The sequence below is a fragment of the Bradyrhizobium lablabi genome (genome assembly GCF_018129385.1).
Classification (GTDB): domain Bacteria; phylum Pseudomonadota; class Alphaproteobacteria; order Rhizobiales; family Xanthobacteraceae; genus Bradyrhizobium; species Bradyrhizobium lablabi_C.
On sequence record NZ_JAFCLN010000026.1, the window covers coordinates 1 to 55470 of the forward strand.

A 55470-nucleotide genomic window follows, 5' to 3' on the forward strand; every position below is an offset into this window, starting at 1 on the left:
TTGCGCAGGGGATGTCGGAGTGTTCTCCGCTCACCTGTATGCTCGTGTGCAGCTTTTTGTGCTTGCGCATCAGGCACGCGAGACCGCGGGTGCAGCGCGCACCCGACATTCCCTGCGTCCTCTCTTCGGAGGGGAGCAACGAGATTGAAAGACTCGGGCGAAAATCAAGCCGCGAGAACGCGGGCCTGTGGCTAAGGGCTGGACGGTGGCGCCGGAGTGGGTTTCAGAAGGAACAATGCGCCGAGCGCTGCAAGGCTTAGCGCGGAAGAGACAATCAGTACGCGGCTGCCCATGATCTCGATCAGAAAACCGAATGCCAGCGGCGCCAAGGCCTGCGCCATCCGCGACGGTGCGCCGATCAGGCCCAGCCGATAAGCATAGTTTTGCGGGCCGAAGATCGCGAGCGGCAGCGTGCCGCGTGCGATCGTCAAGATGCCGTTGCCGGACCCATGGAAGATCGCGAACACGCCGGCCGCTCCACCGCCGAAGATGCCGACGATTGCAGCCCCGATCGGGTGCGTGATGCAGGCAAGCCGTGCCGAGAGCAGGGGGTGATAGCGGCTGAGCAAGCCGGCTTCCACGACCCGCGCAGCTACTTGTGCGGGACCGATCAACGCCCCGGCGGCGATAGCCTGAACGGGCGTCGCGCCGGCCGCTTCGAGAATGCGCGGAAAATGCGCCGCCATCGCGCTGGTGACGGTCCATGCGGTTGCAAAGGTGAACGCCAGCAGCATCATCGGGCGGTCGATCGGCATGTGCGGCTTCACCGCATTGGCGACCGCAGCCTTGGCGCCGGCGACGGTTGGCAACATGAAGAAATTGAGCGGCAACCCGATCACGATATGGGCGGCCGCCCAGGCAAAGCAGGTGTTGCGCCAGCCGATATGTTCCAGTCCAAGCGCCGTCAGCGGCCAGCCGACCGTCGAGGCAAAGCCCGCCAGCAGCGTGATGCCCGTGATCGAGCGCCGTGCTCCCTCGCCATAGATGCGGCCCAGCGCGCCGAACGCGGCGTCGTACAGGCCCATTCCCATGCCGACGCCAAGCAGCAGCCAGGCCACGACCAGCACCGGGATCGAATAACTGAGCCCGAGCAGGGCAAGGCCGCCCGCCAGCGCCAGATTCGAAATGCAAAGCACCGAGCGGCCGCCGACGAGATCGATCTGCCGGCCGACGCGCGGGCCGATGAAGGCCGAGATCACGAGGGAGGCCGAGAATGCCGCGAAGATCCAGTTCGAGGAAACGCCGAGATCGCGGCCGATCGGGTCGGCAAGAATGGCGGGAAGGTAATAGCTGGAAGCCCAGGCCAGCGTCTGAGCCGTGCCGAGAGCCAGGATGAGGGGAAGCTGTGGCGGCGTCATGTCTGCAACGATGCTTTTCTTGACCAGTACAGTGCGAGCGGTCCGAGCAGGATGCCGAAGGCCAGCACGGCAAAAGCTCCTGTCCACGCCGTTGCGTTACCCGGTCCACCCCCGGCATCGAGCGCCACGCCAAGCGCCCATGCGCCAAGCGCGGACAGGCTGAAGCCGACTGTCGAATGCATCGCCATGGTCGCGCCGCGGTTCTCGGGATCGGCGGCCATGGTCATGCCGGAAGTCAACGCACCGGAGTCCGCCGGCACCGTGATGGCATACACGAGCAGGAGAGGAAGCAACATCCACGGCGATTTGTCGGACATGAGACCGATCAGGAGCGCCACCGACGCGGACGCGAACATCACGAGCGTGATGGCGCGATGACGTCCAAGCTTGAGCGCAAGTTCGTTGCCGAGAATGCTCGCCGGCATCGCGAGGATCGAGAAGACGAAGCTGACGATCAGCGGGGTCAGCACCGACGGCTGTCCGTGCTTTGCGATCACGAACGTCCAGAACGCCACGACCCAGGTCCTGATGCCGTAGAGCTCGAAACAATGCGCGCCGTAGCCCAGCACGAATCCCATGGCGTTGGTATTGCGCACGACCGGCGTGAAGTTCAGCAGACGTCGTCCGTTGGCCGGTTTCGGTTCAATCGGCTTGAGCAACGCGCTTGCCGTCAACATCACGATCGGACCGAGCGCGGTGATCGTGAAGGCGGCGCGCCAGCCGAGATTTTCGGCGACGAGTTGGGAAACCAGAAACGACAGGCCGACGCCGAGCGAGAAGCTCGACGTGTAGAACGTCACCGCACGGGAGGAGTCGCCCGGATCAAGGCGGTCGGTCAACGCTTTCAGTCCGGGCATATAGGCTCCGGCAAAGCCGATGCCCGCGAGCGCGTTGAACAAGGCGCCGGACCACAGTCCCGTGGCGAACAGGCCGAACAGCAAGGTTCCGAGCGCACTCACCGCCGAGCCGGCTATCAGAATTTTTCGTGCGTCGATTCGATCGGTCAGCGTCGCCAACACCGGCACCGCCAGCATGTAGCCGGCCGCGCCGGAACCGGCCAACAGTCCTGCCTGTGCGCCGGTCAACTGCCACTCGGGAATCAGGAACGAGGCGAGAAGCGCGGGTACGACGACGTGCGGCAGCAGGCTCCCCAACTGCCCCAGGCACATCGCCACGATAACGGGCTTTCCCTCCAGCCTAATCTTCTCACCTGTTCCGGTCGAAATGCGTCAGGCGCATCCGCAGCCGGCCTTTCCTTCTTGCTTGGCTTTTGCATCGTCGGCGCAACAGGCGTCAACAGCAGAGGGCGCCGGTCCGCCGCAGCACTGGCTTGCGCTGGGCGCAGCCGACCGGTTGCACACACCGGTCTCCGGCAGCACGAGTTCGACGCGCTCGGCCGCGGCGTGGTCGCCGGCAATATCCGCTGCAATCGATCGGACCTGTTCATAGCCCGTCAGCATCAGGAAGGTCGGCGCGCGGCCGTAGGATTTCATGCCGGCGAAATAGAAGCCGGGCTCGGGCTGCGCCAGCTCGCGCGCGCCATGCGGACGCACCGTGCCACAGCTATGCTCATTGGGATCGATCAGCGGCGCCAGCGCCACCGGAGATTCCACCGCCGGATCGAGCAGGATGCGCAGCTCGCGCACAAAGTCGAAATCGGGCCTGAAGCCAGTTGCGACGATCAATTCATCGACGCTGGTCTGGCGGCAGCAGCCTGCACCGAGCTTCAGGCGACCGTCGTCCAGCGCGATGTGCGACACGCGAAACTCGCGTTCGAGTTTGATCTTGCCGTCCGCGACAAGACGCGCGAAGGCGCTGCCCAGTTCGCCCCGCGCGACCAGCTTGTCGTTGGCGCCGCCGCCGAATGCCTTGGCCGGATCGTTGCCGCGCAGCAGCCACACCGGCTGCGTGTTCGGAACCTGTTCGGCGAGTTGCGCCAGATCGATCAAGGTGCCGAGGGCCGAGTGTCCCGCGCCCAGTACGGCAACGGTCTTGCCGGCGTAGCGCGCGCGCTCCTTGCCCAGCACGTCGGGCATGCCGTAGGCGATGCGGTCCTTCGCCGCCCGTTCACCGATGGCGGGCAGGCCGTTCGCGCCGGCAGGATTGGGCGAATGCCATGTGCCGGAAGCGTCGATGACGGCATCTGCGCGCACGACCTCGGGGCCTTTCCCGTTCCGGTACCTGATCTCGAACGGCGCGCTTTCGCGTCCCTTGCTTTTGAGCTTGTCGAAGCCGGCGCGACTGATGTCGGTGACGCGGCTCGACGTGCGGATATGATCGGCGAGGGCGGTTCGCGCGGCCAGCGGTTCGAGATAGCGCTCCACCAGTTCGGCGCCGGTCGGATATTGCTGCGGGTCCGGCGAATTCCACCCCGTAGGCTTGAGCAGCCGCTCGGCGGCACGGTCGATATTGTATTCCCAGGGCGAAAAGAGCTGCACATGGCCCCATTGCCGAACGGCGTGCGCAACGCTGTCGCCGGCTTCCAGCACGATCGGCTTCATGCCGCGTTCGAGGATGTGCGCCGCGGCGGCAAGCCCGACGGGGCCCGAACCAATGATCGCAACGGTCTTCGGATCACTCATCCTTGCTCCTCCCATAAAACCGGAAATATCGAAGTTAGGGACACGGAAAAGTCAGGCCGCGGTCTTTGCGTCCGGCGGTGCGGCGGATTCGGTGCAGCATTCGGCGACGAGAAAATCGACGAGCTCGCGCATGACGCTGTAGTTGGCGTGACAGACCAGCGTGGTTGCCTCCCGTACCTGCGTCACCAGCCCAACCACCACCAGCGCCTTGATGTGGTGGGAGAGGGTGGATGGCGCGATCTTCAGTTTGTCCTGCAAGCGTCCGACCGGCATTCCGGCTCCGCCCGCACGGATCAGCGTGCGGTAGATTTTCAGCCTGGTCGGGTTGCCCAAGGCCTCGAGATGGGCGGCAGCGTCATCGAGTTTCATGGGGGAAGGATGTCACGAGCCGGACTGGCGGTCAACTATATTTCTAGAATTATCGAAATAATAGGAGGCCGCGGCCGCGGCCGGCTGTGGGGAATTGACAAGCGAGTTCCATATATCCATAACTCTAGATATATGGAAACAGAACCCGCTATCCTCGCACTCGCCGCGCTCGCGCAATCCACCCGGCTGGATGTCTTCAGGCTGCTCGTAAAGCACGAGCCTGAAGGGCTGGCCGCGGGTGAGATCGCCAAGGCGCTCGCCGTCCCGCAAAACACCATGTCGGCGCATCTCGCCGTGCTTTCGCGCGCGGGACTCGTTAGCGCACGCCGCATCAGCCGCTCGATCGTCTACCGCGCGGACCTCGCCCGGTTTCAAGCCGTCATGTCGTTCCTCGTGAACGACTGCTGCCAAGGGCGTCCTGAAATCTGTGCGCCGCTGATCGAAAGCATCACGCCGTGTTGTCCACCGAAGCGGAAGGGGAAAGCCCATGCCGGATCACACGTTTAATGTCCTGTTTCTCTGTACTGGAAATTCAGCGCGCTCGATCCTCGCCGAGTCGATTCTCCGGAAGGAGAGCCGCGGCCGCTTCACCTCATTTTCCGCCGGCAGCCAGCCCAAGGGTGAGGTGAATCCACTTGCGATCAAGGTTCTCAGGGATATGGACTATCCCGTCGATGGCCTGCGTTCGAAGAGCTGGGAGGAATTCGCGCGGCCGGAGGCCCCGGACTTGGATTTCGTCTTCACGGTCTGCGACAACGCCGCGGGCGAAGGCTGTCCGATCTGGCCGGGCCAGCCCATGACCGCGCATTGGGGGATCGAAGATCCCGCGGCCATTGAGGGCACCGATTTGCAGAAAGAAGCGGCCTTCGTTGCGGCGTTTCGTTACCTGAAGAACAGGGTTGCGATCTTCACCAGCCTGCCATTCTCCAGCATAGACCGTATGTCACTCGGTACGCGGCTTCGCGACATCGGCCTCATCGATGGCGCAACCATCGGGCGGGGAAAGGCAAGCTGATGTCCGAGTTCGATCTTCCGCGGCGCCTTGCGGCGGAAGCGCTGGGCACCGCGATGCTGGTGGCAACCGTCGTCGGCTCCGGCATCATGGCGGAAACCCTGAGCAAGGACGTTGCGATCCAGTTGCTCGGCAACACGCTGCCGACCGGCGCGATTCTCGTGGTGCTCATCACCATCCTCGGGCCCATCTCGGGCGCGCATTTCAACCCGGCCGTTTCGCTGGTGATGGCGCTGAAGGGCGACATCTCCGGCCATGAGGCGGCGCGCTATGTGGCCGTACAAATCCTCGGCGGAATCGCCGGCACGGTGATCACTCACGCGATGTTCGGCCTGCCGCTGTTCGATTTCTCGATGAAGGTGAGAACCGGCAGCGCGCAATGGCTGGCCGAGGCTGTTGCGGCGTTCGGGCTGATTGCCACCATCCTGGCTGGAATCCGTTTCAACCGGCCAGCCGTGCCGTGGCTCGTCGGGCTCTACATCACCGCGGCCTACTGGTTCACGGCGTCCACGTCGTTTGCAAATCCGGCCGTCGCGATCGCGCGATCCCTCACCAATACCTTCTCGGGGATTCGCCCGATCGATCTTCCCGGCTTCATCGCGAGCGAACTGTGCGGCGCGGTGATCGCGCTGCTGGTGATGAACTGGCTGCTGCGCCGGACGGATGAAGTTGTCACGGTGACAAAAGAGGTTTCGCCATGAGCGTCACGATCTACCACAACCCGGCCTGTGGCACCTCGCGCAACACCTTGGCGATGATCCGCCAGAGCGGCGAGGAGCCCGAGGTGATCGAATACCTCAAGACGCCGCCTAGCCGGGCAAGGCTGATCGAGCTGATCGCGGCCATGGGCATCCCGCCCCGCGCGCTGCTGCGCGAGAAGGGCACGCCCTATTCCGAGCTGGGGCTGGCTGATCCAAAATGGAGCGATGACGAGCTGATCGACTTCATGCTGGCGCATCCCATCCTGATCAACCGGCCGATCGTCGTGACGGCAAAGGGCGTCCGCCTTTGCCGGCCGTCCGAACTGGTGCTCGATCTCCTGGACAATCCCGTCGGCTCCTTTGTGAAGGAGGACGGCGAAGCCGTTACACGCGCGACATAAAGCCGGCGGCGGCGGTCTTCCGCCGATCATGTTCGCACGGCATAATCATGCCATGGAACTCACGCCCCGCCTGCGCCTGATGAACTGGCTGGTCCGCCAGGGTCTGGAAGGCCTGCCCGAAAACGAACTGGTTCGCGGCTTCTGCGAGCGCTGCTGCGCCGAGGGCGTGCCGATCTCGCGCGGGCTGGTCGTCATCGATACGCTGCACCCGAGTTTCGAGGGCCGCGGCTTTCGCTGGAACGACAAGCAGAGCAACGAGAGCGACGCATTCGAATACGGCTCGTCCGCGGTCGGCGAGGCCGCGCAGAACTGGCGCCGCTCGACGTTCTTCCACATGCTCGAGAACGGCCTCGAGGAACTGCTGATCGATCTGTCTGATCTGGACGGGTACGATTTTCCGATGGCCAACGAGATGGCCGCCAAGGGCCACAAGCATCTGCTCACCTTCGTGCACCGGTTCGGCGAGGCGGGCACGATGGGCGAGATGGACTGCGTCTATTCGAGCTGGCAGACCCGGCATGATCGGGGGTTTGGCGAGGGGAGCCTCGAGGCGCTGCGCGATCTCGTTCCCGTGTTGGGGCTGGCGGTGAAGTCGGGCACCCAGGTCGCGATCGCCCGCACCATCGGCCGGGTCTATCTCGGCCACGATGCGGGCGAGCGGGTGCTGGCCGGAAAAATCTCGCGCGGCATGACCGAGCGCATCACCACCGTGCTGTGGTTCTCGGATCTGCGCGGCTCCACAGCTATCAGCGAATCGATCGAGCCCGGCGAGATCATTCCGTTCCTCAATGACTACGCGCAGGCCTCGATCGACGCCATTCACGATGCCGGCGGCCAGGTGCTGAAACTGATCGGCGACGGCGTGCTGGCGACGTTCACCCACGAGAACATGGCGGTGGCCAAGCGCGCCGCCCTGCGTGCCGAACACCGTTTCCGCCACAACATGGACGTGCTCAACGCCCGCCGTTCCGCCGATGGCAGGCCGGTGACGACGGCGCATGTCGGCTTGCATATCGGCGAAGTCTTTTACGGCAATATCGGCAGCGACGACCGGCTCGACTTCACCGTGGTGGGTCCCGCAGTCAACGAGGTCAGCCGCATCGCCTCGATGTGCCGCACGGTCGACCGCGAACTGCTGACCTCATCAGAATTCCGCAACGGCCTCGACGCCGCGGGGCGGAATTTCATGGTCTCTACCGGCCGCTATGCGCTGCGCGGCGTCAGTCGCGCGCAGGATCTCTACACGCTCGATCCTGATATTCTCACGGATGAAGTTGTAGCGGGCCGCTATGCTCGCTACGTGGCGGGCTGAACGCTCCGGACGCGCAGCGCATAGAGTCCCGCCGCGACCAGCGAAAACACCGTCAGCACGACGCCGAGCGCGAACATCGCCTCCTGCGACACGGCGGCGGCCAGCCACACGCCGATCGCCGCGTTCATCATCTGCCAGAAGCCGAGCAGGGCGGAGGCGGCTCCCGCCTTCTCGCCGAATGGCGAGAGCGCCTGCGCCGTGCCGAGTGGATTGACGATGCCCATGCCGAGCAGGAAGACGCTCATCGCGCCGAGGAAGGGCAAGAAGGAGGGGCTGAACCGCGACACCGCCAGCATCGCGACGCTGCCGAGCGCGGCGGCGAGCAGACCGCCGCGGATCGAGCGGTCGAGCCCGAAGCGCGGTGCGATCCGCGTGGCCAGCATGCCCGCGGCGAACACGATCAGCACGGTGCCGGCGAAGAACAGGCCAAGCTGGATCGGGGAGAAGTGCAGCGCCTCGATCAGCACGCGCGGCGCCGCCGAAAACATCGCGAACAGCCCGCCCATGATGAGGCTGACAGTGGCGGCCGGCACCACAAAGCGGCGGTCGGCCAGCAAGCTGGCATAGGTTCTGGCGATCGCCACCGGATTGAGCGGGATGCGGGTCGAATGGTGGGTTTCGCCGAGCACCGCCACATAGGCTACCGCACCGAGCGCGGCAAAGACGGCAACCAGCACGAATTCGGAGCGCCAGCCAAACGCATGATCGAGTGCGCCGCCGAGCAGCGGCGAAAAACCGGGCGCTGCCGCCATCGCGATCATGATCAGCGCCATGGCGCGCGCCAGCGCCGCACCGGAATACATGTCACGGGCGATGGCGCGGGAAAGCACTGATGTCGCGCAGGCGCCGGCGGCCTGGATGACGCGCCCGGCGAGCAGCCCCGGAAGGTCGGTCGCGAGCGCGCACCAGACACTGCCTGCAAAGAACACCGCAAATCCTGCCAGCACCGGCCAGCGCCTGCCAAACCGGTCGGAAACCGGCCCGACGACCAACTGGCCGAGCGCAAATACCGCCAGGAACACCGTGATCGCCGACGTCACCGCAGCCGTCGTCACGTTCAGCGACACCGCCATCTGCGGCAGCGAAGGCAAGAGGATGTTGGTGGCCAGCGTTCCCGTCGCCGCGAGCCCCGCAAGCACGGCGATTTGCAGCACCGTGGAAGAAGTCTCCTTGGCGGGCGCGGTGTCGATGGTCGCGGTCTGATCGGTCATGGCGGCTCCTGTCTATTGAATGATGATTATCATATAAAAGGAGCCAGCGGCAAGCGAGTGCGCCGCGGCGGGGGTATGCGTTCGGGTGAGGGTGCCCGGGACCGTCGGATGGTCCCGGGCGTTTCTCGGCCTATGATGGCAGGCCGCAAGCCCGGCGGATCGCGATCTGGACCGGCGAAGGCGGCAGCGCCGGATCGAATTCTCCGTTCGGCAGCAGCGGCGGCTGCGCCATGAAGCGCGGCCGTGTTCCCCGGTGCGGTTGCGCGGCGTGAACCAGGAACGGGTGGCACAGATAGACGGTGCCCGCCGCACCCGTCGCCAGCTCGACCTCACATTTCGCCGTCGAGGCATAACCATCGGCGGAGAGCTGCCGCAGCGTCGCTCCGGCCTCGCCATAGGGCAGCAGTTGCCGCGCGATGGTTAAGTGCGATCCCTTCCGTATCCGTGTCGGGGCATCGTCGCCGCCGACATCGGAGAACAGAAACAGCATCAACAGCGCGCGCCCACGGCTCTTCACATTGGCGCGCCACTCCATGAAGTCGGGCGTGTCGGTGCCGAAACTCACGTCGATATGCCAGCCGTCATCGCCGGGCGATTGCGGCGAGGGAAAGCGGATCGGAAAGGTGCCGAGGCCTTTCGGTGCAAGCCAGCGGCGCTCGCCGACGAGCCGATCGTAGGCTTGGTGCAGGGCAAGCGTGTTGGCGGCTTCGATGAAGGGCGGCGAGGTCTTGGATGCGACCCGGATAACCGGCTGGATCCAGCCTTCGGGCTTGTCCGGCGACAGGCCGATATCGGCCCACAATTCGTCCCGGCATTGCCTCGCCAGTTCGGCGCTGAAAGCATTTTCGATTTTGACGAAACCATTGTCGATGAAGTCCTGGACCTCGTGCGAGGTCAGGCCGCTGGATTCGGTCTTGGGCATACACATTCTCCGCTCGGCCAGCGCATCGGCGCGGCCGTGTTGATCTCATTGAGGAACGACGTCGGTCGTTCAGATCAGCGGGAAGAATGTGGAGATGAACATCATGCGCGGACCGTACAACGGGGTAAGAGCGCGATCAAGTTGAGACATCTCTTCCGTCATTGCGAGCCAACGGGTCGCGCGAACGCGCGCCCGATGACAGGCTCCGCGAAGCAATCCAGCGTTGCCACAGCAAGAAAGCTGGATTGCTTCGTCGCAAGTGCTCCTCGCAATGACGGTGGTGGTGGCGCGTTCCGTTCCTTTGGCTCGCAACGACGTGAAGGCGGACGATTGTCAACACCCCGCCGGCTCGCCCACCATCTCCGGCTGCCGCGCCAGCGCGACCGCGGGCGACAGCCAGATCACCAGCGCCTGGGCCGCAAAGATCGCCGCCGCCAGCACCAGGCAGGCTTCCGCGCTGTAGAGGCCACCGACGATGGCGCCGAGCGCGGAGCCGAGCGGGCGGGCGCCGTAGCTCATGATGTTGATGGCGGAGACGCGGCCGAGCAGCGAGGGCGGCGTCACCGACTGCCGCAGTGTCGTGGTCGAGATCACCCACAGGATCGGACCGGCGCCCAGCAGGAAGAAGCTCAGCGCGGCGAGCAGCGGCGAGGGGACGAGAATCGTCGCCGCCATTACGCCGGCCGACACAAAGCCCGTGATCGGCCCAAGCCCGATCACCGTGCCGAACGGCAGGCGCTGCATCACTCGCGTTGCCGCCAGCGCGCCGACCACCATGCCGACGCCATACATCGCCAGCGTGGTGCCGACGCCGGTGGCGGAAAGGCCGAGATGGCGTACCGCATAGGGCACGAACACCGCGAGCAGCAGGAACGAGGCGGTATTGAAGATGAACTGCGTGATGAACACCGGCCGCAGATATTCGTGGCGCATCACGAACACAGCGCCTTCCTTGATTTCCTGCATCGGGTGGCGCCGCGGCGCCGGCGCACGCGCCGGCTCGTAGATGCCGGACAGCAGCACGACCGCGATCGCAGACAGCGCTGCGGCAAAGCCGAAAGCAGGCGCCGCACCGATCCAGCCGACCAGCACGCCGCCGAGCGCGGGGCCGCCCGCAAACGCAACCGTGCGTGCGAGTTCAATGCGCGCATTCGCCGCCGGCAATTGCGCTGATGTCACCAGCGACGGCACCAGCGCGGGCGCCGCCACGCTGTAGGCCACCGTGCCGCACACCGCGGCAAAGCCGAGCAGCGCGAGCAGGGGCATGGTGAGCAGGTTGAACCAGAGCAGCAGCAAAATGCCGGCCAGCGCAGCGGCGCGCAGTGCTTCCGAGCCCGCCATCAGCCAGCGCCGCGAAAAGCGGTCGGCCAGCAGGCCGGACGGGATCGCGAACAGGATGAACGGCAGCGTCAACGCCGTCTGCAAGAGGCCGGTCTGGCCTTCGCCGACGCCGAGCAGCAGCACGGCGACGATGGGAGCCGCCGCCAGCGCGATCTGCTCGGCCGATTGCGCCGATAGGTTCGACCAGGCCAGCCGGTTAAACGTCTTGGGCAGGCGAGGAATGTCTACGGTGGACATGGCACGAATCCCTGAAATGGCGATTTTGCTGCATTCTCAGGAATCAGGACGTTCGAACCCACCCGTTTTCCGACTAGGCCAAGCAAAAAGGCCTGCCGCGGAACCACGGCAGGCCTCTTCGATGGACGGCGGTTCAGCGCGCCGTGCGTTTACGATTTGGGACCGAGCGTCGCCTTGGCCGATCCGGAGATCATCGTAGGGGCCGTCGTTGCATCATCTGCGTGATGGGGAGCTGTTGGTTCACTCGAACCGTTCAACTGCTGCGCCGCCAGAGCCTGCGTCAGGCTAGTGAGCGCGTCGGGGCCAGCCGCGAAACCGGCTTCGGACAAGATGCGGTCGATGATCGGCTTGAAGGCCGAGACCGACAGCAATTGCCCCGCGAGACCGTCGCCAAGCCCGACACCCATTCCACCGTGGCCGTTGGCGTGCCCGTTGCCGCCGCGGCCCAGCAGGCTGCCGGTGTCGAAGATCCGGATGTCCGAAATCTTCTCGATCGGCTTGACGGCTTCGGCCAGCGCATTCGGGATCACGTTGATGCGCGCCATCGTCAGGTCGTAGTCGACGATCGCCTGGCTCAACCGGTTGCGCGCTTCCGCTTTCAGCGCGGCGACTTCGGCTTCGGCCTCGCCGAGCTTCTTGACGCCGGCGGCGCGGGTCATGGCCGCGTCCGCGTCGGCCTTGGCGAGCACGTTGGTGGCTTCCGCCTTGTTGGCGGCGGCCTGGCGTTCGGCTTCCGCCATCACGGTGATCGGCATGGCGTTGGTCTCGGCCGCTTTCCGCGCCGCGATCACGTTGATGATCTTGTCGCGCTCGGCGATTTCGGTGGCGCGTGCGGTCGTGACCTTTTCCTCCGCCGCGATGGCCAGCGCACGTGCGGTATCGGCGAGGGTTTGCGCTTCCGATTGCTCCTTGCTCTTGGAGGCGACGACGATCGCCGCTTCCTGCGCCACGATCTGTAGCTCACGCTCCATCTCGGTGGTGCGGCGCTTCACGGCGAGATCGGCTTCGATCTTGCGGGTGTCGCGCGCCTGATTGGCCTCGGTCTGCTTGTTGGCAACCGCCAGTTCCTGCTGGATGCGGTATTCGGCTTCGTTCTGTAGCGCGGTCTGTTCGACCTGCGCCGTCTCCGCGCGCATCGCGGCGGTCTTGTTGGCGATGTCGCGCTGCTGCGCCAGTTCCGCCTCGCGCTTGGTGCTCTCGATCTGTAGCGTGGTCTGCCGCGCGACCAGATCCTGCTGGGCGATGCTGACTTCGGTGGTGCGAACGATCTGGTTGCGCTCCTGCTCGCGCTGCTTGGTGATGTGCGTCAGCGTGGTCAGGCCGTGAGCGTCGAAGAAATTATTGGGATTGAAATGCTTGATGTCGCTCTGGTCGAGCCGCGTCAGCGACACCGATTCCAGCTCCAGGCCATTGTTCTGGATGTCGGCTCCAACAGCGTCCTGCACCGATTTGACGAAGGTCGCGCGCTGCTCCTGCAATTCTTCCATGTTCATGGTGGCCGCGACCGAGCGGAGGCCGTCGACGAACTTGGCCTCGATCAGTTCGCGCAACTCATTGGCGGCATTGGTGCGGCTGCCGAGCGTCTGCGCGGCCAGCGCGATCGACGAGCCGTCGGGTTTGACGCGCAGGTAAAACTCCGCGCCGATATCCACCCGCATGCGGTCCTTGGTGATCAGCGAATCCGGCCCGCCGCGGGCGACTTCCAGCCGCAGTGTCTTGAGGTTCACCGCGGCGGTCGAGTGGAAGATCGGCAGCACCATCGAGCCGCCGTCGAGCACCACCTTCTGGCCGCCGAGACCGGTGCGCACATAGGCCTCATCGCGCGTCGATCGCTTGTACAGCTTTGCGAACATGAGGCCGATGACGAGGATGACGACAACGGCGACTGCGATGGGGATTGCAAGTTCGAACATGTTATGACGTCCTGCCTGATGTTGCCCGTGGTGATGCGATGCGGTTCGCTGAAGCTGCGACCGCGATAAAACCTTTGGCGTCGCGCTCGACCAGCACCACGCTCGCGCCGACCGGCAGCGCATCCGAATCCGCCTTCGCGCGCGCGGCTACCGTGTGCCAGTTGCCGAAGACATCCTTGAGACGGACGCGGCCGGGCAAGCCCTGGTCGAGTGGACCGACCGAGACCTCGCCGACATGGCCGACGAAGTCGGCTTCTTCCACCGCATAGGTCTCGTCGCGCGGCAGGATTTTTGCGATGGCGCGGCTACAGGTTCGCACCATTGGAACCGTCCATGCCGCGGACAGCAGCCCTGCGACCCAGGCCGGCACCGATACGCCGACGCCATGTGCGATACCCTGGATGAAGAAGCCGAGGATCGAAAACAGGCCGAGCGTCAGAATGAGGAGGATAAGGAGCGGCAGGCGTCCGGCATTGAACCAGAGAAACATGCCGCCAAGAAAGCCGTCGTGCTGCGCGTCGGCATGGACGTCCTTGGCGCCAAAATCGACTTCCTTACCGCCGAAGAGGTCGCCGATCGAAAAGCCCACCAGCATCGCGAGGGCTTCGATGCCGCCAAGCACCAGCACGATTCCCGCGGCCACGGCGAAGGGCCGGACATCGGAGGCGAGCAGAAGTTCGCCGATTGCACTCATTGCCGCGACTTGATCCCTGCAAGCCGCGCAGCGGTTTCTACCGCGTTGCAGCCTGTCGCATTTCCCGCCGTTCGCCACCGGCGAGGCGAGGGCACTGTAACGTAACCCTGCGACCCCAGCGATGGCCTTGCGGCACATATGGGGTTGGTCGCGGCAGCCAGCCGCCCGGTTTCATGGAACGCAAGATTTGCTTGCGGAGCAGCGAAGCCCCGACCGGTCTTCGTGTCGCGCTGGAGGCATCGCCTGCAAGACCATGGTGCGCACATTGATTTTGGTTCGAGGCAATCCGTGGCGTGAATGCCGCTGAAGTTCAGGATCAATTTGCCGTGCGACGCTTGCGCACACGCAAGCGCTCGGCATTTCCGCACCTGCGAACCCGCCGAAGCGAGGGTGACGGTACCCAAATATTGATCGCTAGATGCAGTTGCAAATGAGTTGCAATAAAGGAAAAGATCGGCCATCTTAGTGGGATGGATGCCCGAACTCCCAGTTTGCCACCGGATTCGCTGTCAAAGATGATGCCCCAAGCTGCCGGCTGGCGCGCTGACGCCCCAAACACCGCCAGTCTGGCCGAGGTGAATTCGACCGTCGCCGTGCCGCCGGTCGGCGGCATCTGGTGGCGGCGGCTGCTGGCTTTTGCCGGTCCCGGCTATCTCGTGTCGGTCGGCTATATGGATCCCGGCAACTGGGCGACCGATATCGCCGGCGGTTCGAAGTTCGGCTACACGCTGCTGTCGGTCATCCTGCTTTCCAACCTGATGGCCATCCTGCTCCAGGCGCTGGCTGCGCGGCTCGGCATCGTCACCGACCGCGATCTCGCGCAGGCCTGCCGCGCCAGCTTTTCGCGCCCGGTCAACTTCCTGCTGTGGCTCGCCTGCGAGGCGGCAATCATCGCCTGCGACCTCGCCGAAGTCATCGGCACCGCGATCGCGCTGAAACTGCTGTTCGGCATTCCCCTGATGGCTGGCGCGCTGATCACCGCGCTCGACGCCTTCCTGTTGCTCATGCTGATGAACAAGGGCTTTCGTTTCCTCGAGGCCTTCGTGATCGCGCTGTTGATCGTGATCGCCGTCTGCTTCACGATCCAGGTCGTCGCGGCCGCGCCGCCGGTCGCCGGGCTGCTGCGCGGCTTTGTCCCCTCGACCGAGATCTTCACCAATTCGGAGATGCTCTACATCGCGATCGGCATCATCGGCGCCACCGTGATGCCGCATAACCTCTATCTGCATTCCTCGATCGTGCAGACCCGCGCCTATCCGCGCACCGAGGAGGGCCGGCGCGACGCCATCAAATGGGCGACAGCCGACTCCACCATTGCGCTGATGCTGGCGCTGTTCATCAACGCCGCGATCCTGATCGTCGCCGCCGCCACCTTCCACAAGAGCGGCCATTCCGATGTCGCCGAGATCGGCCAGGCCTATGAACTGCTCTCGCCGCTGCTCGGCCTCGGCATCGCCTCGACGCTGTTTGCGGTCGCGCTGCTCGCCTCCGGCCTCAACTCCACGGTGACGGCGACGCTCGCCGGCCAGATCGTGATGGAAGGCTTTCTCAATCTGCGCCTGCCGCATTGGGCGCGGCGGCTGCTCACCCGCGGCATCGCCATTGTGCCCGTCGTCATCGTCACCGCGATCTATGGCGAGCGCGGCACCGCGCAACTCCTGGTGTTCAGCCAGGTGATCCTGTCGATGCAGCTGCCGTTCGCCGTCATCCCGCTGGTCTACTTCGTCTCCGACCGCAGGAAGATGGGCAAGTTCGCCATTCCGATTGCTGTCGGGGCCGTCGCCTGGATCGTCGCCAGCGTGATCGTAATCTTGAATCTGAAGCTGCTGTTCGACACGTTCCTGGGCGACTGATCCCCCACAGTCGCCGTAGCCCGGCTCTTGCCGTGCGCAATTGGTCTCCTGCCTCAGGTCGCCGCCTGGGCAATGAAGTTGCGGACGATCTTCGAGGTCTCGCCGCGCCGAAACGCCAGAGACAAGTGTACGATTGGAGCGTCCCCTTTGACCTCGCGATAAGCGACGCCGGTCACATGAAGCTGGCGCATGGACGCCGGCACGAGCGAAAAGCCAAGCTCGGCCGCCACCAGGCTGACGACAGAGCTGATCTGCGGAGCGGACTGCCCGAAGGTCGGCTCGAAGCCCGCCCGCTGGCAGGCCTTGATCACGGTATCAACCCAGCCCGATCCGCGCGGCGTCAGAATGAGCGGATCTCCCTTCAGGCGGATGAGATCGATTTCAGTCGACTTCGCCTCCGGATGGCTTGCCGGCAATACGACGAGCATCTTCTCGCTGGAGAGACGCCGGAACTGTAGATCGTCTCCGCCCTCATTGGGGCGCAAAAACACCGCGTCCAGCTCGCCTTCCCGAAGACCTGCAACGAGACGGGATGTGCTCGCCTCTTCGAGTGTCAGATGCACGTCCGGATAAGCTCGTCGAAACGATCGGATCGTCGAGGAGACCACCGGATTGAACGGTGCCGAGTTGGTAAAGCCCACGCGCAGCGAACCGATTTGACCCCTCGCAGCCCTTTGCGCGGCTCGAACGGCGCGCTCCGCCTGCATGGGAATGACCTGAATGTTTTCCAGAAAAGCGCGCCCCGCCTCGGTCAGCTCGGCGCCTTGGGGGATGCGATGGAAGAGCTGAGCCCCGACTTCGGCCTCGAGATCCTTGATCTGCTGGCTGAGCGGCGGCTGCCCGATTCCAACGCGGGCAGCGGCGCGTGTGAAGTTTCGCTCCTCGGCAACCGCGAGGAAATAGCGGATGTGGCGCAGTTCCATGTCAGTGCCAAAAGCTATCGAGACCGCCTGTTCTATATATTTGACGGCGTCCGGGTCGAAATCAAATATCCCTTATGCGGGGCAACAACTGACCTGGACGATCGAAGTTGAACCGGAACCTGAGTGCGCAGCTTGAAAGACGAATTCCTGAACCGACCGTGAGGGGGAGGGAACCCGGTTTTCCGGTTGCTACAGCTTCGCCGTCCGCGGAACCCGAGCCCGATCGACCATTTGCTCCTTCGCACCGTCAGCGCGCCTTGCTGTGCCTCCTTGCGCTGGCGGCAGCCTTCCTCGCCTGGTGGATGTCCGGCTATCTGTTTGCCTACACGGACGACGCCTACGTCACCTCCGATATCGTATCGATCACGCCGGAAGTGAGCGGGCCGATCGAGGCGGTCCATGTGACCGACAACGAATGGGTGAAGCGGGGAACGCTGCTCTTCACCATCGATCCGCTTCCGTTCCGCCTGGCCGTCGAGCAGGCGCGCGCGGAGGAGGCACGTACGCAGGCGCAACTGCCGGTCGACGAGGCTCAGTTGCAGGTGCTTCGGGCGCAGAAGGAATCGGCAGAAGCCGCAGCGAAGCTCGCCGCGGCAAATCTGCGCCGTGATACGCCGCTTGGCCAGTCCGGATGGATCTCCGCGCAAGCCCTCGACAGGACCCGGACCGCCGAGGCGCAAAGCACGGCCCAGCAGCACGCGGCCGAAGCGGCCCTGCAAAAGGCGCACGAAACCCTCGACCTCGACAAGACCGCCGTCGCCTCGGCCCGTGCCGCACGCCAGCTCGCCGAATGGCGCCTGAGCCGAACCAAAGTGGTGGCGTCCGTCGACGGTTACGTGACCCATCTTGCCGTTCAAGCCGGCGACATGGTTTCGCCGAACCAGGCGGCGGTTGCGATCGTGGATGGCAACGCCTGGCGCGTTATCGCCAACTACAAGGAATATTACCTGCGCCACCTTCGTCCCGGCGGACTCGCCTGGGTCTGGCTCGATAGCCATCCCTGGCACCTCTACCGGGCGCGCATCCAGGGCGTGGCTCACGGCATCAGCCGTCAGCGAGGCAGCGAGGCGCTGGTGCCCTTTGTCTCTCCGACCGTGAACTGGATTCGCCTACAGCGACGGATTCCAGTCCGATTCACGCTTCTCGACTCTCCCGGCGACGACCAGCTCTTCATGGGCGCCGACGCCCGGGTCCTTGTCATCTACTGACGGGAGGGTGCTGGCCATGCCGCTGCTGATATCGATCCTGCGTCCCATACCGCAAGCGCTGGTGCGTGAGCTCAAATCGCTCGAGCTGCGCGGCCCGCGCGCCCGCGAGGCAGCCAAGACCGTGTTCTCGGTGCTGGCGGCCGTCGCGGCGGCGACCGTTCTCAATCTTGATGATCTCTCCTGGGCGGCGTTCAGCGGCTACATGGTCATGCGCGGCAGCTTCGCCGAGACATTGCCACGGGCCATCATGCGCATCGCGGGCACCGTCGCAGGCGCGCTGCTCGGCCTGCTGCTCGCGCCCGGGGCGGCGGATGATCCCTTGCTGTTGATGATCTTCCTCTTCCTGGTGTCATGGATCGGCACGTTTCAGTCGCTGGCGAGCGAATACAGCTACGCATGGCTGTTCTTCGGCCTCACCGCCGGGATGGTCATCACCGAAGCGCTCGCCGCGCCTGATGCGGTCGTGCATTTCGCAGCCACGCGGGTGGCAGAGATCGCGGTCGGAACGGCAGCATGCCTTGTGGTTGCAGGCCTGTTCTCGGATGCGCCGGGCGGCAGGGAACGACATGCCGGCGACGTGCCCCGGTCCAGACGTCTGCGCGGTGTGTTGCATGAGGACTGGCTGCGAGAGCGTTGGCCGCTGTTCGAGCATTGTACGCGCGCGGCGCTGGCCGTCGCCTTGCTCCCCCTTGTCTGGCGATGCTTCGGCATTGAGGATTTCTCACAAACCGCGATCACATCCTACGTCATCATGATCGTCCCATCGGCGGCGGCAGGCGAGCGCCGATACGCTACTATCTACGAGAGGATAGCCCACAGGGCGCTCGGATGCCTGCTTGGCAGCGCGGTCGCCCTTGTCTCGATCGGCCTCTTCGGCACGGGATTGCCGGTGACCGTCCTCACCCTCGCTGCCGGCGTCTGGGTCGGCCATCACATTCAGACGGGACGGGAGATCAACTATCTCGGAACGCAGTTCACGCTTGGACTTCTCATCACGCTTGTTCAGGGGCCGGCTCCGATCACCGACATTACACCTGGCCTGGAGCGCTTGCTTGGTATCGCGATTGGTTCCGCCATGCTGGGTCTGACGACACTCGCCTGGCCGTTGGCTCAAGACAAGCAGCGTCCCGGCGCGGCGTCGCCAATAGTATGACTATAGCGAACACCAGGCGGCTGCGCCGTTCACCGAAAACTGAAAGGCGTGTCCGAAAACGCCAAGCCGATTTTCGCAGAAATGGCCAGACTGATACCGGCTTCAAGCCGGGCGAGCACGACACTCGCTTGAAGGCACGCCGAATTGAACGGCTCGAGCAAGGATATCCGTGCGCGCATTGACAAGAGAACGGTGCGCCAATCGACCCCTCTCATTGCAAGTCGAAGTAGGCAGCCTGAAATGAATCATGTAGCAAGACCAGCTCCGCCTATAGCAAGACCAATACCGCTTCATTGTCTTCCACTGACAGACGCTACGGTACTTGAGCTTTACGAACATGTTTTTGCACCTTGGGTAAAAATGCTCGGCCTTCGTGAATTCACGGTCAGCCCGGGTGTCGTGTCCGCGGTGCTTCCGCAAAATGATGCGCTCAAGTTTTCAAGCGGTGCAGTATGTGGTCAGGCCATTATGGCAGCCATTGACACGGTCGTATCACTGTCCATGGCCACGACGGGGCGCGCCCCCAAAGGCACCGTCTACCAACACACTCACTTCTTGCGTCCCGCCGTCAACGATGACTTTTATGTAAGAGCGGAAGTACTACGCTTTGGCAAAGCGTCGGCCTTCGCGGAAACCCGCGTATCGTTTGCATCTACGGGAGAGCTGGTCGCGCACGCCAGCCTGGAATTCGCCTTCTGACTCGCTCAACCGTTTCGTCATCGCAATCCGCCGCTAATGCCGGCTTGCTCGCTCGACTTTCCGGCTTCAATCGATTTTCAGGCCGAGCTTGGTCACCAGCGGCTCCCAGAACTTGACCGCAGCGGCGAGCACCTTGCGAAAGCTTTCCGGATCGGAATCCGGCGTCGCTTCAAATCCCCCATCGATCATCAGCCGCTGATATTCAGGCGTCGACAGCAGCGCGCGGCTCGCGCCGGCGATCTTGTCGATGATCGGCGCCGGCGTTCCGGCGGGAGCGAGCAGGCCGTAGGAACTTTCGTTGGCAATGCCCGGAAAGCCGGCCTGCACCACGCTCGGCAGCTCCGGCGCTGCGAGCAACGGTTTCGTGCTCGTAATCGCCAGAATGCGCAGGCCGCCGGACTTGTGCTGTCCCAGGCTTTGCCCTGTGAATCCGACAACACCCATCGGAATCTGACCGCCGATCAGGTCCGCCATGACCGGCCCTGCGCCCCGATAGGGAACCTGTACGAGCTCGGGAATGCCGGCGATCGACTTGAACAACTCGCCGACCAAATGATTGGTCGAACCAATGCCGACATGGCCGTAGGAGACCTTGCCAGGATTGGCTTTGACATGCGCGACGAGTTCGTCGAGCGTTTTGGCAGGGACTGAAGGATGTACTGCGAAGCAGACATAGCCCGATGCGATCTGCATGATCGGATCGAGATCCTTGTTCGGATCGTAAAGAGGCCTTGCCTTCAGCAGCGCTTCGTTGACATGCGGCAGCGTGCCGCCGAGCAGGATGGTGTACCCGTCGGGGCGCGCCTTGGCCACCGCGGAGGCGCCGAGCGACGCACCGGCACCGCCGATGTTCTCCACGACGACCGAACCGAGCAGCGGCTTGATGCGCTCGGCCCATGGCCGCCCCAGCGTATCGTAGGCGCCTCCCGGCGGGAACGGCACGACGAGGCGAATGGGCCGGTCGGGATAGGACTGCGCCGCAGCAACGCCCGGGAAGATCAAAGGCGCCGCTGCACTTCCAAGAAGCTTTAGGATATCACGCCGCGATTTCTGCATGAGGCGCCCCGAGCTTTTGCTTAGCCGACGCATACTTCACTTGGAATGGCGGATTGGCAAGGTCGAACGCGCCGTGGCGTGCTGTCCTGTCTGCCGGAAGCGCCGAAGCATCAATCACGCTGAGCCCGGAGGACCGCCGCTCTCAGGATGAGTGTGGCCGGTCGCCCAAGGGAAAAAACCAAGGGAGCACTCAGCGGAGCAGATCGGCCACAGCGTTGCGCGCGATATCGTTTTCGGATGGCAGTCCCAGCGAGATCCTCGCCCAGTTGTCGAGAGGTGCAAACCCGCGGCCGATATCGACGCCTTTCGACCTCAGGTCCGCGGAAAACGCGACCTGTGGGCGGCCCGCATCAAAGAACACGAAATTGCCGCGCGAGTCGGAATGCCGGACGTTCAGGCGGTCGAGCAGTCGGTGCCACTTCTCGCGTTCGGCCGTGACTTGCCTCCGGATGGACGAGACATATTCGGCGTCCTGCAGGCTTCCAAGTGCCGCAGCAATCGCAAACCGATCGAGCCCCGTCGTGGCACCCATACCGGCGCGCTTCAGGGTGCCGGCATAGGCTTTCGGCGCGACGGCGTACCCGATCGCCATGCCTGCGAGTCCGTAGATCTTCGAAAACGTCCGAAACACAATGACGTTGTCTCCGGCACGGGTCAGGCCGACGGCCGTTCGCTGCTGAAAGTCGGGCTCGAATTCCAGATAGGCCTCGTCCACGATCACGGTCGTGCGCTTCGACACCTCCCGCACGAATTCCAGGAACGTATCGCGCTGGCTGACTGTCCCGCTCGGGTTATGGGGATTGACGATGTAGACGGCCCGCGTCTGCGCGCTAACCCTCGCTGAAATCGCGGGCAAGTCGTTCTCCAGCCGATCGTTCAGGGGAATCGCGACCGTCGTTCCGCCACCCGGTGCGACCGCATCGATCAATGCTGTATAACCCGGCGCCGAGTAGAGGAACTCCGACCCTACGGGACTGGTCAAGGCCAGGTGCAGGCCCAGCGGTGCCAGAATTTCACCGAGTACGATCTGACCGTTGGCAACCTGTTCTCGCGCTGCAATGGTCTCCGTCAGCAGATCAACCCGATCAGGATAGCGGCACATCAACTCCATTTCCTTGCGGACTTCGTCCTTTGCGTTCTTCGAAGGTCCCATCGGGTTCTCGTTGAGCGACAAGCGAACAAGCCTGGAGTCTGACGATCTTGCACTCGCCAGGGCTGGAAGAAGAGGAAGACAGCCGAGCATGACGGTGTTCGCAGCCAGGTACTCGCGTCTGCTGATTGGGTTACGATTGGTCATCGCGTTACGTCCGCGTTTTCGAATGGGCAGTTTGTTTCAGTTGTCACATCGGCTGGGAGGAAGCGTCGAGAACGACGGGTCCAATTGCGGTCCGTCGCCCTCTACGGCATCCGGTTGCAACCGGAGCTGTCTGTTCAGTCAGGTCGGCATCAGGGGCAGCGGTGCGCTTTGCTCGATCAGCTGCTGGCGTTTGAGCTCTTCCCAGAAGGCCGGTGGAATCGTCGCCTTCATCGAGCTTGCGTTGGCGAGCGCCTGCTCATCGGTATGTGCGCCCACGATCAGCGCGACGACGACGTCCGGCGCAGCCGAAAATTGGAGCGCAGCGGTGCGCAGGTCCACGCCAAATTGAGCCGCAATGGCGCGCAGCTTGTCGCGTTTGGCGATATGCCCGGCCGGGATGTCCCAACTATTCTTCCCGTAATTGTAGCGGGGACTTCCGGAGATAAAGCCGGCGTTCAGCGCAGAGCCCACCACGAAGCTCACGCCCCGCTGCCGCGCCACGGGAAACACGTTGTTCAACGCGTTGGCGTGATCGATGAGCGAGTATTGCGACGCCAGCAGGCAAACGTCCGGATCTGATTCGCTCATCACGCGGAGGATCGGTTCGGGCGTGTTCACGCCAATGCCCCACGCCTTGATGATGCCCTCGTCGCGCATCCGTGACAGTGCGGGGAAGGCGCCCTTCAGCGCGACCGCGAACTCCTCCTGCCATGGCCGCGGCAGCAGCTTGTTGTCCGATGAGATGTCGTGGACGAAGACGACGTCGATACGATCGATGCCCAGCCGCTGAAGACTGTCCTCGATCGATCGCTTCACGCCGTCAGCGGTGTAGTCGAACGCGACATTGTTGGGCGAGTTGCCGTAAGGGAAATTCGACCTGGAGTCGTTGCGTGGGGATGCCTTGAGCAGCTTCCCGACCTTGGTGGAGATCATGTAGCTGTCGCGCGGCTGGTTGTGCAGGAACATGCCGAACCGCCGCTCGGCGCTGCCGAGACCGTACCAGGGCGACGTATCGAAATAGCGGACACCCGCGTTCCACGATGCTTCCAGCGTCTTCATGGCATCCTCGTCCGTTACGACCTCGAATTCGCTGCCGATGGGAACGCCACCGAGACCGAAGCGAAATTCCGGTTTGATCATCTGTTGCGTGCGGTTGGGCATCGCGTTGGCTCCAGTTGATTGGGATGGCGCGGCGGCGACTGCTTGCGAGGACAACATCCCGCTCGCCGCCGCCGCCGTGGCCATGGCTAGAAATTCGCGACGGTCGCTCGTTTCGTACGGCATGGTTTGCTCCTGTTTGCTGTGTCAGATGCCGATCGTTTGCCGATAGCTCGTGCCGGCGCTGTCGCAGCCGACGCCCTTTTCGCAACAGGACCTCTCGTCTTCATTCGAGTGATCCCGCTTGGTGGACTAACAACGCCCGGGCTTGTTTGTCAGGCCGTCTCGGTCCGTAAGAGGTATCCAGGCGTCCGAAGATGCGCGGCTGCCGCGCCGACGCGATGCTTCGATCTCCGCAGAGATACGCTTTTGGTGTTCAACGCCGTGAACGGTCTGGTGCCTGCGAGGTCCGATCAAAATGGCAAAGTCAGAGACTTGGGCAAAACTGGCGGCAGCGCGATCCGTCGGTTTAGACAGGCAACGGCAAGTGTTGCCGGCCATTGCGCCGCCCTTCTGTCGTCGTTTCGTGGGCGCGAAGCTGTTGCGGAGAGGCGCCGAACAAAGCACGAAACGCGCGACTACAGGATGTCCGCGACTGCCAACCATTATCGGCTGCCGCAACCGCAAACGGGCGGTTGTCCTCCAGCAGCGCGCGGCGGATACGAAACAGGCGCCATCGGGCCACATAGTCCATCGGGGTGAGACCCGAGCGCCTCCGAAAATGCTCCGCAAAGGACGACCGCGACATTCCCGCCTCGGCCGCAAGCCGCGCGATCGTCCAGTCTTCTGCAATGGCCGCATGGAAGGCTCGCAGCGCACGGCCGAGTCGCGGATCGGTAAGCCCCGCAAGCCAACTGCGCTCCTGTTCGCCGTGCAACACCAGATGCGCTCGCAGCGCCTGAACAAAAAGGATTTGAGCGATCCGAGCGACCACCAACTTTTCTCCAATGGAGCCGCTTCCCGCCTCATGACGCAGCACCGCCAGCGTTGCACGCAGTGGTACGCCTTCAGGCGATCCGGCCGGGATATGGATCAGGAGCGGCAGCGCCAGCCGCAGCCATTCGGCTCCCACATCATCCAGGCTGAAGCGTCCGCCGATCACGACCAGTTCAGGCTCGCCGTCTCCATGACGGATGATGCCTGACTTGCGCCGGTGTGCTTCGAAGAAGCACTTCCCGTCGACCGGGGGCACCTCGGCAGTCCGCGTTATGTAGGCGGTATCGTCGGTCAGGAGATAGCAATCGCCGGCCGAAACGCGAACCGAAGGGATGCCGTCCGGGCAGAGTTCAAAACTACCCGAAACGACCGCCCCGTAGGTGAGATGCTGCCCCTCTGGAAAGTGCAAGGAGTAGGGTCTGTTGCTCTCGAAGCGGAACGTTCTTGCACGCGAGACCCGCATGGCCGACAGGATGTCGGACAGCGGATCCAGTGTTGTCTGGCGCGACGGTGACATGTTCCCAAAAATCGTGCTTGGGACGGTCCACATCAAGTGGGGCGAATCCCATCGGCACCGGTAAGTGTGAATCCCCGTGCAATTCCCCGTGCAATGCTCCCGCTCCGTCAGACACAGTATTTTGTGTTGCGCCCATTTCTGGCTTTACCGCTCGGCGGTTCCCCGAGGAAATGTCGGCCTCGAAGTGGATGCGGTAGGCTTGGTGGAGGCCCCAATACCGGACCGGCCGGGAAGACGCGGGAATGGCGGCCTGCTATGCCTCAACCCACGACAAGCAAGAACAAGGGGGAGACGCCCGTGGCACGACTGCCGCTGATCGATCCGGAATCCACCACAGGCGACATCCGCGCCTCCTTTGACCGCATGCCGGTCAAGCTCAATATCTTCCGCATGATGGCGCACGCCGAGGCCAACATGATCCCGGCCATGCGGTTTGCGAACTCCATCCTGCACAAGCAGAAGCTATCCGCCGTCAACCGCGAGCTTCTCATTCTCCAGGTCGCCCAGCTCGAGGGTGGCGCCTATGAATGGCGACAACATGTGCCGATTGCGCTGGGGGTCGGCGTCACGCAGGCCCAGATCGACGCGCTGGAGCGCGGCAGCATCGATGATGCCGCTTTCAACGTGGAGGAGCGCGCGCTGCTCGCCTTCAGCAAGCATTCGGTCGAAAACGTCCGCGTCCCCGAGTCGGTGTTCGCCGAGGCACGGAAGCATTTCTCGGAACAGGAAATCGTCGAGGCGATATTTGCCATCGGCTGCTACATGATGATGGCCCGCCTGACCGAGGCCACCGAGACCGATCTCGATCCCGCCGCCGGCATGCGTCTGTTCGACAGCGGCAAGAAGCGATGAGTACGCTGTTCGGAAAGATCTGCCAGAACGGCTATGTCGTGCGCGACATCGAACAAGCCATGAAATTCTGGACCGAGGTGCAGCGCGTCGGCCCGTTCTTTTATATTCCCAGCGTGAAGACCGACTGGTTCCGTTACCGCGGCAAGGATTCGCCGGTCGAGATGAGCATTGCGCTCGCCAATTCTGGCGACCTCCAGATTGAGCTGATCCAGCAGCGCAACGACGCGCCGTCGATGTACCGCGATCATCTCGCCGCGCATGGCGAGGGCCTACAGCACATGTCCTACTGGAGCACCGATTATCAGTCGCTCTACGACCGCGCGATTGCGGCCGGCTTTGTCGTCGGCCACGAGGGCCAGATCGGCGGCGAGAAGGGCCGCTTTGCCTATTTCGAGACCACAGGTCATCCCGGTACCGTCATCGAGATTTCAGACGTCAGCGGCGGCAAGGGCCGCTTCTTCCAGCACATCCGAAAAGTGGCGGAGACCTGGGACGGCAGCGATCCCGTGCGGCTGGTTGGCCCCTAGCAAACGACGCGGTCTCGCCGATACAATGCGCTCGGCCCGGTGGACCTCCCGCCGAAGGAGGATCACCATGCGCATGCGGATGTTCGCCGTCCTGACCGGAGCGCTCTTCGTCTGTCATGGCGCGGCGCTTGCGCAAGAAAGGACCATGCCGACGCTTGGCATCCTGGCGCTCGGCAATCCGGATCCTTCCGTATTCATCAGGGACTTCAAGGCCGGACTCGGCGGCCTTGGCTATGTCGAAGGCAAGAACATCCGCCTCGAATTTCGATCCGCGGAAGGCCAGTCGTCGCGATTGGCGCCGTTGGCGCAGGATCTGGTTGCGATGAAAGTCGCCGCGCTGGTGACCTATCAAACCCCGGCAGCGCTGGCGGCAAAGGCCGCGACTTCAGAAATCCCGATCGTGATGGCGGGGGCGGCCGATCCGGTCGGCAGCGGATTGATTCAAAGTCTCTCGCACCCCGGCGGCAATGTGACCGGCGTAACTGGTGCGACTTCGCAGCTTGGCGCCAAGAATCTGGAGCTGATCAAGGAAGTCGTGCCGTCAGCACGCCGGGTTGCCGTGCTGGCGAACGAACCCGATCCCTTCCACAAGATACTGATCGCCAATGCAAAGGCCGCCGCCGCGCAGCTTGGCCTCCAGCTCGACGTCGTCCTGGCGAAAGTCGGCGATGATTTCGACCGGCATTTTGAGACAATGAAGTCCGCGGGCGTCGATGGCGTGCTGGTCCAGCCGAGCCTGCCGCTGGGTGAAGTTGCCGCAAGCGCTGCGAAGAGCGGACTTCCCGCCGCGTGCCCGCATTTGGGCTTCACACAGGCCGGCGGACTGATGGCTTACGCGGCCGACCAGGGCGTGGTGCATGAGCAGACTGCCACGATGGTCGACAAGGTACTCAAGGGGCGCAAGCCCGCTGACTTGCCGGTGGAGATCACCACCAGATTTCGCGTCGCCATCAATGCGAAGGCTGCAAACGCGATCGGCGTGAAGCTTTCGCCGCTGCTGCTGACGCGCGCCGATGAAGTAATTGAATAGCGGCCGGGCGGGCCGCTGGATTACGTGCGGCCGCCGTTCACGCTAAAAGTTTGCCGCGTGATCATGCGGCTGTCGTCGGCGGCCAGGAACAGCGCCAGATTGGCGATGTCGGCGGGCATGACGGCGTCGGGCAGAAACTGATTGTTGATCACCTCCGCCACACTCTCGGGCGTTGGAAACCACAACCGCTGCTGTTTCTCCGTCAGCACCAGCCCCGGGGCGATCGCGTTGACGCGGATGCGATGCTTGCCCACCTGGCGCGCGAGCGAATGCGTGAAGCCGACGACGGCGGCCTTCGCCGATGCATATCCCATCAGTTCCGGCGCGCCGATTTGCCACGTGATGGATGACATGTTGACGATCGACCCGCCGCCTTGCTCGATCATCTGAGGCACGACCGCCTGCGAGGCAAAGTAGATATGACGGAAATTGACTGCCATGGTGCCGTCGAATTCGTCCGGGGTCACGTCGGCAAAGACCTGCCGCTGGTCGTTCGCCGCGTTGTTGATCAGCGCGGAGGCCGGACCAAGCTGTTGCCGCGCTTCTGATATCGCAGCCTTGAGATCGTCGGTACGGGTCACGTCGCAGGAGAGGAACAGCGGCGCATGTCGCGCTGATCCGGCCAGCGCCTTTGCCAGCGCCTGTCCGGCCGCATCGTCGAGATCGAGGAAGGCCACCCGGGCACCGTTGTCGGCAAACGCCTTGACGAATTCCTCGCCAATGCCGCTGGCGCCGCCCGTGATCAGGACGACCCGATCCCTGAGGCTGTCATATTTGGTGAAGCTCATGCGATGCGTGCCCTCGGATCGAACAAGTGACGCCGTTCAATCCTGCGGCTCGGACGGCACGTCGCCCGACGCATCCACCCGCAGCCAGCCCGAGGGCGCCAGCCGCTGCTGCGGCAGGAAGCGGCCCTTGTAGTCCATCTTCTTGGAGCCCGCGATCCAGTAGCCGAGATAGACGTAGGGCAATCCGAGCCGCCGCGCCCGCGCGATGTGATCGAGGATCATGAAGGTGCCGAGCGAGCGGTCCTGCTCTCCCGGCTCGAAGAAGGAATAGACCATCGACAGCCCGTCGCTGAGCACATCCGTCAGCGCCACCGCCACCAGGTCCTCGCCGCGGCCGGTGATGCCGCTGTCGGGGCCGCGCCGGCGGTATTCGATGATGCGGGTCTCGACATGGCTGTCTTCCACCATCATGGCGTAGTCCAGCACGGTCATGTCGGCCATGCCGCCGTGGCGATGGCGCCTGTCGAGATAGGCGCGGAATACCGAATACTGCTCGGAGGTCGGCACCGCGCTGCGCTGCTCGCCGACGATGTCGGCATTGCGCGCCAGAATCTTTCTAAAACCGCGCGAAGGGCGGAACTCGTTGGCGATCACGCGCACGGAAACGCAGGCGCGGCACTGGTCGCAGGCCGGCCGGTAGGCGATCGACTGGCTGCGCCGGAAGCCGCCATGGGTGAGGAGGTCGTTGAGGTCGCCCGCCTTGTCGCCGACCAGATGCGTGAACACCTTCCGCTCGTGCCGGCCCGGCAGGTAAGGGCAGGGCGAGGGCGCCGTCAGGTAGAACTGCGGGGTGTCACGCGAATGTTGGGTCACGTCGGTTCGTTGGGCCTCCCTGATCCGCTCCGACGCAGCCGGGGCGGAACAGGTTCAAAGCATCGCGCCCCGGACGTTGGCGGTCAATCCATTTAGCCTCCGGTTCATACCGGAGTTAATAACTTCGTGCCGGCTGTGCCACCTCGGTCCGGACCGAACTATTGATAATCACCGTTCCGAGCACGAAATCGTGCAGCAGCCGCCGACGGCCGTTGAACAGGCCGACCAGCACCACAAACGGCGTCAGGAACGAGATCGAGACCCAGAATAATACAGCGTGCATTGCACCAAGCACGAAATAGCCGGGCGCGCCGTACCAGGTGCGCAGCTCCAGATCCATCACCCGCATGCCGACGGTGGCCGAATGCTCACCTCCGATCGAGATGCCGTAATAGACGATGGCCCAGACCACCGTGGCCGGCCAGGCCAGCCCGAACAGCAACCAGCCGAATCCGAGCGTGATCAGTCCGAACACGCCGATGAAGAGGTAGCCGAGGATCACCGGGACCGAAATCACCACGAGGTCGATCAGGAACGCGAATGCGCGCCGGACCGCCACGCCGCGAAACAGTTCCGGCTGCGTCAGGGGATCGAAGGCATGGGGCGGCACCCCGCCGTCGTTGCGCCAGGCGCCGCTGGTATTGTCCGAACCGCTATAGGACATGATCTCCTCCAGACCGTGTATTCCCGCGCAGGACATGGGAAGCGAGTATGGCGCTGCCAAGGTCGCCCGGCTGTGAATGGATCGAAATATTGCGGGATTTCCGCGGCAAAATGCCTTTGTTAGGCTTGTGACCGCCCGTGAAGGCGGCGAACATCCCGGCCAGCGAGGAGGGGGAGAGATGGCCAGACAAATGGAGCTACGCTGCCGCTGCGGAGAGGTGGTCGGGCGGGTCGAGAACGCCTTGCCACAAAAGGTCAATCGCGTGGTCTGCTACTGCGACGACTGTCAGGCCTTTGCCCACCAGCTCGGCCGCGCCGACCTCCTTAATGCACAGGGCGGCACCGACATCATCCAGGTCGCACCGGCATCGCTCACTATCATGAAAGGACAACAGCACATTGCGGGGCTTCGCCTCTCGCCCAAAGGCCTGTTTCGCTTTCATACCACCTGCTGCAACACGCCGATCGGCAATACGCTGAGTCCGGCGATCCCCTTCGTCGGCCTCGTCGCGCAGGTATTTGACGACAATCCAAAAACCGTGGACGGCGTATTCGGCCCGCCGATCGGCGCCATTTTGGGCAAATACGCCATCGGAAAACCGCCGGCCGATTCCACCGGCATCAACCTGCCGGTCCTGTTGCGCGCGATCACCAAAGTATTGGGCTGGCGCCTGCGCGGCCGGGCCTGGCCCAATCCCTTTTTCCAGCCGAAGACGCGTGAGCCGGTCTATCCGGTCGCCGTGGTGGCCCAACAGCAGCGCGAGGCGCTGCGGCCGCTGTGCGGCCCCAAGCCGGCGTGAGCCGGTACTCCGAACGGTAGGCGAGTCGCCGCCGGCGGACGCACCTTTAACTAATACCACCCGCGCTTGACGCCGCTGCCGAGCATCTCGTCGTAGACATCCGTGCGGCGATCCCGCAGCGGCTGGTTGAAGCTGTTCAGGACCCGCCTGCTGCGCGCATCCGACAGGTTCAATTCGGCGTAGATGATTTCCTCGGCCGTCTTGCTGGCGGGTCCGGCGAGCGGGAAGCCGGTGTGACTGACGATCAGACTGCTGCCCAGGAATGGCTGGCCGCGTTCCACGCCCACGCGGTCAGCTGCGGCGACGTACATGCTGTTGGAATGTGCGCCCCCCATCGCGAGAACGTTTGCCATGACGAGCATGTTGTCGGGCTGCCCCGGCATCGGAACCCAGTTGGTGGGCACGCAGAGAATGTCCGCGCCTTGCAGCGCCGCCAGCCTGTAGGTTTCCGGAAACCAGCCATCGTAGCAGATTGCCACCGCCATTCGGCCGAACCTCGTCTTCCATACGGGAACGCCGAGGTCACCCGGCTCAAAGAAGAGATTTTCGGCGCCCCATAGATGCACCTTTCGATAGGTGCCTATGAAGCCGTCAGGCCCAACGATCGCAGCACTGTTGTAGAGCGCGTCACCGGCCCGCTCGCAGATGCCGGCGACAATCACCGCGTCATGCCGGCGCGCCGCTTCCAGCCAGGCTTCGCAGGTCGGCCCATCGGGCACGGCCTCGGCCAAGGCGAAAGCCTCCTGCCGCGACTCGAAGACGTAGCCGGAATTGCACAACTCCGGAAGCACGATCAACCGCGCCCCCCGGCCGGCCGCCTCGGTAATCCTCTCCAGCGAGCGTGTTACGTTGGCTTCCTTCTGGCCGATCTGCGGCTCCAGTTGGATGCAGGCAATCTTGATCGGGCTTTGGGCTTGCATGGGCACAACTCACGTTGAGAGTTTGGGAGAAATGTCCTTCCAGTCATGGCTGCGTTCATACGCATCGGCAGCCCGGATCAGGTTCGCCTCGTCGAAGGGACGGGCTGCGAGCTGCAAGCCGATCGGCAGCCCGGCGCTATCGAATCCGCATGGCAGCGAGATCGCCGGCAGCCCCGCCAGATTCCAGGGATAGGTAAGCCGCCATGACGCTGCGAGCACGCTCTCGTCCTGGTCTCCGATCCGCACCGACCATTCTCCGATCGGCCAGGCGGTGAGGGGACAGGTCGGCCCGATGATCACGTCGACATCTGCAAAGACCTTGGCCAGATCATCGATCAGGGTGCGGCGAAGCTGCTCGGCCTTGAGATAATCCGCCCCGCTGACCATGCGGCCCATCTCCACCAGCGTGCGCACGTCGTCGGTAAAGCCTTTCGCCGCTCCGCTCGCCAGATTGCGGCTGTGGTAGGCGGTGGACGACGAAAGCTCGATCGCGAAGATGGCCCCGAGCCCGAAGGCGAGGATCGGCAATTCGAACTCCACGAGGTGGGCGCCGGCATCGCGGTAGAAGCGGATCGCGGATTCAATGGCCTCGCCGACATCCGGCTGATTGCTGTCGAACATGTGATTTCGGCAGATGCCAATCCGAAGTCCGGCGACCGGCTGGCCAAGCGCCGCCGAAAAATCCGGAACGTCGATGCGTGCCGAGCCAGGATCGTTCGGATCATGTCCGGAAATTGCATTCAATGTATGGGCACTGTCGGCGACCGTATACGAAAGCGGACCGGCATGGTCGAGCGACCAGCTATGGGGAACGATGCCGGCCCGGCTCACGCGGCCGAATGTCGGCTTGAGGCCAACGGTGCCGCATAACGCGGCCGGGATGCGAATTGACCCACCGGTGTCCGATCCCATCGCCATGGGAACGATCCGCGCAGCCACGGCCGCGCCCGATCCCCCGCTCGAGCCACCGGGAACCCGGCTCGTATCCCAGGGGTTCTTGGCGGGCGGTGTCACGTTGCCCCAGGCGAACTCATGCATTCGCGTCTTCCCGATAATGACCGCGCCGGCCGCGCGCAGCCTTGCGACGACGGCGGAGTCCTGTCTGGCGAACTCCACGCCGCGCGCGTCGGTACCGGCGCCGGTCGGCATGTTGGCGGTCAGATAATTATCCTTGATCGCGACGGGTACGCCATGCAAATGGCCGCGCCACCGCCCCTCAGCGATTTCGCGGTCGGCCGCCGCGGCTTGAGCTCGGGCGTCGTCGGCAACGCATACGAAGCTTTCCAGCTTGCCGTCGAAACGTGCGATGCGATCAAGTGCGTTCTCGGCGAGATCGGCGCTGCGCAGCTTGTTGGCGCGAAGCTTTGCCGACAGCTCGGCGATGGGGCGCGTAATTGGATCTTCCTGCATGGTCAAACTCAACCCCGATGGCTGGTCGGCATCGGCGAGAAGACGACCGCCGGGTGAACATCGGTCAGATCGAGTGCTCGCAGTTTTGCGATTTCCTCGGCCACGGGCTGGAACGCGGCCAGAAGAGCAGCTCGACGCTCGCGTTCAGGTTCGATCCCGAGCGCCTCGACAAGTTTTTCCAACTCATCCATCGTTCCCTCCGGTGTCTGTCGCCGTGCGTGGCCATCGCAGTACAAAGTCCGGCGCAGGAATTCCCAGCACCGCAATCACACCCGCAACTGTTCTTGAACGCGCGAAGCAGCAAGCGCGTCGCCGGTCGTCCCGGAATCGGCGATCTCGCCGATCTTCAACACTGCGTAGCGGTCGGCCAGGGAGAAGGCGAACGGCACATTCTGCTCCACGACGAAGATCGCCATGCCTGTGCGCGCGCGCTCGGCCAGCAGGATTTCAGCCAGCCGCTCAATCATGGAGGGCTGCAATCCTTCCGAAATCTCGTCGATCAGCACCAGACGAGGCGTGCCGAGCAGCGCGCGGCACACGATCAGCATCTTTTGCTCGCCGCCGCTGAGAGTGCCCGCCTTCTGGCCGAGACGCTTGCCGACGATCGGAAAATAGCCGCTGACCCGCTCCAATCCTTCGGCGAAACCTCGATCGTCGCGCAGCCCGAGGCGGAGATTCTCCTCGACCGTCAGGTCCTGGAACAGCGTCTGCTCTTGCGGCGTATAGGCGATCGCCTTGCGCGCGATCAGATGGGTTGGCAGGGCGGTGATGTCCTCGCCGAACAGCCTGATGCTGCCCTTTCCCGCAGGAACAAAGCCGAGCACCGTCTTGAGAAGCGTGCTCTTGCCCATCCCGTTCTTGCCGAGCAGGGCAAAGATTTCACCGGGACGTATGGCCAGTGAAACGTTGCGCAGGATCATGGCTTCGCCATATCCGCTACAGAGGTCGGCAACATCGAGGACCGCCTGGCTCATCGCGCGGCTCCCTTGTGCTCGCCGCCGGCATAGATCGTCCGTACGAGCTCGGAGCCGACGACCTCGGCCACCGAGCCATCCAGCAAGACTTTCCCCTGATGCAGCACGATGATCCGGGTCGATATGTCGCGGACAAAGTCCAGATCGTGCTCGATGATGAGCGTGCAGAGACCTTCGCGCTGCACGAGTTCGACGAGGATGTTTCCGATCAGCGTGCGCTCCGGCTTGGTGAGTCCGGCCGTCGGCTCATCGAGCAGCAGCACGCTCGGCTCGAGCGCCAACACCATAGCCAGTTCGAGGGCGCGCTTCATCCCGTGCGACAGATGCCGGCACTCGATCTCCATCTCCCGGTCGAGGCCGGTCGCCGCAATAACGTGCCGGGCGCTGTCGGGGAGCGCCAGCTCCGGCATTCGGCTCATCATGCCTGCTCCGTCGAGACGGTACCGGGCAAGGGTCAGACATTCAGCCACCGTCAGCGTTTCGAACAGGCTGGTGGTTTGAAAGCTGCGGCCGATGCCGAAACCCACCACCCCATGCGGCGGCACGCGGGCGATCGTCTGTCCGAACGCCGCGACCGTTCCGCCGGTACGTTCATAACCGTCTGACAGACAGCGCATCAGCGTTGTTTTGCCCGCACCGTTCGGACCGATGATGCCGAGCAGCTCACTGCCGAGCGCCTTGAAAGTGACGCCTTCGAGAACCTTCAGGCTGCCATAGGAACGCGTCAGATCGGCAACGTCGAGGGCAGGGGCATCCGAACCTGCGCCGGCGCGCCGCCCCGCGCGGGCATCGACGATGGCCGGCACCGTGAACGACGACGCCATGGCGCTCCGACCGGTTGCCGCCGACCACATGCGCCCGAGAGCCGTCCTGACCACCGGGATGATTCCCTGCGGCAACGCCACGATCACCAGCACGAAGATCGATCCGATGATCAGTTTCCAGACGAAAGGCAGATTGCCGGACAGGTAGGCCGTGGTTACGTCGATGACGATCGTGCCCAGCACCGGGCCGATCAAGGTTCCCCGCCCGCCGAGCGCGACCCACATGACGAGCTCGGTGCCAAAGACGAAGCTTCCGATTTCCGGCGCGACCACCACCGTATACCCGGCATAGGCATAGCCCGCGACCGAAGCGATCATGGCCATGACGACCATCAGCAGGATCTTGATCCGCGGTGCATTGATTCCGAGATATGTGCAGCGCTGCTCGTTCTCGCGGATCGCGACCAGCATCCGGCCGAAGTCGCTATTGACGAAGAACCAGGCCACCGTCGTCAGCACCACGAGGCCCACGCCGCAAATGGTGAACCAGGATTCTACCGACAGGTCGAACGTGTTGTAGCCCACAAGCCCGCTGGAAGAGCCGGTGAACGTTCCGCCTGAGTACAGGATTTGCACGAATATGATCGGCATCGCGAGCGTCACGATCGCAACGTAGAGCGGCGAAGCGCCGTGGAAAAAGGATATCCAGCCGGTAACTGCCGCCACCGCGGCTGACACTGCCAATCCAGCCAGCAAGGCCAGCACCGCGTTTTGCGGCGAAAAGTCCAGATACGTGAAGGTGATGCCGGCGGCGTATGCGCCGATTCCAAAGAATGCCGCCTGACCGAAGGTGAGGATGCCGGCATAGCCCCAAAGAATATCCACCGTCAGCGCCGTTGCGGCATAGAGGAACGACCGCACGAGAATGTTGACCGTGTAGGAATCGAGCACGTATGGCCCTGCGATGGCTGCGACAACGCAAAGCCCTGCGATCGAACCCGCGAGTGCCAGCCGGCCCGACATGGAGCGGCTTGGCGACGTGCCGGATGCAGTCGTGAGATCAGCCACGGCCAAACCCCGCAGGCCGAATGCGCAGAAGGAGCGCCGCCAGCACCACGATGGTCAGCCCGCCGATAACGGGGCTGACGAACGAGGAAACAAGCACCTGTGCGCCTCCGAGCGCCAGCGCCGCCGCCGCCAGGCTCGTCAGCGATACGGAGGACACCAGGACCAGCATGAACGCATTGACCAGCCAGGGCACACCCATGTTCGGGTCGACGCTGGACAGCGGCGTAATGAGCGCGCCGGCGAGGCTCGCAAGGCCGGCCCCGAAGCAGAACGTGACGAAACGAACGTGTCCGCTGTTGATGCCGAGGCCTCGCGCCAGCGGCTCGTTCATGATTACCGCGCGCGCTTCGAGGCCGAGCCGTGTTGCGTTCAGAAGCGCTGCAATGCCGGCCGCCACGGCGGCCGCAGCGACGATGAGAAAAAGCCGGTACAGGGAATATGTTTCTCCGATGACGCTGGTTGCGCCCGCGATCGGCGTCTGCACGAATTGAATCTCGCGGCCGAAGATGATCGTGATGAGTTGGCCGATGATGATGCCCAGACCCCATGTCGCCAGAATGGCGTCGAGCGGACGGTCGTAGAGCGGGCGTATGACGAACCGTTCCACCACGGCTCCCATCACCATGCCGGCCAGCGCCGCCACCGGATAAGCGAGCCATGGGCTCCATCCCAACTGCGTCACCACCAGGGCCGAATAGCCGCCAATCGTGAGAAAGCCGCCATGGGCGAAGTTCACGATCTTCAGCACGCCGAGGATGATCAGAAGTCCCGCCGCGACGGCAAACAATATTGCAGCGGTCGTGATGATATCCAGGGCAAGCGCGATCATGCGGATATCCGCCTGGCTTCGATAACGTCGAAACGCACAGCGGGAAGCCGCAGCGCGTTCGCGACGTCAGTTAGATACGTGCGGCTCATGACGATTTGCAACCGCATGCGGAAGCCGCGACACCCCGGACAGATCTCCGGCGTTCCGGGCGAGCTGTCCGGGCAACGGGACGTCGTCGTCGCGGCCGTTCAGAGCTTCGGGCACTGTTCGCCCGGGCTGACGTTCGGGAAACTTTTCACGATTTTCACCGAGCCGTCCGACTGCACTTGCCCCAGATACATCGTGAGCGGCGCGTGGCGCTGCGCGTTCATCTGCACCTTGCCGCGAGGGCCGTCGAACTGCACCGTGGCCAGCGCCTCCACCACCGCATCGGCAGAGGTGCTCTTCGCCTTCTCGACGGCGGCCTTGTAGAGGTAAACGGCGTCGTATTGAGGCACCGAAAGATCGTTCGGGGTGAGCAGCTTGTCGCCGAACTTCGCCTTCATCGCCGCCATGAACTTCTTGTTGGCGGGTGTATCGATGTTGGTCAGGAAGGATGCCGAAATGAACACGCCGTCGGCGTCTGCGGCCATGCTCTTGGCGGTGCCTTCATCGACGCTGAGATTGCCGACCTGGGCTTTCATTCCGGCCGCCTTGTATTGCTTCTGCAACGTCACGTTCGGAGCGCCGCCGGCCGTGGAGAAGATCACCGCGTCGGGATTGGCGCTGCGCATTTTGGAGATGATCGCGGTCCAATCCGTCGCGTCCATCGGCTGATATTCGTCTCCGACGACCTTGCCGCCCTTCTTCTCGATGTAGCTCTTGGTAAAGGCCAACATTCCGCGCCCGAACGCGTAGTCGCTCCCGACCAGGAAGAAGGTTTTCGCGTTGTCGCTCATGAAGTGATCGACGATCGGCCCCACCATTTGCTCGGGAACCGCGCCATCGGCATAGAGATATTTATTGCAGGATCGCCCCTCATAGAGGGACGTGTAGATGTAGGGTACTTTGCCGCGGGTCACGACCGGGAGCATGCCGTTGCGCGCCGCACTGGTCTGCATCGAGATCAGCACATTGACCTTCTTCTGGAAGATCAGCGAGTCGGCTGCTTTCTGCGCGCCCGCCGCGCCCGAGCCGTCATCGGCGACCTCGAGCGCTACCTTCTTGCCGAGGATGCCGCCCGCGGCGTTGATCTCGTCGACCGCCAGCTCGGCCGATTGCACGACGGAAGGTGCGACGACGCTGTTGGCGCCGGAAAGCCCTGTTGGAATTCCGATCTTGATGACTTCCTGGGCTTGCGCCGCCAGGCCGGGCAGCATGGCCAGCACCACGATAGCCGCGCCAGTTCCAAACTTTAAGAGAGCTGCTCGTGAACTCGCCTGATATCGCATGGCTTTGAACTCCCTTTGGGCCGCAATGTCGTGCAAAAAGTTACTGCGCGTCGGATATGTGGCAAGCGGAAATAAACGACGGAACTGCACTAAACTTGGCCTGCGCAGGCCTTTACGTCGCTTGCACTGACATAAAGCGGCAAGTCCCCCTGCCGCTTAAACGCTGAGAACAGACGTTTTCCCGATTGGAAAGGCTCGACAAACTTCATGCGCGGTGGACACGACCGCACAAAGAATTTGCAGTCGGCCAACCAAACGGGCCGATGTTCGTGGTCACCGATTGACGCGCATCGACGCAAAGTGCCCGGTGAGTGCGCCGCCACACTTTTCGGCGGCGATACGACTGGCCCGCACCTGGTCACGTGTTCTGTCGTTGGTCGCAGGCACGGCTGCATTCGGCTTGCGCTCACCCTCCGGCGGGTCGTTTGCCGGAGCGCGCAACTGCTCGAAGAGGTTGGCAACCAATCCGCGCAGGCGCAAGTTTTCCGTGACCAAATCCTTCATCTGTCGCGTGGCCGGGACATCAATGCCGCCGAACTGACGGCGCCATCGATAGAAGGTGCGCTGGTTCACGCCGGCGGCATTGCATATTTCGGCAACCGGCACACCGGCGGCGGCTTCTCCCAACAATTGGAGAATTTCATTTCGCGTAAAACGGGAACGCCTCATTGGATGCTCCGTCGTTGAGCGTCTGTCGTAGATCCGCCGCGGTCCAAGCCACGGATCAACGTGCCGGATCTGAAGGGGCGGCCGGATGCAGCGTAGCGCAATCGCCATCTTTCGTCTCACGTCGATGCGCGCACATCTCCATTGCGAAGGCATGAGCCGGATGTGACGATCAAACCAGACCACGTTATCCAGGCTGCTCGCTTGTTGACCGGAGCCGACCTATGCCGCGCCGCTATGAAATACCCAGCACGCCCGAGAACATGGTATGGGGATACCTGGATAGCAGTACGCCGCATATTCTGGAGGTGAATTCGGGGGATAGCGTTACGCTGCATAGTTTCCCGTCGGGCGGCAAGGAGACCTTGCCGGACGACATCCGCCTGGTACCCGCCGACTATCTCGCCGCGCTCGAAACACTGCCGCCCGGACCAGGCGCCCATTTCCTGACCGGACCCGTCTATGTCAGGGGAGCGAATGTCGGCGATGCCCTGCAAGTCGATATTCTCGACGTGAGGGTGCGGCAGGACTGGGGATTTGTCTCGATCTTGCCGCTGCTTGGCACGTTGCCTGACGAGTTCACCGAGTATGAGACCATTCATCCGAGGATCGACCGGCAACGCAATGTTTGCATCATGCCTTGGGGAAGCGAGATTCCGCTCGAACCCTTTTTCGGGATCATCGCCACCGCGCCGCCGCCGAGTTGGGGGCGTTGCGGTTCTCCCGTGCCGCGAGCGTTCGGTGGCAACATGGACAACAGGGAGCTGCGCGCGGGCACGACGCTATATCTGCCCATCTTCAACGAAGGGGCGTTGTTCTTTGCCGGAGACGGTCACGCCGTGCAGGGCGATGGCGAAGTTTGTATCACGGCGCTGGAGACGGGAATGACGGGCACGTTCCGCCTTACCGTACGCAAGGACATGGACTTGCGTTGGCCCTTTGCCGAGAACGCCACTCATTTGATGTCAATTGGCCTCGATGAGGATCTCGACGACGCGGCCAAGCAAGCGGTCCGGGAAATGATCAAACATGTTTGCGCGCGCACAAACCTCACGCGCAACGAGGCGTACATGCTGTGCTCGCTTGCGGGCAATCTGCGCGTAACCCAGCTCGTCGACGGCAACAAAGGGATCCATATGTTGCTGGCAAAGGAATTGCTGTGATGTCTTTGCCCGATCCACGGATCGCTACGACTGTGCCTTGATCTTCTCCGCCGCCTGCGGTGCGAAGTACGTCAAAATCCCGTCCGCCCCGGCGCGCTTGAACGCGAGCAGGCTCTCCATCATCGCGCGATCGCCGTCGATCCAGCCGTTGCCCGCGGCTGCGGCGATCATCGCGTACTCGCCGGACACCTGGTACACAAACGTCGGCATCGCAAAGGTGTCCTTCACGCGCCGCACGATATCCAGATACGGCATGCCGGGCTTAATCATCACCATGTCGGCGCCCTCGGCGATGTCGAGTTCGACTTCGCGCAGGGCTTCGTCCGAATTGGCGCTGTCCATCTGGTAAGTGCGCTTGTCGCCGGTCAGCGTTTTCGCAGATCCAATGGCGTCGCGGAACGGACCATAGAAGGCCGAGGCATATTTGGCGGCGTAAGACATGATCTGCACGTCGCCAAAACCGGCATCGTCCAGTGCCTCGCGGATCGCGCCGACGCGGCCGTCCATCATGTCCGACGGGGCGATCACGTCGCAGCCGGCTTCCGCCTGCACCAGCGCCTGCCGCACCAGCACCGCCACCGTCTCGTCATTGAGGATCTTTCCGTCCGCGAGCAGCCCGTCATGGCCGTGGCTGGTATAGGGATCGAGCGCGACGTCGCAGAGCACGCCGATATCGGGAAACTCCTTCTTGATCGCGCGCACCGACTGGCAAACGAGATTGTCGGCGTTGAGCGCCTCGGAACCTTCTTCGTCGCGCAGGGAAGGGTCGGTATAGGGAAACAGTGCGATGCAGGGGATGTTGAGCTTCGCCGCTCGCTCGGCATCGCGCACCGCCTGATCGACGCTGAGCCGGTTCACCCCCGGCATCGAGGCGACGCCGTCGCGGACATTGTGGCCGGCGACCACGAACAGCGGCCAGATCAAATCGTCCGTCGTCAACACATTCTCGCGCACCAGCCGCCGCGCCCATTCGGACTTGCGATTGCGGCGCGGGCGCATGGTCAGATCGAGCGGATTGGCGGAAACCGCGGTCTGGCGCCACGGCATGTCGCGCATTTCGATCGGGCGCCCGAACTTGATCGCCATGATTAACTCCCAAAAATGGCCAGCTGTTTGGATTTGGACCAGTTCTAGCAGCTTGCAAGGGGGCCGTCACCGCATGGCTTGTCATGGCATGGGGCAATTAATCCAGCCGCCAATTGATTTTGCCGCCCGGGCGGGCCAAGACTGCGCCGGCATGCAGCCTGACAAGGGGCGGATTCCGCCACCCAGCCGGGCATCTCTTCGAACCGGGGCGCCGATCAAGCAATGTCCGACACTTCCACGCGGGATCATGCGCGCGACAATGCCATGTCGATGGCGGCGATGTCATCCGAGCGCATTGAGCCGGACGAGAACGTGTGGACGCGGCGCCTCGTGCTGTTCCTGCGCGTCATGGCAGTGCTCTCGATTCTGAAGGGGCTCTACCACTGGGCGCAGGTGACCGGTTTCATCGGCGGCGAGGAAGAGGCTTTTGAAAACCAGACCATGGCCTGGCAGACCGCGACGATCTATTTCGCCGTGATCGAACTGGTCGCCGCCGTCGGCCTGTGGCTCGCCACGCCCTGGGGCGCGGTGGTGTGGCTGACGACCGTCGTGTCGATGGCGGTGATCGAACTGATGTTCCCGGGCATCTACGGCGGCAGCCTGATCGTGGTCGGCGTCGAGGCCCTGATGCTCGCCGGCTATCTTGGCCTCGCCTGGATGGCCGCGCGGGAACGCCCACCGTAGACGGCGCATCGCGCATGATCTTGTTTTCCACCGACGACATCGCCCCAAGGGACCGCTTCGATCACTGGCGTGAGGAGCGAAGCCGGGCGCTGTTCGGCGTCACCATCGAAATCGAACCCGAGCGGCGCGCCGGCTTCCAGGGACACTTTTCGGCGGTCGCGGTCGGCTGCGCGAAGCTCGCGGAGATGAAGGCATCCTCATATGTCGTCAGCCGCACCAGCGCGGATATCGCGCGCATCGCCGCCGACAGCCTGTCGATCGGCCACCAGATCCGCGGTCCCGGCTGGATGGATGCCGGCGAGGACCGCGTCAGCTTGCTGGAAGAGGGCAGGTTCGCCGTCAGCTATTCCGACCTTCCGTACAAGGGAACGCCGAAACGCACCGACGGTTTTCACTTCCGCTCGCTGAGCGTGCCGCTGGCGGCCTTTCCCGATCTCGCCAAACCGGCGCGCCAGTTATGGGGCCAACCCGCCGCGGCATCGCCGCAGCTCGAAAACCTGTTTTCCGCCACCTTCGGAGCGATGGCCGCCGAAGGCGAGACATGGCCCGATGCGCAACGTGTGGTGCGCCATGTCGCGCAGCTTGCGCTGCTGCTGCGCGGCGTGGTGCCGGCGGGTACGGGGCGAAGCCGCGCGGCAGTGCGCTTCGGGCAGTTTCACGCCGCCCGCCGGCTGATATCGGCCAACCTGCATCGTCCCGATCTGTCGCCGCAGATGATCGCCGACTGGCTCGCGATTTCGCTGCGGCAATTGCATCTGTTGTTCGAACCGACCGGCGAGAGCTGCGCGCGCACCATCTTGAGCATGCGGCTGCGCGAAGCACGGCGCCGCCTTATGACGCGCAAGGGCGAGCCGGTCGCACAGATCGCGTTCGCCTGCGGCTTTGCCAGCATCGCGACGTTCTACCGGACCTTTCAGACCGCCTACGGCATCGCGCCGGGCGATGCGCGCGTCGCAGCCGCGGAGTAGGGATTCATTTCCGCGCATTGGGGCCTCGTGGTTCGAGACGCGCGGCTCCGCCGCGCTCCTCACCATGAGGGTCTGACTTTTTCGCGCAACTCGTCGACCTCATCCTGAGGAGGCGCGTAGCGCCGTCTCGAAGGATGGAGGCCCGGATCGCGCCTCGCTCAAATTTTCAGAAAATTCTCCCGGTAACTTTTCAGTCACCCTGAGGCCTTCCCGCCACAACCGTTACGCGGTCCTTTCCAATCCGGCGCACGCTGTTTTGGAATGCGACAACGGGGAAGACGAAGCGTGAACAGGGCCGTTCCACCGTCAATGAAAAGTTGCGAAAAGTCCTTATTTGGCGGGCTTAATCCGCGATTCACTGTCTTAAATTCATTCTCTCTTTATTGTCTTATTTAAGCGGATCTTCAAACCGCCCCCTTAAGTTGTGGCTATCAGGCGAGACACAAGTTTCGTCGAATAAGTCGATAAAAACGACGACAGGGGAAGTGTCATGATGAAAGCCGTTGCGACGGCGGTGGAGACCGCTGACCGTGCTGCAAACCAGTCCGGCGTGCAGCCGCTCTATCTCGAAGCGTTGACTCTGGTGGAACGGCTGCATCGCCGCCTGCTCGACGTCATCAAGGATGAATTCGATCGCCGCGGCCGCGCCGACATCAACTCGGTGCAGGCGCTGCTGCTCTACAACATCGGCGACAAGGAGTTGACCGCAGGCGAGCTGCGCACCCGCGGCTATTACCTCGGCTCCAACGTCTCCTATAACCTCAAGAAGCTCGTCGAGCTCGGCTTCCTCGATCATCAGCGCTCGCGCGTCGATCGCCGCTCGGTCCGCATCCGCCTGACCGCGCAGGGCCAGGAAATCCGCAAGATCGTCGATGCGCTCTACCAGAAGCATGTCAGGACGGTGGAGCAGGTCGGCGGCATCTCGAACGAGGAGTTCGCGACGCTGAACAAGTCGCTGCATCGCCTCGAGCGGTTCTGGACCGACCAGATCCTGTATCGTCTCTGAGACTTCTTCGGCCCAAGCCGGCGGACACAAAAAGACCGGCAGCCGACGATATCTTGATACCTCCCAAAAGGGCGCATCCAGCCAGTTGCCGGCCGGGTGCGTCCTTGTTGCTTGTGGCTGATACTTCAACCGCCGCCGCTTTCCTGCTATCTCAGCGGCCCAGAAGCATTGGCGCCCTGAGGTCTACGTTGCCCAGATAAACACCGGTCTCAATCCAGTTTCGCCCGTACGCCGGCGGCAACGCTTGCCGGCGTATCATTGCGTTCGTCGGGTGGCGGCATGAGACCGGTCTGGCATCGTCAGCATGTGCCACGCGCAGTCTCGCGCAGCTCTTTAGCCACACACCCGTATTGCCACGCCGCGTCCGGTAAGGACTGTCTCGCGCTCCCATCCTGGTGGACTTCCGAACGGAAGACCGGGACGGCATGTGCAATCTGCTTCAGGTGCGTTGGACTCTTGTTCCCAGAATAGCTCCCCAACCCTGGATCGCCTGCCGCGCATGCGGAGGGTTTCGACCATTTCAGAGCAGCGGCAAGATCAGGCTCAATGCCAATGGCCGCAAGCTCGATGCATGGCTCATCTATAAATGCACAAGCTGCGAGGGGACGTGGAATCGGACGATCTTCGAGCGCAGGAATGTTGGCGACATCGATTCCGCCACGCTGGCGGCGCTGCAATCCAACGACCCCCATTGGATACGCGCGCGGGCGTTCGACCTCGAGGCGCTCAAGAGGAGCACCCACCGGATCGACGTGTCAGCCGATTGCGAAGTACGCAAGGAGCTACTGCGCGAAGCTGCGGATTGGAAGTTTCTGGAGATCGAGTTTTCGATTTCCGTTCCGGTCAGTTTGCGCCTCGATCGCCTGCTCGCATCCGAGTTGCGCGTCTCCCGTTCGCAAGTGAGCGCCTTGCACGAAGCCGGCTTGCTGACTGGAACTCCGGATCGTGCGGATGTGCTGCGGCGGCGGATCAGAGATGGCTTTCGCATCACGGTGGACTTGTCCGGTGCGGATGACCGGCGTCCGACCTGGAGATCCCTGGCCGTTGGCGAGAATGTGACTCCAGGCGAAGTGGAGCACGGATGCGAACCCGAATCTCCGAAAGCGCCGCCAGCGGATTGATATATCTGTGCTTTCCTGAAGAACGCTTCGCGCCCGGCTTCCGGTCCGCTGCGACCTTTTGCTTTGTGGAAAAGCGGCCGATTTCCCGAATTGGAACTTATTTCCGCGCTCAGCTTTATTATGTGCGTTGCGAAAGGAATTCGAAAAGATGTTGGTTGAGCGCGGTTTGCAGGTCATGAATGTCGAGGCGGTGGGCGAAGCTTACGCCATCGCTTCCAACTATCTGCGCAAGGCCGGCGCGATGCCCGACAACCTCGTCACCAACGAGCGGCTGCTTGGCATCATCGTCGAGATGTTTCGCCGCGGCGAATTCAACAGGCTCAGGCTCGCCAACAAGGCGATCGCCAGATACGAGGCCGAGACGCTGATCGAGTGAGCTTCACTCAAGACTGACCCGTTTCCCTCAACCGGAGCCAGCCATCCCATGGAAGCCGCCATCGACCGCATCATGCAGACCTACGATCTGCTGATGAACCGCACCGCTGCCGCCAACGACGAGGCGCGCGAGAAGGTGACGGAATATCTCACCACGCTGGTCGAAGCCGGCGAGCGGGACACACACCGGCTCACGGTGTGCGGGCTGACGTATTTGCGCCAGCTCGACGGCAGCAATGATCCTGTGAAGGCCGGGTATACGGGGCTGTAGAGACTCTGCGTTCCCCGAACGCGTAGCGGTGCGCTGCCGAGCCGGGGTCCATATTGCTGCGACAGTAGGTCCCGGCTCTGCTGAGCAGCGTTACCGCTGCACCGCGTCCGGGACACGAGCTTCTGGTTCGCTGCACATCACCAATAATGTCTGCTACACCTCGGCCCAACTAGAAAGCCGGGAGAAACGCACATGCTCACGCTCCACCACCTCAACGATTCCCGCTCGCAGCGTATCCTCTGGCTGCTGGAAGAGCTCGGCACGCCCTATGAGCTCAAGCAATATCAGCGCAATGCCCAGACAAGGCTGGCGCCGCCGGAGCTGAAGCAAATCCATCCGCTCGGCAAATCGCCCGTTATCGCCGATGGCGATGTGCGCATCGCAGAGTCGGCTGCGATTGTCGATTATGTCATCCGCCGCTATGGCAAAGGCGCCATGATGCCGGCGCCCGGCAGCGCGGAGTACGAGACCTATAACGAATGGCTGCATTATTCGGAGGGCTCGGCGATGCTGCCGCTGATGCTCAACCTCTATGTCTCCCGGCTGAAGGAGGCGGGCGCGCCGCTGCATCCGCGCATCGAGAGCGAGATCGCCAATCACCTCGGCTATATCGAAAGCGAACTCGCCGGCCGCGAGTTCTTCGTCGGCCTGTCCCTGAGCGGCGCCGATATCCAAATGAGTTTTGTGGCTGAAGTGGCGAGGTCGTTCGGCAAGCTCGCGGCGTATCCGAACTACGCCGCCTGGCTGACTCGGATGCACGCCCGGCCGGCCTTCAAGCGCTCGGTGGAGAAGGGCGGAGTCTACCGGCTGGCGAGCTAGAGCTGAAAAAGCTGTGAGCGCAATCCAGGCTTGTCGTTGTACTTCCTGCGGCTGACAGCCACGCGAATGACCGCCAACGCCGCCCGTGCGGCGCGGTTTCAGGCCGTATCGCCCGTTGCCGGGCAGGGTCTCGCTGACGCGAACGCGGCCATAGCGTAGGGCAAGTTACGGCCGCTGCCAGTCAGTCAACTCATACGAGTGCTCGTCAAGGTGTTCGACCAGAAGCTTGCGATAGTGCGCCGCCATCTCGCGATAATGCTGCCTCGAGATGGGATCGGCCGCGCTGTCCGCGCGCTGTTCGAACATTTCGGCCTTCTGCCGGAGTACCGATGCTTCGGTCATTGGGTGATTCCTCTTTCGGGACTCACCTAAGGATTAGTCTTGGCAGAAGAACGGACGGCCGCTTCACGATCGGGTGACAGCGGCGCGTTGTCGCGTCTGTCCCGCCGTCGTTCGAATTCGCGAGCTATCTCAAGCACTTTGTTCCGTCGGGCAAATCAGCGAAAACCTGTCCAGCCCGCCGCGCAAAAATATTTCGCTTTTCAATTCTGAAAATCAGAAGTATTGGTGTTGCCGTCTCATTCCGATGAGGGGCGTCGGCCGTCGTCACCGAACGTTGGGATGAGGTGCGGTGGACGCTTTGGCGTGGTGAATTTCACCAGACGAAAACGTCGAGGCGTACGGCGAAGTCGTGTGGTTCTGGCGCCGCTATGCAGGCGCTAAGTCTTGCGGAGCTATCCGCAAGGCGACGGTGACAACAAAGCGCTCTCACCGGGAAGATCACGTATAAGCCGTAAAGCCATTGCGCAGGGGATGTCGGAGTGTTCTCCGCTCACCTGTATGCTCGTGTGCATTTTTTCGTTGCGCAAGCAGCGCACACGAGACCTCGGGTGCAGCGCGCACCCGGCATTCCCTGCGCCCTCTCTCGTTAGAGGCGCGATGAGATTGGAAAAGCTCGGATGCAAATCGCGTCGCGAGAACGCAAACACACATTCAGTCGTCATCCCCGCGTATGCGGGGATCCAGTATTCCAGAGGCCGCCGTGATAGAACCGAAAAGCCGCGGCGTACTGGACCCCCGCATGCGCGGGGGTGACGACCGGTGTTTGAGCCCAGGCCGGAACCTTGCCACCCCCGCCATCCCCCACCATATCTTGCATAAATATCAACCGGCTACCGCAATGGCTTGGCCATTCCGGCCCGATATGGTATCCGGCAGGGACCATCTTCCGACCGCCACCCAAGACCGCCCGCAGTCCCCTTAAGTGGCTGCGGCGGTGGAGATATTTCGCCGATGAGCTCTTCCGCCAAAACCGCGTCCGCGCCCGACTCGTTCTTCAGGGCCACCCTTGCCGAGGCCGACCCGGAAATCGCCGCCGCGATCAAGGGCGAACTCGGCCGGCAGCGCCATGAGATCGAGCTGATCGCCTCGGAAAACATCGTCAGCCGCGCCGTGCTGGAAGCGCAGGGCTCGGTGATGACCAACAAATATGCGGAAGGCTATCCGGGCGCGCGCTACTACGGCGGTTGCGAATGGGTCGACGTCGCCGAGACGCTGGCGATCGAGCGCGCGAAAAAGCTGTTCGGCGCGAACTTCGCCAACGTGCAGCCGAACTCCGGCAGCCAGATGAACCAGGCGGTGTTCCTGGCGCTGCTCCAGCCCGGCGACACCTTCATGGGCCTCGACCTGGCGGCCGGCGGCCATCTCACCCACGGCTCGCCCGTCAACATGTCCGGCAAGTGGTTCAAGGCCGCGCACTACACCGTGCGCCGTGAGGATCAGCTCATCGACATGGATGCGGTGGCGAAGCAGGCCGAGCAGGTGAAGCCGAAACTGATCATTGCCGGCGGCTCCGCCTATTCGCGCGCGTGGGACTTCAAGCGCTTCCGCGAGATCGCCGACAGCATCGGCGCTTATCTGATGGTGGACATGGCGCACTTCGCCGGTCTGGTTGCGGGCGGCGTGCATGCTTCGCCGGTGCCGTACGCGCATGTGACGACCACCACCACGCACAAATCGCTGCGCGGCCCGCGTGGCGGCCTGATGCTGTGGAACGACGAGGCGCTCACCAAGAAGCTGAACTCGGCGATCTTCCCGGGCCTCCAGGGCGGCCCGCTGATGCATGTCATCGCCGCCAAGGCGGTGGCGCTGGCCGAAGCGCTGCGTCCCGACTTCAAGATCTACGCCAAGAACGTCGTCGAAAACGCCAAGGCTCTGGCGGAAACGTTGCGCGGGCATGGCCTCGACATCGTCTCGGGTGGAACCGACAATCACCTGATGCTGGTCGACCTGCGGCCGAAGGGGCTGAAGGGCAACGTTTCGGAAAAGGCGCTGGTCCGCGCCGCCATCACCTGCAACAAGAACGGCATCCCGTTCGATCCGGAAACCCCGTTCGTCACCTCGGGCCTGCGTCTCGGCACCCCGGCGGCGACCACGCGCGGCTTCGGCGTTGCCGAGTTCAAGCAGGTCGGAGGTATGATCGCCGAAGTCCTGAACGCGCTGGCGCAGTCGTCGGACGGCAAGGCGCCGCTGGTGGAAGCTGCGATCAAGGAACGGGTCAAAGCGCTCACCGATCGCTTCCCGATCTACACTTAAGGTCCTCGCCGGATGCGCTGTCCAAGCTGCAACAGTCTCGATACGCAGGTAAAGGACTCGCGTCCGACCGAGGATTCCGCCGTGATCCGGCGGCGGCGGGTGTGCATCGCCTGCAATTTCCGCTTCACCACCTTCGAGCGGGTGCAGCTCCGCGAACTCACCGTCATCAAGCGCAACGGCCGCCGCGTGCCGTTCGACCGCGACAAGCTGGTGCGCTCGCTGCAAATCTCCTTGCGCAAGCGCCCCGTGGATGCCGAGCGGCTGGAGAAGATGGTGTCCGCGATCGTGCGCGAGCTCGAAAGCGGCGGCGAGGCGGAGGTCTCGTCGGAGGCGATCGGCGAGATCGTGATGGAGCATCTGCGCCAGCTCGACGACGTCGCCTATGTCCGCTTCGCCTCGGTCTACCGCAATTTCCGCGAGGCCAAGGATTTTGAAGCCGTGCTGGGCGAACTCTCCAGTGAAGAGGACGCGCGGCTCGCCACGATACGCAAATGATCTTCCGGATCCTGGAAGACCAGTTCGCGCAGAAATCCAAAGAAGCGAAAGCCGCGGACCGGCGTTTCATGGAGCTTGCGCTTACGCTCGGCCGCCGCGGGCAGGGCCGCACCTGGCCCAACCCCGCCGTCGGCGCGGTGGTGGTGAAAGATGGCATCATCGTCGGCCGCGGCTGGACCCAGCCCGGCGGCCGCCCGCATGCCGAGCCGGAAGCCCTACGGCGCGCCGGCGAGGCGGCGAGGGGCGCCACGCTCTACGTGACGCTGGAGCCATGCTCGCATTTCGGCAAATCGCCGCCTTGCGTCGATGCGGTGATTGCATCCGGCATTGCCCGCGTCGTCTCCGCAATCGAGGACCCCAATCCGGAGGTCGCAGGCCAAGGCCACGCCAGACTCCGCGCCGCTGGCATCGCCGTGGATATCGGCCTCTGCGCCGCGGAAGCCGCCCACGACCATGCCGGCCATTTCCGCCGCATCCGCGACAAGCGCCCGCACGTCATCCTCAAGCTGGCGGTCTCCGCCGACGACAAGATCGCCGCCGCCGGCCACAGGCCGGTCGCGATCACGGGCGAGGCGGCGAAGACGCGCGTTCATCTCCTGCGCGCGCAGTGCGATGCCATCCTCGTCGGCATCGGCACCGTGCTGGCCGACGATCCCATGCTGACCTGCCGCCTGCCGGGCATGGAGTCCCGCTCGCCGGTGCGGGTGGTGCTGGACCGCAGCTTGCGCATTCCCGGCACCGGCAAACTCGTGCATTCCGCCCGCCAGACGCCGCTCTGGGTGATCGCGTCGGAAACCGCCGAAGCGCCCGCCGCGATGAAGCTCGGCGCCGCCGGCGCGCAGGTGATCCGTATCGCCCCTACAACGGCGGGGCTTGATCTGCCCGCCGTGCTGCATGCGCTGGCGGAAAAAGGCATCACGCGGCTGATGGTCGAAGGCGGTGCACGAGTGGCGTCGTCGTTCATTTCGGCTGATCTGGTCGACGAAATCTGGCTGCTGCGCGGACCCGATACCGTCGGCGCCGACGGCGTTCCCGCGCTGAACGCATTGCCGCTCGCCGCAATCACGCAGTCGCCCGCGTTCAAGGTCCGTGCTAGCGAGACGCTCGGAAAAGACTCCCTTACTGCTTATGAGCGTGCCTGATGTTCACGGGTATTGTCACCGATGTCGGCGAGATCGCCAGCCTGAAGCCAGTGGCGCAGGGGCAGTTGCACCGCATGCGCATCGCCTGCCGCTATGACCAGTCAACCATCGCCGATGGCGCCTCGATCGCCTGCAACGGCGTGTGCCTCACGGTGGTCGCCTCGGGCGTCGACGGCGGCAAGACCTGGTTCGACGTCGATGCCGCAGCCGAGGCGCTGGGCATGACCACGGCAAAGCACTGGGCAACCGGAACCAAACTCAATCTCGAGCGCGCGCTGAAAATCGGCGATGAACTCGGCGGCCACATCGTGGCCGGCCATGCCGACGGCATCGCGACCATCGAAAAGCGCGACGATCTGCCCGATATGGCCCGCTTCGAGCTGCGAACCACGCGGGAGCTCGCGCGTTTCATCGCGGCAAAGGGTTCCGTGACGCTGGATGGCGTCTCGCTGACGGTCAACACCGTGCAGGACGTGACATTTTCGGTGCTGATCATCCCGCACACGCTCAATGTCACCACGCTCGGCGCATGGCGCGCCGGCAGCGAGGTCAATATCGAAGTCGATCTGATGGCGCGCTATGCGGCGCGGCTGTCGGAAATGAAGTGACGGCGACCCTTGGCATTGCAGGCCGTCGCGCCTACAACGCCGCCAACCCCTCATGGTGAGGAGGCGCGCAGCGCCGTCTCGAACCATGAAGGTCCGAAAAACAAGTCATCCTTCGAGACGCGGCCGAAGGCCGCTCCTCAGGATGAGGACCGAGCGAGTGGAAAGAGCTTATGGCAGACGCGCGGCGCGCACCCCTGAAAGACACGACCGACATCGCGGGCGCACGCGCGCTGATCGTCGAGGCGCGGTTCTATGACGACATCCAGGACGCGATGCTGGAAGGCGCGCTGGCCGAGCTCAAGGCGGCCGGCGTCTCCCACGACGTCATTACGGTAACCGGCTCGCTGGAAATCCCGGCTGCAATCGCGATCGCGCTCGATGCCGCCGAGAAGACCGGAAAGCCCTATGACGCCGTGATCGCGCTCGGCTGCGTCATCCGCGGCGACACCATTCATTTCGAGATCGTCTCGATCGAATCCTCGCGCGCGCTGATGGATCTGGCGGTGGCGCGAAAGTTTCCGCTCGGCAACGGCATCATCACCGTCAACACGGAGGAACAAGCCTGGGCGAGGGCGCGCGCTTCTGAGCTCAACAAGGGCGGCGATGCCGCGCGCGCGGCGCTTGCGATGTTGCGCATCAAACGCCGTCTGGCAAAATCCTGACCATGGCCGAAAGCAGCAAAAAACCGGCAGAGAGGAAGGCCAACCGGCGCGGTGCGGCCCGGCTCGCCGCCGTGCAGGCACTCTACCAGATGGATATCGCTGGCGCCGGCATCAACGACGTGTTCGCCGAGTTCGAGAGCCACTGGATCGGCAACGAGGTGGAGGGCGAAAAATACCTGCCGGCGGAAGCTGCCTTCTTCCGCGACATCGTCTCCGGCGTGGTGCGCGATCAGGCCAGGCTCGATCCCCTGATCGACGATGCCCTGTCAAAGGGCTGGCCGCTGAAGCGCATCGACGCGATCCTGCGCGCCGTGCTGCGCGCCGGCTCCTACGAGCTGGAACACCGCAAGGACGTGCCCGGCCGCGTCGTCGTTTCCGAATATGTCGACGTCGCGCATGCCTTCGTCGAAAAGGACGAAACCGGCATGGTCAACGCCGTGCTCGACCAGATCGCACGCCAGTTCCGCGCCGACGAGTTTGTGCGGTAGGTGGAGGTAAGCGGAAGATGATTCCGGCCGTAGCCGTCATCCTGAGGTGCCGTAGCGAAGCGAAGGCCTCGAAGGACGACGGCGTGGCGCGGCCGCCGCAGCATCCGGGCCGTCCATCCTTTGAGGCTCGCAAGAGCTCGCACCTCAGGATGACGGGATGACCAGCGGAAACCCGAACCCGTCCGGTGAAGACTCGCTGATCGCGCGCTACTTCAAGCCGATCGCGACCGATGCCGGCGCGTTCAGCCTCGATGACGATGCGGCCGCGCTGAGGGCGCAGGGCGAGGACATCGTGGTCACGACGGATGCCATCGTCGAGGGCGTGCACTACTTGCCGAATGATCCGCCCGACACCATCGCGCGCAAGGCGCTGCGCGTGAACCTGTCCGATCTCGCTGCCAAGGGCGCAACGCCGGCCGGCTTCGTGATGACGCTGGCATTGCGGACGGCCGACGACACCTGGCTGAAGCCGTTCGCGCAGGCGCTGGGCGAGGATGCTGCTCTGTTCGGTTGCCCGCTGCTGGGCGGCGACACCGTCTCCACACCGGGTCCGATGACGATCTCGATCACCGCGCTCGGGCGGGTGCCGACCGGCAAGATGGTTCATCGCTCCGGCGCCAAGCCGGGCGACCGGGTCGTTGTGACCGGAACGATCGGCGACGGCGTGCTCGGCCTCGATATCCTCAATGGCGGTGCTGCAGCCAAAGCGCTCGCTGCCGATGCGGCAGCGCGAGAGATGCTCACCGGCCGTTACCGCGTGCCGCGGCCGCGCAATGCGCTTGCCGTCGCGGTGCGCGATCACGCCAGCGCGGCGATGGACGTCTCCGACGGCCTCGCCGGCGATCTGACAAAACTCTGCGCCGCCTCCGGCGTCTCTGCCGCGATCGACGCATCCAGCATTCCGCTATCGCCCGTCGCTACCGCGCTGTTCGGGCAGGGCGTCGCAAAGCTCGAGACATTGATCTCCGGCGGCGACGATTACGAAATCCTCTGCACCATTCCTGAAGACCGCTTCGAAACCTTCGCGGCGGCCGCCCGGCAGGCCGGCGTGGCCGTGGCCTCGATCGGCGCGATCATCGCCGGCACCAACGTGCCCTCGTTTCTCGACGCGCAGGGCAGGGAACTTGTGCTGACCCGCCGCTCCTGGAGCCATTTTTGAGAATCTGATGAAAACCACGCTTCCGGGCGTAAATAGCTGCCGAAATCGACGGTTTTTCCCCTTGGCGGCGTTGCGCCGGGGGTGCGATTTTGGCATGGTCCCGGCCGATTTGAGGCCGCCCTATTGGGCAGGGAAGGCCTCCTTTTTATGCGCCCGCCGCGTCCGCGGCGCCGGCGTGGGGATGACACCAGGGATCTGAGGCACATTCAATGACAGCACTATGGATGATCGTGCTCTGCGGAGTACTTTCGATCGTTTACGCCATCTGGGCGACGGCTTCCGTTCTGAAGGCTGACGCCGGCAATCCGCGGATGCAGGAAATCGCCGCTGCGGTGCGCGAGGGCGCGCAGGCCTATCTGCGCCGCCAGTACACCACGATCGGCATCGTCGGCGTCGTGATCTTCGCGCTGCTGGCCTACTTCCTCGGCATGCTGGTGGCGATCGGCTTTGCGATCGGCGCGATCCTGTCGGGTGCTGCCGGCTTCATCGGCATGAACGTCTCGGTCCGCGCCAACGTCCGCACCGCGCAGGCGGCGACGACGTCGCTGGCGGGCGGACTTGAGCTCGCCTTCAAGGCCGGTGCGATCACAGGTCTTCTGGTGGCCGGCCTCGCGCTGCTCGGCGTCACCATCTACTTCGCCTATCTCACCCAGGTCATGGGCTTGAAGGCCAACGACCGCGTCGTGGTCGACGCGCTGGTCGCGCTCGGCTTCGGTGCTTCGCTGATCTCGATCTTCGCCCGTCTCGGCGGCGGCATCTTCACCAAGGGTGCGGACGTCGGCGGCGACCTCGTCGGCAAGGTCGAGGCCGGCATTCCCGAGGACGATCCGCGCAACCCGGCGACCATCGCCGACAACGTCGGCGACAACGTCGGTGACTGCGCCGGTATGGCCGCCGACCTGTTCGAGACCTATGCGGTGACGGCGGTCGCCACCATGGTGCTTGCCGCGATCTTCTTTGCGACTTCGCCGCTGCTGGTGAACATGATGACCCTGCCGCTCGCCATCGGCGGCATCTGCATCATCACCTCGATCATCGGCACCTTCTTCGTCAAGCTCGGCGCCAGCCAGTCGATCATGGGCGCACTGTACAAGGGCCTGATCGCGACCGGCATCCTGTCGCTCGCAGGCCTTGCCCTCGTGATCTACTACCTTGTCGGCTTCGGTCCGCTCGCGGGCGTGCCGTACACGGGTCTGGCGCTGTTCCAATGCGGCGTCGTCGGCCTCGTCGTCACTGCGCTGATCATCTGGATCACCGAATACTACACCGGCACGGACTATCGTCCGGTGAAGTCGATCGCGGCCGCATCGGTCACCGGCCACGGCACCAACGTGATCCAGGGTCTGGCGATCTCGATGGAAGCGACCGCAGGTCCCGCGATCGTGATCATCGCCGGCATTCTCGTCACCTACAGCCTTGCCGGCCTGTTCGGCATCGCGATCGCGACCGCCACCATGCTGGCGCTGGCCGGCATGATCGTCGCGCTCGACGCGTTCGGCCCGGTCACCGACAACGCCGGCGGCATCGCCGAAATGGCCGGCCTGCCGAAGGAAGTCCGCAAGTCGACCGACGCGCTGGACGCGGTCGGCAATACCACCAAGGCGGTCACCAAGGGCTATGCGATCGGCTCGGCCGGTCTCGGCGCGCTGGTGCTGTTTGCGGCCTACAATGAAGATCTCAAGTTCTTCATCGCCAGCAAGAACGCCTACTTCGCCGGCGTCGCTCCGGACTTCTCGCTCAACAATCCCTACGTCGTGGTGGGCCTCTTGTTCGGCGGCTTGCTGCCGTATCTGTTCGGCGCGATGGGCATGACCGCGGTGGGCCGTGCGGCCGGTGCGATCGTCGAAGAGGTGCGCCGCCAGTTCCGCGAAAAGCCGGGCATCATGCAGGGCACCGACAAGCCGGACTACGGCAAGGCGGTCGACCTCCTGACCAAGGCGGCGATCAAGGAAATGATCATTCCGTCGCTGCTGCCGGTGCTCTCGCCGATCGTGGTCTACTTCCTGATCTACGCGATCGCAGGCGGCGGCGCGGCCGGCAAGTCGGCGGCGTTCTCGGCCGTCGGCGCCATGCTGCTCGGCGTGATCGTCACCGGTCTGTTCGTCGCCATCTCGATGACCTCGGGCGGCGGCGCCTGGGACAACGCCAAGAAGTACATCGAGGACGGCCACTACGGCGGCAAGGGCTCGGATGCCCACAAGTCGGCCGTGACCGGCGACACCGTCGGCGATCCCTACAAGGACACGGCCGGCCCCGCGGTCAACCCGATGATCAAGATCACCAACATCGTGGCGCTGCTGCTGCTCGCGATCCTCGCGCACTGAGCACGGCTACATCGCAAAAGAAGAACCCCGCGGCTCGCGCCGCGGGGTTCTTGTTTGGCGGAACGGAGAGACGCCGCCGCCTCAGTTCACATCCATCTGCAAGCCTTCGCGCTTGATGATCTCGCCGAACTTCGCGGTCTCGGCAGTGATGAAATCGGAAAACTGCTGCGGCGTGCC

The 55470-nt window shown here is 63.6% G+C and carries 57 protein-coding genes (1 of these 57 only partly in view); 29 read left to right on the forward strand and 28 right to left on the reverse strand.

The window, feature by feature from the left end:
• Window positions 1–191: 191 nt before the first annotated feature.
• Genes JQ628_RS31305 through JQ628_RS31320 form a run of 4 tightly spaced genes read right to left on the reverse strand, consistent with a single transcriptional unit; the run spans window position 192 to window position 4309 of the window.
• Window positions 192–1358, reverse strand: a complete 1167-nt coding sequence (locus JQ628_RS31305; RefSeq protein WP_212229596.1) for an MFS transporter — start codon at window positions 1356–1358, stop codon at window positions 192–194.
• Window positions 1355–2527, reverse strand: coding sequence for an MFS transporter (locus tag JQ628_RS31310; RefSeq protein WP_212229740.1), 1173 nt, complete (start codon window positions 2525–2527; stop codon window positions 1355–1357). Before JQ628_RS31310 ends, JQ628_RS31305 begins: the two co-directional genes overlap by 4 nt.
• A 60-nt stretch (window positions 2528–2587) precedes the next feature.
• Complete coding sequence (locus JQ628_RS31315) at window positions 2588–3940, reverse strand: NAD(P)-binding domain-containing protein (RefSeq protein ID WP_212229598.1); 1353 nt, start codon at window positions 3938–3940, stop codon at window positions 2588–2590.
• A 51-nt stretch (window positions 3941–3991) separates the two neighbouring features.
• Window positions 3992–4309 carry an ArsR/SmtB family transcription factor gene (locus JQ628_RS31320; protein ID WP_212229600.1) on the reverse strand — a complete coding sequence of 106 codons (318 nt, stop codon included), beginning with the start codon at window positions 4307–4309 and terminating at the stop codon, window positions 3992–3994.
• Window positions 4310–4441: 132 nt separating this feature from the next.
• Here JQ628_RS31320 and JQ628_RS31325 point away from each other — a divergent pair, with 132 nt between their 5' ends.
• The 5 genes from JQ628_RS31325 to JQ628_RS31345 are packed head-to-tail and all read left to right on the forward strand — an operon-like array spanning window position 4442 to window position 7735.
• Window positions 4442–4816: an ArsR/SmtB family transcription factor gene (locus JQ628_RS31325; protein WP_212229602.1), complete on the forward strand. Its 375-nt coding sequence runs from the start codon at window positions 4442–4444 to the stop codon at window positions 4814–4816.
• Window positions 4797–5324, forward strand: coding sequence for an arsenate reductase ArsC (locus JQ628_RS31330; protein ID WP_212229604.1), 528 nt, complete (start codon window positions 4797–4799; stop codon window positions 5322–5324). Before JQ628_RS31325 ends, JQ628_RS31330 begins: the two co-directional genes overlap by 20 nt.
• On the forward strand, window positions 5324–6022 hold the full coding sequence (locus JQ628_RS31335; protein ID WP_212229606.1) for an aquaporin: 699 nt from the start codon (window positions 5324–5326) through the stop codon (window positions 6020–6022). Before JQ628_RS31330 ends, JQ628_RS31335 begins: the two co-directional genes overlap by 1 nt.
• The gene (gene arsC / locus JQ628_RS31340; protein WP_212229614.1) at window positions 6019–6423 is read left to right on the forward strand and encodes an arsenate reductase (glutaredoxin); all 405 of its coding nucleotides are present in this window, start codon (window positions 6019–6021) and stop codon (window positions 6421–6423) included. Before JQ628_RS31335 ends, arsC begins: the two co-directional genes overlap by 4 nt.
• Window positions 6424–6475: 52 nt before the next feature.
• Entirely contained in the window at window positions 6476–7735 is a 1260-nt protein-coding gene (locus tag JQ628_RS31345; protein ID WP_212229616.1) for an adenylate/guanylate cyclase domain-containing protein, read from the forward strand.
• Here JQ628_RS31345 and JQ628_RS31350 read toward each other — a convergent pair.
• From JQ628_RS31350 to JQ628_RS31370, 5 genes are all read right to left on the reverse strand, one after another.
• Window positions 7720–8946 (reverse strand): multidrug effflux MFS transporter, encoded by a 1227-nt coding sequence (locus JQ628_RS31350; protein ID WP_212229618.1) that lies wholly within the window; start codon window positions 8944–8946, stop codon window positions 7720–7722. The genes JQ628_RS31345 and JQ628_RS31350 overlap by 16 nt on opposite strands.
• Window positions 8947–9076: 130 nt before the next feature.
• On the reverse strand, window positions 9077–9868 hold the full coding sequence (locus tag JQ628_RS31355) for a phytanoyl-CoA dioxygenase family protein (protein WP_212229620.1): 792 nt from the start codon (window positions 9866–9868) through the stop codon (window positions 9077–9079).
• 333 nt (window positions 9869–10201) lie between these two features.
• On the reverse strand, window positions 10202–11446 hold the full coding sequence (locus JQ628_RS31360; protein WP_212229622.1) for an MFS transporter: 1245 nt from the start codon (window positions 11444–11446) through the stop codon (window positions 10202–10204).
• A gap of 149 nt (window positions 11447–11595) precedes the next feature.
• Window positions 11596–13359 carry a flotillin family protein gene (locus tag JQ628_RS31365; protein ID WP_212229629.1) on the reverse strand — a complete coding sequence of 588 codons (1764 nt, stop codon included), beginning with the start codon at window positions 13357–13359 and terminating at the stop codon, window positions 11596–11598.
• A 1-nt stretch (window position 13360) separates the two neighbouring features.
• Window positions 13361–14053: an OB-fold-containig protein gene (locus JQ628_RS31370; protein ID WP_212229631.1), complete on the reverse strand. Its 693-nt coding sequence runs from the start codon at window positions 14051–14053 to the stop codon at window positions 13361–13363.
• A 470-nt stretch (window positions 14054–14523) separates the two neighbouring features.
• On the opposite strand from JQ628_RS31370, the gene JQ628_RS31375 reads away from it, so the two are divergent.
• Window positions 14524–15906, forward strand: coding sequence for an Nramp family divalent metal transporter (locus JQ628_RS31375; protein ID WP_212229633.1), 1383 nt, complete (start codon window positions 14524–14526; stop codon window positions 15904–15906).
• 53 nt (window positions 15907–15959) lie between these two features.
• On the opposite strand, the gene JQ628_RS31380 is transcribed toward JQ628_RS31375, so the two are convergent.
• Window positions 15960–16829, reverse strand: coding sequence for a LysR family transcriptional regulator (locus JQ628_RS31380; protein ID WP_212229634.1), 870 nt, complete (start codon window positions 16827–16829; stop codon window positions 15960–15962).
• 107 nt (window positions 16830–16936) lie between these two features.
• Here JQ628_RS31380 and JQ628_RS31385 point away from each other — a divergent pair, with 107 nt between their 5' ends.
• The 3 genes from JQ628_RS31385 (at window position 16937) to JQ628_RS31395 (ending at window position 19889) form a co-directional block, all read left to right on the forward strand.
• Window positions 16937–18037 carry an HlyD family secretion protein gene (locus JQ628_RS31385; RefSeq protein WP_212229636.1) on the forward strand — a complete coding sequence of 367 codons (1101 nt, stop codon included), beginning with the start codon at window positions 16937–16939 and terminating at the stop codon, window positions 18035–18037.
• Window positions 18038–18053: 16 nt separating this feature from the next.
• Window positions 18054–19190 carry an FUSC family protein gene (locus JQ628_RS31390; protein WP_249128660.1) on the forward strand — a complete coding sequence of 379 codons (1137 nt, stop codon included), beginning with the start codon at window positions 18054–18056 and terminating at the stop codon, window positions 19188–19190.
• Between the two features lie 240 nt (window positions 19191–19430).
• Window positions 19431–19889: a PaaI family thioesterase gene (locus tag JQ628_RS31395; protein ID WP_212229639.1), complete on the forward strand. Its 459-nt coding sequence runs from the start codon at window positions 19431–19433 to the stop codon at window positions 19887–19889.
• Between the two features lie 66 nt (window positions 19890–19955).
• Here JQ628_RS31395 and JQ628_RS31400 read toward each other — a convergent pair whose 3' ends face one another.
• The 4 genes from JQ628_RS31400 to JQ628_RS31415 form a co-directional block, all read right to left on the reverse strand.
• Window positions 19956–20945: a Bug family tripartite tricarboxylate transporter substrate binding protein gene (locus tag JQ628_RS31400; protein WP_212229641.1), complete on the reverse strand. Its 990-nt coding sequence runs from the start codon at window positions 20943–20945 to the stop codon at window positions 19956–19958.
• A gap of 190 nt (window positions 20946–21135) precedes the next feature.
• Window positions 21136–22242: a pyridoxal phosphate-dependent aminotransferase gene (locus tag JQ628_RS31405; protein ID WP_249128650.1), complete on the reverse strand. Its 1107-nt coding sequence runs from the start codon at window positions 22240–22242 to the stop codon at window positions 21136–21138.
• 138 nt (window positions 22243–22380) lie between these two features.
• On the reverse strand, window positions 22381–23403 hold the full coding sequence (locus JQ628_RS31410; RefSeq protein ID WP_212229643.1) for an aldo/keto reductase: 1023 nt from the start codon (window positions 23401–23403) through the stop codon (window positions 22381–22383).
• 466 nt (window positions 23404–23869) lie between these two features.
• Window positions 23870–24886: an AraC family transcriptional regulator gene (locus JQ628_RS31415; protein ID WP_249128661.1), complete on the reverse strand. Its 1017-nt coding sequence runs from the start codon at window positions 24884–24886 to the stop codon at window positions 23870–23872.
• 264 nt (window positions 24887–25150) lie between these two features.
• Between JQ628_RS31415 and JQ628_RS31420 the strand changes: the two genes are divergently transcribed.
• The 3 genes from JQ628_RS31420 to JQ628_RS31430 all read left to right on the forward strand — a co-directional run bounded on the left by JQ628_RS31420 (window position 25151) and on the right by JQ628_RS31430 (window position 27262).
• Window positions 25151–25705, forward strand: coding sequence for a carboxymuconolactone decarboxylase family protein (locus JQ628_RS31420; protein WP_212229646.1), 555 nt, complete (start codon window positions 25151–25153; stop codon window positions 25703–25705).
• Entirely contained in the window at window positions 25702–26232 is a 531-nt protein-coding gene (locus JQ628_RS31425) for a VOC family protein (protein WP_212229648.1), read from the forward strand. The genes JQ628_RS31420 and JQ628_RS31425 overlap by 4 nt, the downstream gene beginning before the upstream one ends.
• Window positions 26233–26299: 67 nt before the next feature.
• A complete protein-coding gene (locus tag JQ628_RS31430) occupies window positions 26300–27262 on the forward strand; it encodes an ABC transporter substrate-binding protein (protein WP_212229650.1) in 963 nt (320 codons plus the stop codon).
• Between the two features lie 20 nt (window positions 27263–27282).
• Here the strand turns inward: JQ628_RS31430 and JQ628_RS31435 are convergent, their stop codons facing one another.
• From JQ628_RS31435 to JQ628_RS31445, 3 genes are all read right to left on the reverse strand, one after another.
• Complete coding sequence (locus JQ628_RS31435; RefSeq protein WP_212229652.1) at window positions 27283–28050, reverse strand: SDR family NAD(P)-dependent oxidoreductase; 768 nt, start codon at window positions 28048–28050, stop codon at window positions 27283–27285.
• A 36-nt stretch (window positions 28051–28086) separates the two neighbouring features.
• Window positions 28087–28863 (reverse strand): arginyltransferase, encoded by a 777-nt coding sequence (locus JQ628_RS31440; RefSeq protein ID WP_212229654.1) that lies wholly within the window; start codon window positions 28861–28863, stop codon window positions 28087–28089.
• Window positions 28864–28978: 115 nt separating this feature from the next.
• Window positions 28979–29527, reverse strand: coding sequence for an RDD family protein (locus tag JQ628_RS31445; RefSeq protein ID WP_212229655.1), 549 nt, complete (start codon window positions 29525–29527; stop codon window positions 28979–28981).
• Window positions 29528–29705: 178 nt separating this feature from the next.
• Here JQ628_RS31445 and JQ628_RS31450 point away from each other — a divergent pair, with 178 nt between their 5' ends.
• Window positions 29706–30326: a DUF6151 family protein gene (locus JQ628_RS31450; RefSeq protein ID WP_212229657.1), complete on the forward strand. Its 621-nt coding sequence runs from the start codon at window positions 29706–29708 to the stop codon at window positions 30324–30326.
• A gap of 50 nt (window positions 30327–30376) precedes the next feature.
• Here the strand turns inward: JQ628_RS31450 and JQ628_RS31455 are convergent, their stop codons facing one another.
• From JQ628_RS31455 to JQ628_RS31490, 8 genes are all read right to left on the reverse strand, one after another.
• Window positions 30377–31246 carry a nitrilase family protein gene (locus JQ628_RS31455; protein ID WP_212229659.1) on the reverse strand — a complete coding sequence of 290 codons (870 nt, stop codon included), beginning with the start codon at window positions 31244–31246 and terminating at the stop codon, window positions 30377–30379.
• Between the two features lie 9 nt (window positions 31247–31255).
• On the reverse strand, window positions 31256–32656 hold the full coding sequence (locus JQ628_RS31460; protein WP_212229661.1) for an amidase: 1401 nt from the start codon (window positions 32654–32656) through the stop codon (window positions 31256–31258).
• 8 nt (window positions 32657–32664) lie between these two features.
• A complete protein-coding gene (locus JQ628_RS31465) occupies window positions 32665–32847 on the reverse strand; it encodes a hypothetical protein (RefSeq protein ID WP_212229663.1) in 183 nt (60 codons plus the stop codon).
• A gap of 75 nt (window positions 32848–32922) precedes the next feature.
• Entirely contained in the window at window positions 32923–33630 is a 708-nt protein-coding gene (locus JQ628_RS31470) for an ABC transporter ATP-binding protein (protein ID WP_212229665.1), read from the reverse strand.
• Window positions 33627–35462 carry a branched-chain amino acid ABC transporter ATP-binding protein/permease gene (locus JQ628_RS31475; protein WP_349628147.1) on the reverse strand — a complete coding sequence of 612 codons (1836 nt, stop codon included), beginning with the start codon at window positions 35460–35462 and terminating at the stop codon, window positions 33627–33629. The genes JQ628_RS31470 and JQ628_RS31475 overlap by 4 nt, the downstream gene beginning before the upstream one ends.
• Window positions 35455–36291 carry a branched-chain amino acid ABC transporter permease gene (locus tag JQ628_RS31480; RefSeq protein ID WP_212229667.1) on the reverse strand — a complete coding sequence of 279 codons (837 nt, stop codon included), beginning with the start codon at window positions 36289–36291 and terminating at the stop codon, window positions 35455–35457. The genes JQ628_RS31475 and JQ628_RS31480 overlap by 8 nt, the downstream gene beginning before the upstream one ends.
• Before the next feature lie 188 nt (window positions 36292–36479).
• Window positions 36480–37589: a substrate-binding protein gene (locus JQ628_RS31485; protein WP_212229668.1), complete on the reverse strand. Its 1110-nt coding sequence runs from the start codon at window positions 37587–37589 to the stop codon at window positions 36480–36482.
• A 345-nt stretch (window positions 37590–37934) separates the two neighbouring features.
• Window positions 37935–38330, reverse strand: a complete 396-nt coding sequence (locus JQ628_RS31490; RefSeq protein WP_212229670.1) for a transposase — start codon at window positions 38328–38330, stop codon at window positions 37935–37937.
• Window positions 38331–38551: 221 nt separating this feature from the next.
• Here JQ628_RS31490 and JQ628_RS31495 point away from each other — a divergent pair, with 221 nt between their 5' ends.
• Window positions 38552–39490, forward strand: coding sequence for an acetamidase/formamidase family protein (locus JQ628_RS31495; protein WP_212229672.1), 939 nt, complete (start codon window positions 38552–38554; stop codon window positions 39488–39490).
• Between the two features lie 24 nt (window positions 39491–39514).
• Here the strand turns inward: JQ628_RS31495 and hemB are convergent, their stop codons facing one another.
• Window positions 39515–40576, reverse strand: coding sequence for a porphobilinogen synthase (gene hemB, locus JQ628_RS31500; RefSeq protein ID WP_212229674.1), 1062 nt, complete (start codon window positions 40574–40576; stop codon window positions 39515–39517).
• A gap of 222 nt (window positions 40577–40798) precedes the next feature.
• Here hemB and JQ628_RS31505 point away from each other — a divergent pair, with 222 nt between their 5' ends.
• From JQ628_RS31505 to JQ628_RS31535, 7 genes are all read left to right on the forward strand, one after another.
• On the forward strand, window positions 40799–41260 hold the full coding sequence (locus tag JQ628_RS31505; RefSeq protein WP_212229676.1) for a DUF6163 family protein: 462 nt from the start codon (window positions 40799–40801) through the stop codon (window positions 41258–41260).
• A gap of 14 nt (window positions 41261–41274) precedes the next feature.
• Window positions 41275–42228, forward strand: a complete 954-nt coding sequence (locus JQ628_RS31510; RefSeq protein WP_212229678.1) for a helix-turn-helix domain-containing protein — start codon at window positions 41275–41277, stop codon at window positions 42226–42228.
• A 490-nt stretch (window positions 42229–42718) separates the two neighbouring features.
• Entirely contained in the window at window positions 42719–43234 is a 516-nt protein-coding gene (gene ldtR, locus JQ628_RS31515; protein WP_212229680.1) for a transcriptional regulator LdtR, read from the forward strand.
• 425 nt (window positions 43235–43659) lie between these two features.
• Window positions 43660–44355, forward strand: a complete 696-nt coding sequence (locus JQ628_RS31520; RefSeq protein WP_212229682.1) for a DUF1062 domain-containing protein — start codon at window positions 43660–43662, stop codon at window positions 44353–44355.
• 148 nt (window positions 44356–44503) lie between these two features.
• Window positions 44504–44731, forward strand: a complete 228-nt coding sequence (locus JQ628_RS31525) for a hypothetical protein (protein ID WP_212229685.1) — start codon at window positions 44504–44506, stop codon at window positions 44729–44731.
• Window positions 44732–44779: 48 nt separating this feature from the next.
• Window positions 44780–45001 (forward strand): hypothetical protein, encoded by a 222-nt coding sequence (locus JQ628_RS31530; protein WP_212229687.1) that lies wholly within the window; start codon window positions 44780–44782, stop codon window positions 44999–45001.
• 192 nt (window positions 45002–45193) lie between these two features.
• Window positions 45194–45820: a glutathione S-transferase family protein gene (locus JQ628_RS31535; RefSeq protein ID WP_212229689.1), complete on the forward strand. Its 627-nt coding sequence runs from the start codon at window positions 45194–45196 to the stop codon at window positions 45818–45820.
• Between the two features lie 165 nt (window positions 45821–45985).
• Here the strand turns inward: JQ628_RS31535 and JQ628_RS31540 are convergent, their stop codons facing one another.
• A complete protein-coding gene (locus tag JQ628_RS31540; protein ID WP_212229691.1) occupies window positions 45986–46162 on the reverse strand; it encodes a hypothetical protein in 177 nt (58 codons plus the stop codon).
• A gap of 951 nt (window positions 46163–47113) precedes the next feature.
• Between JQ628_RS31540 and glyA the strand changes: the two genes are divergently transcribed.
• From glyA to JQ628_RS31580, 8 genes are all read left to right on the forward strand, one after another.
• Window positions 47114–48415, forward strand: a complete 1302-nt coding sequence (glyA, locus tag JQ628_RS31545; RefSeq protein WP_212229693.1) for a serine hydroxymethyltransferase — start codon at window positions 47114–47116, stop codon at window positions 48413–48415.
• Window positions 48416–48427: 12 nt separating this feature from the next.
• Window positions 48428–48910: a transcriptional regulator NrdR gene (nrdR, locus tag JQ628_RS31550; RefSeq protein WP_212229695.1), complete on the forward strand. Its 483-nt coding sequence runs from the start codon at window positions 48428–48430 to the stop codon at window positions 48908–48910.
• On the forward strand, window positions 48907–50052 hold the full coding sequence (gene ribD / locus JQ628_RS31555) for a bifunctional diaminohydroxyphosphoribosylaminopyrimidine deaminase/5-amino-6-(5-phosphoribosylamino)uracil reductase RibD (protein ID WP_212229698.1): 1146 nt from the start codon (window positions 48907–48909) through the stop codon (window positions 50050–50052). The genes nrdR and ribD overlap by 4 nt, the downstream gene beginning before the upstream one ends.
• A complete protein-coding gene (locus tag JQ628_RS31560; RefSeq protein ID WP_212229699.1) occupies window positions 50052–50660 on the forward strand; it encodes a riboflavin synthase in 609 nt (202 codons plus the stop codon). Before ribD ends, JQ628_RS31560 begins: the two co-directional genes overlap by 1 nt.
• Before the next feature lie 170 nt (window positions 50661–50830).
• Window positions 50831–51322, forward strand: coding sequence for a 6,7-dimethyl-8-ribityllumazine synthase (gene ribH / locus JQ628_RS31565; protein WP_212229701.1), 492 nt, complete (start codon window positions 50831–50833; stop codon window positions 51320–51322).
• Window positions 51323–51324: 2 nt separating this feature from the next.
• Window positions 51325–51810 (forward strand): transcription antitermination factor NusB, encoded by a 486-nt coding sequence (gene nusB / locus JQ628_RS31570; protein WP_212229703.1) that lies wholly within the window; start codon window positions 51325–51327, stop codon window positions 51808–51810.
• 157 nt (window positions 51811–51967) lie between these two features.
• Window positions 51968–52969, forward strand: a complete 1002-nt coding sequence (gene thiL, locus JQ628_RS31575) for a thiamine-phosphate kinase (protein ID WP_212229705.1) — start codon at window positions 51968–51970, stop codon at window positions 52967–52969.
• Window positions 52970–53178: 209 nt separating this feature from the next.
• The gene (locus tag JQ628_RS31580) at window positions 53179–55293 is read left to right on the forward strand and encodes a sodium-translocating pyrophosphatase (RefSeq protein WP_212229707.1); all 2115 of its coding nucleotides are present in this window, start codon (window positions 53179–53181) and stop codon (window positions 55291–55293) included.
• An 81-nt stretch (window positions 55294–55374) separates the two neighbouring features.
• On the opposite strand, the gene JQ628_RS31585 is transcribed toward JQ628_RS31580, so the two are convergent.
• Window positions 55375–55470 carry the end of a Bug family tripartite tricarboxylate transporter substrate binding protein gene (locus JQ628_RS31585; protein ID WP_249128653.1) on the reverse strand. It continues 912 nt past the right edge of the window, so the window shows 96 of its 1008 coding nt (coding positions 913–1008); the start codon falls outside the window, past its right edge; it ends in the stop codon at window positions 55375–55377.

Coding starts and splice junctions, on each gene's coding strand:
- JQ628_RS31305 (WP_212229596.1), bottom strand. CDS start 1,358: ATGACGCCGCCACAGCTTCCCCTCATCCTGGCTCTCGGCACGGCTCAG.
- JQ628_RS31310 (WP_212229740.1), bottom strand. CDS start 2,527: ATGTGCCTGGGGCAGTTGGGGAGCCTGCTGCCGCACGTCGTCGTACCC.
- JQ628_RS31315 (WP_212229598.1), bottom strand. CDS start 3,940: ATGAGTGATCCGAAGACCGTTGCGATCATTGGTTCGGGCCCCGTCGGG.
- JQ628_RS31320 (WP_212229600.1), bottom strand. CDS start 4,309: ATGAAACTCGATGACGCTGCCGCCCATCTCGAGGCCTTGGGCAACCCG.
- JQ628_RS31325 (WP_212229602.1), top strand. CDS start 4,442: ATGGAAACAGAACCCGCTATCCTCGCACTCGCCGCGCTCGCGCAATCC.
- JQ628_RS31330 (WP_212229604.1), top strand. CDS start 4,797: ATGCCGGATCACACGTTTAATGTCCTGTTTCTCTGTACTGGAAATTCA.
- JQ628_RS31335 (WP_212229606.1), top strand. CDS start 5,324: ATGTCCGAGTTCGATCTTCCGCGGCGCCTTGCGGCGGAAGCGCTGGGC.
- arsC (WP_212229614.1), top strand. CDS start 6,019: ATGAGCGTCACGATCTACCACAACCCGGCCTGTGGCACCTCGCGCAAC.
- JQ628_RS31345 (WP_212229616.1), top strand. CDS start 6,476: ATGGAACTCACGCCCCGCCTGCGCCTGATGAACTGGCTGGTCCGCCAG.
- JQ628_RS31350 (WP_212229618.1), bottom strand. CDS start 8,946: ATGACCGATCAGACCGCGACCATCGACACCGCGCCCGCCAAGGAGACT.
- JQ628_RS31355 (WP_212229620.1), bottom strand. CDS start 9,868: ATGCCCAAGACCGAATCCAGCGGCCTGACCTCGCACGAGGTCCAGGAC.
- JQ628_RS31360 (WP_212229622.1), bottom strand. CDS start 11,446: ATGTCCACCGTAGACATTCCTCGCCTGCCCAAGACGTTTAACCGGCTG.
- JQ628_RS31365 (WP_212229629.1), bottom strand. CDS start 13,359: ATGTTCGAACTTGCAATCCCCATCGCAGTCGCCGTTGTCGTCATCCTC.
- JQ628_RS31370 (WP_212229631.1), bottom strand. CDS start 14,053: ATGAGTGCAATCGGCGAACTTCTGCTCGCCTCCGATGTCCGGCCCTTC.
- JQ628_RS31375 (WP_212229633.1), top strand. CDS start 14,524: ATGGATGCCCGAACTCCCAGTTTGCCACCGGATTCGCTGTCAAAGATG.
- JQ628_RS31380 (WP_212229634.1), bottom strand. CDS start 16,829: ATGGAACTGCGCCACATCCGCTATTTCCTCGCGGTTGCCGAGGAGCGA.
- JQ628_RS31390 (WP_249128660.1), top strand. CDS start 18,054: ATGCCGCTGCTGATATCGATCCTGCGTCCCATACCGCAAGCGCTGGTG.
- JQ628_RS31395 (WP_212229639.1), top strand. CDS start 19,431: ATGAATCATGTAGCAAGACCAGCTCCGCCTATAGCAAGACCAATACCG.
- JQ628_RS31400 (WP_212229641.1), bottom strand. CDS start 20,945: ATGCAGAAATCGCGGCGTGATATCCTAAAGCTTCTTGGAAGTGCAGCG.
- JQ628_RS31405 (WP_249128650.1), bottom strand. CDS start 22,242: ATGACCAATCGTAACCCAATCAGCAGACGCGAGTACCTGGCTGCGAAC.
- JQ628_RS31410 (WP_212229643.1), bottom strand. CDS start 23,403: ATGCCCAACCGCACGCAACAGATGATCAAACCGGAATTTCGCTTCGGT.
- JQ628_RS31415 (WP_249128661.1), bottom strand. CDS start 24,886: ATGTGGACCGTCCCAAGCACGATTTTTGGGAACATGTCACCGTCGCGC.
- JQ628_RS31425 (WP_212229648.1), top strand. CDS start 25,702: ATGAGTACGCTGTTCGGAAAGATCTGCCAGAACGGCTATGTCGTGCGC.
- JQ628_RS31430 (WP_212229650.1), top strand. CDS start 26,300: ATGCGCATGCGGATGTTCGCCGTCCTGACCGGAGCGCTCTTCGTCTGT.
- JQ628_RS31435 (WP_212229652.1), bottom strand. CDS start 28,050: ATGAGCTTCACCAAATATGACAGCCTCAGGGATCGGGTCGTCCTGATC.
- JQ628_RS31445 (WP_212229655.1), bottom strand. CDS start 29,527: ATGTCCTATAGCGGTTCGGACAATACCAGCGGCGCCTGGCGCAACGAC.
- JQ628_RS31450 (WP_212229657.1), top strand. CDS start 29,706: ATGGCCAGACAAATGGAGCTACGCTGCCGCTGCGGAGAGGTGGTCGGG.
- JQ628_RS31455 (WP_212229659.1), bottom strand. CDS start 31,246: ATGCAAGCCCAAAGCCCGATCAAGATTGCCTGCATCCAACTGGAGCCG.
- JQ628_RS31460 (WP_212229661.1), bottom strand. CDS start 32,656: ATGCAGGAAGATCCAATTACGCGCCCCATCGCCGAGCTGTCGGCAAAG.
- JQ628_RS31465 (WP_212229663.1), bottom strand. CDS start 32,847: ATGGATGAGTTGGAAAAACTTGTCGAGGCGCTCGGGATCGAACCTGAA.
- JQ628_RS31470 (WP_212229665.1), bottom strand. CDS start 33,630: ATGAGCCAGGCGGTCCTCGATGTTGCCGACCTCTGTAGCGGATATGGC.
- JQ628_RS31480 (WP_212229667.1), bottom strand. CDS start 36,291: ATGATCGCGCTTGCCCTGGATATCATCACGACCGCTGCAATATTGTTT.
- JQ628_RS31485 (WP_212229668.1), bottom strand. CDS start 37,589: ATGCTGCCCGGCCTGGCGGCGCAAGCCCAGGAAGTCATCAAGATCGGA.
- JQ628_RS31490 (WP_212229670.1), bottom strand. CDS start 38,330: ATGAGGCGTTCCCGTTTTACGCGAAATGAAATTCTCCAATTGTTGGGA.
- JQ628_RS31495 (WP_212229672.1), top strand. CDS start 38,552: ATGCCGCGCCGCTATGAAATACCCAGCACGCCCGAGAACATGGTATGG.
- hemB (WP_212229674.1), bottom strand. CDS start 40,576: ATGGCGATCAAGTTCGGGCGCCCGATCGAAATGCGCGACATGCCGTGG.
- JQ628_RS31505 (WP_212229676.1), top strand. CDS start 40,799: ATGTCCGACACTTCCACGCGGGATCATGCGCGCGACAATGCCATGTCG.
- JQ628_RS31510 (WP_212229678.1), top strand. CDS start 41,275: ATGATCTTGTTTTCCACCGACGACATCGCCCCAAGGGACCGCTTCGAT.
- ldtR (WP_212229680.1), top strand. CDS start 42,719: ATGATGAAAGCCGTTGCGACGGCGGTGGAGACCGCTGACCGTGCTGCA.
- JQ628_RS31520 (WP_212229682.1), top strand. CDS start 43,660: ATGTGCAATCTGCTTCAGGTGCGTTGGACTCTTGTTCCCAGAATAGCT.
- JQ628_RS31525 (WP_212229685.1), top strand. CDS start 44,504: ATGTTGGTTGAGCGCGGTTTGCAGGTCATGAATGTCGAGGCGGTGGGC.
- JQ628_RS31530 (WP_212229687.1), top strand. CDS start 44,780: ATGGAAGCCGCCATCGACCGCATCATGCAGACCTACGATCTGCTGATG.
- JQ628_RS31535 (WP_212229689.1), top strand. CDS start 45,194: ATGCTCACGCTCCACCACCTCAACGATTCCCGCTCGCAGCGTATCCTC.
- JQ628_RS31540 (WP_212229691.1), bottom strand. CDS start 46,162: ATGACCGAAGCATCGGTACTCCGGCAGAAGGCCGAAATGTTCGAACAG.
- glyA (WP_212229693.1), top strand. CDS start 47,114: ATGAGCTCTTCCGCCAAAACCGCGTCCGCGCCCGACTCGTTCTTCAGG.
- nrdR (WP_212229695.1), top strand. CDS start 48,428: ATGCGCTGTCCAAGCTGCAACAGTCTCGATACGCAGGTAAAGGACTCG.
- ribD (WP_212229698.1), top strand. CDS start 48,907: ATGATCTTCCGGATCCTGGAAGACCAGTTCGCGCAGAAATCCAAAGAA.
- JQ628_RS31560 (WP_212229699.1), top strand. CDS start 50,052: ATGTTCACGGGTATTGTCACCGATGTCGGCGAGATCGCCAGCCTGAAG.
- ribH (WP_212229701.1), top strand. CDS start 50,831: ATGGCAGACGCGCGGCGCGCACCCCTGAAAGACACGACCGACATCGCG.
- nusB (WP_212229703.1), top strand. CDS start 51,325: ATGGCCGAAAGCAGCAAAAAACCGGCAGAGAGGAAGGCCAACCGGCGC.
- thiL (WP_212229705.1), top strand. CDS start 51,968: ATGACCAGCGGAAACCCGAACCCGTCCGGTGAAGACTCGCTGATCGCG.
- JQ628_RS31580 (WP_212229707.1), top strand. CDS start 53,179: ATGACAGCACTATGGATGATCGTGCTCTGCGGAGTACTTTCGATCGTT.